The following is a 56,196-nucleotide window of genomic DNA, read 5'->3' on the forward strand; positions in this document are numbered from 1 at the left end:
CGCCCCGGCATCCGCTACGTCGAGGTCACGGACCTGCCCCCGTCGACGGCGGGCCTCGCCTGGCTGAGGGAGAACCGCACGGAACCGCTCGTCGCGGCCGTAGTGGCGGCTGCCGGACACGTGGCCCCGGTACGGGACCGGGGGACCGTCCGGGACGGAAGCCGGTCCGAGGACTGACCCCACGCCGCGGGTCGCGGCCGCTCCGGGTGCGGGACCCGGCCGCCGTCCCTCCCGGCGTCCGGCGGTGGGCGGGAGGAACACCGGGCGGCCCACGGTGGCAGATCGCCATTGACCGGCCGCTCCGGGCCTCACCGTCGACCTGGGACCGGCGTCACACGGCATCATGCGGGCATGGTCACCATTCACCTGAAGTACGAGATCGACGCCGACAAGCTCGAGGATTTCGAGGAGTACGGCCGGCGCTGGGTCCGGCTCGTCAACCGTTTCGGCGGGACGCACCACGGCTACTTCCTGCCGAGCGAGGGCGACAGCGACATCGCCTACGCCCTCTTCTCGTTTCCCAGCCTGGCCGCGTACGAGCGGTACCGCACGGACAGCATGTCCGACCCCGAGTGCCAGGAGGCGTTCCGGCTGGCGCGTGACACCCGCTGCATCAAGCGGTACGAGCGCCGCTTCCTCCGGCCGCTCGACGGCCTGTCCTGAACCTCCGGGAACCCTTGGCGCGCCGCCGCGCGCAGTGCCGTGATGACGGCCGTAACCGTCGGCTTCGCGGTCTCGGTGTGACGCGTCGCGGCGAACAGCAGGCGCGGGACCGGATGGTCCGCGCGCCACGCGACAGCCGGCCCCCAGCCGTGCGGGATCCCCGCATGTGACACCTGTGGCCCGTTCCCGTACGTGGGCCGGGAACGGGCCACCCCCCGTGTGACTGCCGTCTACCGCACCTCAGTCGGGTCAGCGGCCGGCCCATGCCTCCAGGCGGGTGTTCTTCGAGCCGTTGAGGACGAGCTTGACGGTCTGGCCGCGCCTGTACGCGACGGTCGCGTAGTGCTTCTGGCCGTTGCACCGGTGCTGCTTGGTGACGGACTTGCCGGTGTCCAGGATCAGCACCCTGAGCGTGGCGTTGCCGCCGCCCCAGCAGGTGAAGACGCCGCGCGCCATGTTGGTGCCGCGGGGCAGCTTGTAGCCCTGCGAGACCCACTTCCTGCCGTGGCTCCTGAGGTAGTCCGCGCTGATGTTGGCGTTCCAGACGTTGGTCCAGCTCGCCTGGGCGGCGACCGGGGCCGGGGCCGCGGGAGCGGCGGAGACGACGGGAGCGGCGCCCAGGGCGAGACCGCCGCCGAGCATCACGGTCGCGGTGGAGAGCGCGAGGCTCCTGCGCAGGTTCATGGTCGTGTTCCCTCCGTTGGTGGGCCGGGACGGTGGCGCCCGGCTTCCGTGGCAACGACTTTCCCGCGACAGGTTCGGCGGGTCCAGACACGGCTCCCGGGATGGGGCAGGGTGGGACGTCCTCTGGTCCGACCTGCTGGGACGTCGCGTCCCATGCGGTGACGGTGGGACGGTCGGACTGTCCGGATTACGCCGTGGGACGCTCCCGGCGGGAACCTCTGCCTCGCGTCCGGAGTCCCCGCAGTGAACGAAGGGGGACGGGACATGGCGCGGTGGAAGGAATTGCCGACCGGGCTCGGGGAGCGGGAACGGCAACTGCTCGTACAGCTCCGTCGGTTGAAGGATCACAGTGGGCTGAGCCTGGCCGCGCTCGCGGGGCGCACCGGCTACAGCCGCTCTTCCTGGGAGCGCTACCTCAACGGCAAGCAGCCGGTGCCGCGCCGGGCGGTGGAGGAGCTCGCCCGGGTGTGCGGGACCGACGCGACGCGGCTGGTCGTGCTTCACGAGGTGGCGGTGGGGAATCGGGTGGGGGCACCGGCGCCGACCGGCCCGCGGAGGAGTCCGGGGGTTCCGGACGGGGCTGCCCCGGACGCAGCGGGCGCCGGACCGGCCGGCTCTCCGGACCCCGGCGCTGCGGCCGGGAGCCCCGGGTCCGGCAGCGACCCCGCGGGGGAAACCGCTCCGGCCGGTCTCGACAGCGTCGCGGCGGTGGAGCCGGAGAGGGGAGCGGTAGGGGACGGGACGCCGCCGGACGGGGCGGCCGACGGCGTCCCGGGCGGCCGGTGGACGAGGCGGCCCGTGCCGCTGGGGCGCGTGCTCGTGCCGGCCGCGCTCGCCGTCGCCGTTGCCTTCGTCGCCGGCCTGCTCGTCGCCGGTGCGTGGCGGAACGAAGGCTCCGGCGCGACCGATCCCTCCGCGACGGGGTACCGGCGGGGGCAGGCGTACGCCTGTGAGGTGCGCCGGGAAGACGGCGAGCTGCGCGCGGGGCACAGCCCCACGCGGGAGATGCTGCTGGACATCAACAGCACCGGCTTCGACGTGGTCGAGACCCAGTGCCTGCTCCGGGAGCACGGCATTGACCCGGGAGCGGCCGACGGGCTGTACAGCGAGCGCACGAAGGAGGCGGTCAAGCGCTTCCAGAAGGAGCGCCGTCTCGTCGTCGACGGCATCGTCGGGCCCAACACCTGGCGGGAATTGCGGCGGTGAGTGCGGTGGCCGACGTGGCGACCGAGTGCGGCCGGCTCGCCGCCGCGCTGCGCGAGCTGAGGGAGTCCACCGGGCTGAGCCTGGCCGCGCTCGCCGCGCGCACGCCGTACAGCAAGTCGTCCTGGGAGCGTTACCTCAACGGGAAGAAGCCGGTGCCGCGCCAGGCCGTCGAGGCGCTGTGCGCGATGGCGGGGGAACCGCCCGGCCGGCTCCTGGTGCTGTGGGAACTGGCCGACGCGGTCTGGAGCGGCCGGTCCGCGCCGCCCGGGCCCGCCCTGGGGGTGCCCGCCTCCCGCGACAGCGGCCCGCCGCCGGCCCGGCACCCGGCGCGCGCGAGCGCGGGACCAGTACGGCGGCGCCGGCGGAGGTGGGCTGCGGGCGCCGCCGTCGGCGCGGTGGTGCTGCTCGGTCTGGGCGGGCTGGCCCTGGTGCCCCGGGGTGACGGCTCGCCTGCGGGTGCCGGCGAGCCGGCCATCCGCAATCCCGGTTGCACGGGCGTGACGTGCGAGGGCAAGGACCCGAAGACGATGGGGTGCGGCGGCACAGGGATGGCCTTCACCGTCGCGGCGCGCACCGGCAGGGCCGGACAGCGCCTGGAACTGCGGCAGGGCGAGTTCTGCCGGGCGGTGTGGGTTCGCGCCACGGGCCTCAGGCCGGGCGACCGCGTGGAGATGCGGATGCCGGACGGCCGGACGCAGCACCTCGCCGCGACCGGCCGGCAGGGCGTGGAGACGTACATCGCCACGCCGATGGCCGCCGTCGACGGCCCCGGCGCCCAGAACGCGCGGGTCTGCCTGCTGCCGACGAGCGGAGAGCCGGAGTGCTTCGGCTGAGCCTCCCTCGCCGGCCCCGGGCCTTGTCTCCTGCGGGGCAGGGGAGACCCCGCCGGCTCGGGCGACGAGAACCGGACGGCCGGCTTGAGACGCGGGCGTACGCATGAGGCCCGGATCCACAGGATCCGGGCCTCATGCCACTTTCAGTAGCGGGGACAGGATTTGAACCTGCGACCTCTGGGTTATGAGCCCAGCGAGCTACCGAGCTGCTCCACCCCGCGTCGGAAGGCCCAACTGTACGCCACCACGACACCGCTCAAGACCAGGTCACTTGGCCCGCCCAGTCGCAGGGTCGACGCGATCCGGGATTCACTGGAACCGGCAGCTGGTCGAGACGGGCCCCGGGGACGACGCGATTGTCCGGTTTCCGTGAAGGTGGGGACCGGAAGAGCCCCTCTCCCGCGCGGGGCCGGCGCTCCGCGGCGTGCCCGTCGGGCGCCCGCCGGGGGTCAGTGCCGGGTGAGGTGGCCGTGGTGCGGGAGGCGGTCGCGGGCGGCTTTCCCGGTCGTGCCCAGGTCTCCGGCGATGGCGGGCGGTGACCGGGCCGGCCGCAGCGATGACCGCCTCCGGTCGAAGCCGGCAGCCGGGGGCCGCCGGATGACCGGCCGGGCCGTCGGAGTGACGGCGGTCACGGACGCCGTTCGCAGGGTGCTGCGTACGCTTGTGCAGTCGTCGCGGTGGGGTCGCGAGAGCGGGTGAAGCTCTCCTTCAGTCACCTGATGATGCGTCAGGAAAGTCGGCGCGTGGTCAGCGCGGGTCCTGAAAAACCTGGGGGCGGCTGCCCAGGCATGCGACTCGTTGTAAGGTATGGAAACAGCCCTTGACCTGCAAAAACGCAGGCAGGGAGCCTATGTCCGGGAGTGCCTCGATGATACGAACGATATTCAAGTCCAAGATCCACCGCGCCACCGTCACCCAGGCGGACCTGCACTACGTCGGGTCGGTCACCGTCGACGCGGACCTGATGGAGGCCGCCGACCTGCTCCCCGGGGAGCTGGTGCACATCGTCGACATCGACAACGGCGCCCGTCTGGAGACCTACGTCATCGAGGGCGAGCGCGGCTCGGGCGTCATCGGCATCAACGGCGCCGCCGCGCACCTCGTGCACCCCGGCGACCTCGTGATCCTCATCAGCTACGCGCAGGTCGAGGACGCGGAGGCGCGGACGTTCGTGCCGCGCGTCGTGCACGTCGACGCCGGGAACCGCATCGTGGAACTGGGGTCCGACGCGTCCGCGCCCGTCCCCGGCGGCGACGCGGTCCGTCCCCCGCACGCCGTGCCCGCCCGGAGCTGATCCGCGGAGGCCCGCCCGTACGGAGCCGCCCGAGGGAGAGCCGCACGGCGGCCGAGCCGCGGATCCGTGACGACCGGGCGAACGGGCTTCTGGAGGCGTTCGAGGGCGGCGTCCCCGTCGGCGCCGTCGGCTGCTTCCTCCTCGACACCGCCCCCCCGCCCTGGTGGCGGTGCGCACCGTCGTCGAGCGGGAGCACGAGGGCACAAAGGGATCGCCGGCCTCCCCGGACCTGTGGCGGCCCCCGCGGGGAGTCCGGCCCCGCCGCCCGCCCGGGTGCGCTGATCACGGGCGGGCGGGGCCGGCGCCCGGCCGGTTCGCCACCGGTCCGGAAGCCGGCCCCGGGGCCCGTTCCGGCAGGCGCCGGAGGCCCCGTCGCGTCACCCTGGAAGGGCGACGAACCCGACGAGCGAGAGGCCCGTGATGACCCAGCCGTATCCCGACCCCGTGCCCCCGTCGCCCATCCCGCCCCCCGTACCGAACCCCGTGCCCCCGCCGGACCCCAGCCCGGTCCCGGTCCCGCCGGAGCCCTCTCCCGCCCCCGTCCCGCAGCCCGGCGGCCCCGTGCCCGAACCGGAGCCCCAGCCCCAGCCGGGACCGGCCCGCGGGGACCGGACGTCAACGCGGAGCTGACGGAAGAAGTTCCGGGTTGCGTGAAACCCTTGTCACGGAGCGTGCGCCGCCCCTAACTTGAATGGCCGTTGCTGTGTTCAAGGGGGGCCCATGGCCGTACGCGGACGTCACCGCCGCCACCAGCCGAGCCGCATCAACCGCGCCTCGCTCACCGTCACGGCGGGAGGCGCCGGCGTGGCGCTGCCGCTGATCGGCGCGGGCACGGTGCAGGCGGCCTCGCTCAACGTCTGGGAGAAGGTCGCGTCCTGCGAGTCCTCCTCCAGCTGGCACATCAACACCGGGAACGGCTACTTCGGCGGCCTCCAGTTCAGCCAGTCCACCTGGGAGGAGTACGGCGGCACGCACTACGCGCCGCGTGCCGACCTCGCCTCCAAGGACCAGCAGATCGTGATCGCCGAGCGCGTCCTGAAGAAGCAGGGCCCCGGTGCGTGGCCGTCCTGCGGCTCCCGGGCGGGCCTCGCCCGGGGCGGCGCGTCGCCCGACGTCTCCCCCCGGTCCACCACGGCCGGGAAGCCGTCCGGCGGGAACCGGATGAGCACGGCCTCCCTGCCGGGGCAGCGCGCCTTGCCGGAGCGGTCGGCGCGCAACACCGGCCCCACCGCCGTCCCCGCCGTGCGCGAGATGTACACGGTGACGCCCGGCGACTCCCTGTCGAAGATCGCCGGCGAGGAGCACGTCCGGGGCGGCTGGAAGCGCCTGTACGAGACGAACCGCTCCGTCGTCGGCGACGACCCCGACCTCATCCACCCCGGCCAGCGCCTCACCCTGCGCATCACCGCGCCGAGGAAGACCGAGGGGACCGGAAAGGCCGAGGGGACCGGAAAGGCCGGGGCCCCGGCGAGGGCCTCCGGGGCCACGCCGTCCGCGAAGACGGCCCCGCCCCGGGCGACACCCCCCAAGGCCCCCGCCCCCCGGCCCGCCACCGCGCACCCCGTGACCAGACCGGCCGTGAAACCGGTCGCCGGACCGACCGCGCGGCCCCCCGCCCGGCCCGCCGCCAAGCCCGCTTCCCCGCCGGCCGCCGCACCGGCCCCCCGGCCCGCCGCCAAGCCGCGCCCGGCCGCCAAGCCGCGCCCCGCCGCCGCACCGGAGGCCGCCTACTCGGCCCCCGTCTCGGCCGGCACCGGCACCCGCTACGGCAAGCCCGGCTCCTCCTGGTCCAGCGGCTACCACACCGGCGTCGACTTCCCCGTCCCCACCGGCACCTCGGTCAGGGCGGTGGCCGGCGGCCGGGTCGTCTCCGCCGGGTGGGGCGGGGCGTACGGCTACCAGGTCGTCCTCCGTCACGACGACGGCCGGTACAGCCAGTACGCGCACCTCTCCGCCCTCTCCGTCCGCGAGGGCCAGCGGGTGCGCGCCGGCCAGCGCATCGCCCGCTCGGGATCGACCGGCAACAGTTCGGGACCGCATCTGCACTTCGAGATCCGGACGGGCCCCGGGTACGGCTCCGACATCGACCCCCTGGCCTACCTCAGGGCGCGCGGCGTCTCCCTCTGACCCCGCCGTCGGGTCCGGCCCCGCCGGCCCCGGCCCGGCCGTCGGGTCCGTCCCCGGTTCCGGCGGCCGTCCCCGCCGCAGGCGCCCGCCCCGGTTCCGCCCCCGGGGCGGGCGCCGCGCGGTCGAGGGTGAGCAGGACGAGCCCGTACGCGGTGATCCCGCCGCAGACCAGCGCGCCCGAGGCGCCCGCCGTACCGTGGCGGAAGCCCTCGCCGAACAGGGCCACGCCCGCCGCCGCGGCGACCACCGGATCGACCACCGTGAGCGTGGCGAGCGGGGCGGCGAGGCCCGCGCCCCGGTACGACGCCTGGGAGAGCAGCAGCCCGCCCACGGCGAACGCCGAGAGCACGAGCAGCGACGTCCATTCGGCGAACGGCGCCCGTGGCGTCCACGCCCCGGCCACCGTCTTGGTGAGGACCGACGCCGCGCCGAAGGAGACGCCCGCCGCCGCGGCCAGGGCGACGCCGCGCGGCACCGGCCGTCCCGTCAGGCGCGCGACCGCGAGGAGGACGCCCACCGTGCCGAGGGCGGCCCCCGTGAGCAGCCACCGCTGCCCGTCCCCGGGGGACCGCGCCCCGGCGCCGGTCGTGAGGCTCAGCAGACCGGCGAGACCCGCCGTGGTGGTGAGGGCGCCCCGCCAGGCCCGGCGGCCGGCGAAGAGGGCCGCCATGGGCAGCGCGCACACGATCGTGAGGGCGCCCAGCGGCTGGACCAGACTGAGCGGCCCGTACGCGAGGGCGGCGACGTGCAGGGCCGCCCCGAGACCGTTGAGCAGGACGGAACCCCACCAGGCCGGGCGGCGCGGCGGCGGGACCGCGCAGGCCGCGACCCGCTCCTGCACGACCGCCGCGGCCGCGTAGGCGACCGCGGAGGCCAGGGCCAGGACCACGGACAGCGCGAGGGGACTCATGTCTTCCACCATCCCTCCGACCGGCCCGCCACGCGTCGTACCGGGCCCCCTCACGGACGGTCCGCCGCGACCGCCCGGTCCGGGCGCCGCCGGGAAGCCCGCCCGTCCGGGCCGGGGACGGTACGGAGGGCGCCCCGGCGCGTCCGTCCGGGGCGCTACCGTGGGCGCCGGCCCGGTTCCGGGCCCGTTCCGGGCGGGTCGGGGCCCGGGGCGGAGGAGGGTACGACAGGACCGTGGGGGCCGGATGGATCTCGTCGAAAGCGGGTCGGTGGGCGGGTTCTTCGTCCTGCGGACCGCACCGCCGGAGGGCGGCGGGGCGCACCGCCCGCTCGCCCGGCTGTACGCGGGGGAGGGCGGCCCCCTCACGGCGCGCGTGGACCGGGTCGCCGCCCGGCTCGGCGCCCCCGAACGGCGCGTCGGCGCCTCCGTCGCCCACCTGGGGCTCGCCGCCCGCCTCTGGTCCACCGCCCTCGGTCCCGCCGCCCTGTACGGCCGTTTCCCGGACCTCGAGCCCGCGGCCCTGTCCTGGGACGGCGCGCTGACCTCGCCCGACGACCTGTGGTGGGCCGGTTCCGCGACCCGTCCGGCCACCGTGGCCGACCTCCGCGCGGCCGTGCAGGAGGCCCACCTCGTCCCGCTCCACGCGGCCCTGCGCCGCGACGGCCGGATATCGCCCCGGCTCCTCTGGGGCAACGCCGGCTCCGCCCTCGCCGGAGCCCTGCGCGAGCTGACCCGCTGGGCCCGCGCCCACGACCGGCCGGACGCCGCCGACCGGGCCGCCGCCCTGGTCGCCGGGCTCCTGGACCACCCCGACCTCGCCGGCACGGTCCGGGGCCCCCGGTTGCGCCGCGCCAGTTGCTGTCTCCACTACCGCTGTCCCGGCGGCGGGCTCTGCGGGGACTGTGTCTTCGACCACGCTCCCCGCACGGGTTTGGAGGGGCGGCCCCCCGCTCCGTAAAGTTGCCCTTTCCGAAGCCCGCCAGCGGCGACGTACGAGCGAACGAGGAACCCGAAGGCCATGACGGTGACCGAAGAAACCCAGGACTACGGGCCGGGCATCGACCCCGAGCGCCTGGCCGTCTGCCTCGGCGTCCTCGAAGAACTCGACAAGCTGGAGGTCGACCACCCGGACGCGATCCTCGTCCGCCGGGCCACCGCCGGGATCTACCGGACGGTGAAGCAGCGCCGCCGCCAGGAGCGCCGGGCCGCCAAGACCGCCAACGACAGGGCGGTCACCGAGGCCACGGCCACCGGCTCGGCCCAGCGCATCGACGACGAGACCGAGGGCCTCCTGCCCACGCCCGCCACCGAGGAGGGCAGGATCGCGGGGATACTCCAGCGCCCCCGCTCCTGCTACGTCTGCAAGACGCGGTTCGTCGAGGTCGACTACTTCTACCACCAGCTCTGCCAGAAGTGCGCCGCCGAGAACCGGGCCAAGCGGGACGCCCGCGCCGACCTCACCGGCAAGCGCGCGCTGCTCACCGGCGGCCGGGCCAAGATCGGCATGTACATCGCGCTGCGGCTGCTGCGCGACGGCGCCCACACCACCGTCACCACCCGCTTCCCCAAGGACGCCATCCGCCGCTTCAAGGCGATGGAGGACTCCGCGGACTGGATGCACCGCCTGGAGGTCGTCGGCATCGACCTGCGGGACCCGGCCCAGGTCGTGTCCCTCGCCGACCGGACGGCCGAGGCCGGACCGCTGGACATCCTCATCAACAACGCGACGCAGACCGTGCGCCGCCTCCCCTCCGCGTACGCCGCCCTGGTCGAGGGCGAGAGCGCGCCGCTGCCCGCCGGTGAACTCCCCGCCCACCACGTCATCGGCGCCTTCAACTCGGGCGCGGTGGACGGCCTCGCCGCGCTGCCCGCCGGCACGAGCGGCCTGGAGGCGCAGAAGGTCGCGGACCTCGCCCTGGTCGCGGGCAACGCCAGCATCGCCCGGCACCTCGACGGCACCGCCATCGACGCGGGCGGCCTCCTGCCGGACGTCGTCGAGAGCAACACGTGGGTGCAGAGCATCGAGCAGATCTCCCCGGTGGAACTCCTCGAGACGCAGCTGTGCAACTACACGGCGCCGTTCATCCTGATCAGCAAGCTGCGTCCGGTGATGGCCGAGGCCGCGCGCAAGGCGTCCAGCGGACGCGCCTACGTCGTGAACGTCTCCGCCATGGAGGGCGTCTTCAGCCGCGGCTACAAGGGCGCCGGGCACCCGAACACCAACGCGGCGAAGGCCGCGATGAACATGGTGACGCGGACCAGCGGCCAGGAGATGTTCGAGACCGACGGCATCCTCATGACCTCGGTCGACACCGGCTGGATCACCGACGAGCGTCCGCACTTCGACAAGCTGCGCCTCGCCGAGGCCGGTTTCCACGCCCCGCTCGACCTGGTCGACGGCGCGGCCCGGGTCTACGACCCGGTCGTGCGCGGCGAGGCGGGCGAGGACCTGTACGGGGTGTTCCTCAAGGACTACGCCCCGGCCAACTGGTAACCCGCACCCCTTTTCCGTCAAGGGCGCCCCACCGGTCGGATGGGGCGCCCTTTCGGCGTGCTTCACCCGATCGCGTCACACAGATGAGCCCGGCAGAGCGCGTGCGCGCTCATTTGGTTACTCTGATGTTCACGGTCGGCCACCGAGGAGACACACCTTCCTCACGGCCTTCCCGGGACCGGCCTGCCACCAAGGCCGCGGACCCGCCCGACGAACGGCGCCACCGCGACCGCACGGCACTTGTCCTCACAGGTACGCGACACGAAGGAGTGCGCGGTGACACCCGAACTGACCAAGCAGGAACCGCGACCGACCGAACCCACCGACCGGCCGCGCCGGAAGGGCGAGCTGGGGAGCCTGGAGGTCTGGGCCCGCTCGGCCCCGATCCGGCTCGCGGGCTACGAGGAAGACCTCGCGGAGCCCCACATCCTGCCCGGCATCGACTGAGCCGGCGACCCGACGCGCCTCCCGGTGCCCCCGTCCGGACCCCCGGCCGGGGGCACCGGCGTGTCCGGCGCGGGCACGGGGCCCGGGGCCGGGGGTCTCCGGCGGGCCGCAGGGCCTCAGGACGGCCCCGCCGGTCTTCGCAGCCGGGTCGGCGGCAGGTACTCCCGCAGGAGCGTCCGGTGCCACCAGGCCCCGGTGGCGCGCAGCTCGCCCCAGGTCGTGTAGCGGTAGCGGTACAGCCGGGCCCGCACGTGGACCGGCGGCGCGTCCGGGAACGGATTGTGGGCGAGCAGCCGCAGGGTGTCCCGGTCGCCGTCGAGCAGCCGCTCCACGAAGGGGCCGAACCACGCGCGCGCGTACCCCGGGGAGAGCGCCGCGAACCACATCAGCCAGTCGAGCCGCAGGTGGTACGGGGCGAACTGGCGCGGCAGCCGGCGCGGGTCGCCCGGCTTGCCCTTGAAGCCGTACTCCCGCCAGACGCTGCCCGGGTGCGGCGCGGGGTCGTCGGTGCCCTCGATCACGATCTCGTCCCGGACCCGCCCGACCGTACCGAACGCGCCGTAGCTGTTGACCAGGTGGAACGGGTCGTAGGAGCGGTTCATCGCCTGGTTCCGGGAGAGCAGGTTGCGCACCGGGCGGTGGCTGCGGACCAGGACGAGGACGGTCACCGCGACGACCAGGACCACGTACCAGAGCGGCGGGTCGGGCCGCGGGTGGTCGCCGGTGAGGGGGGAGGCGTCCACGGCGGAGAGGGCGAGCACGACGGTGAGCCAGTTCAGCCAGGCGAAGTTCCCCGAGAGGACCAGCCACAGCTGGGTCACCACCATCAGCCCGGCCGCGACCGTGGCGACCGGTTGCGGGGCGAAGAGGAAGAACGGCACGACGAGCTGGACGACGTGGTTGGCCGCCGCCTCCGCCTTGTGCAGCGGCCGGGGGAGGTGGTGGAAGAACCAGCTCAGCGGGCCGGGCATCGGCTGGGTCTCGTGGTGGTGGCAGAGACAGGTCAGGTCCCGCCAGCAGCGGTCGCCGCGGATCTTGATGAGCCCGGCGCCGAACTCGACCCGGAAGAGCAGCCAGCGCAGCAGGAACAGCACCAGGACGGGCGGGCCGGTGTCGTCGTTGCCGAGGAAGACGGCCAGGAACCCGGCCTCCAGGAGCAGCGACTCCCAGCCGAAGGCGTACCAGGTCTGGCCGACGTTCACGATCGACAGGTACAGCGCCCACAGCACCAGCCACAGGAGCATCGAGACCGGCAGCGGCACGGCGTCCGCCGCGCCCGCCGTCACCGCCAGGGCCAGCGCGGCCCCCGTCCAGGAGACGGCGGCGAACAGGCGGTCGGAGTAGCGCAGGCGGAAGAGGGAGGGGGCGTCGCGCGGCCGGGTCCGGCGCAGGTACTCCGGCACCGGGAGCAGGCCGTGCTCCCCGATCAGCGCCCGGAACTGGAGGGCGGCCGACAGGAACGCCACGCAGTACAGGGCGGCCAGACCGCGCTGGAAGGCGATCCGGGCCGGCCAGAGATCGGGTGCCGTGAACCATTCCACCGTCCCCAGTATCGGCCAGGGGTCAGGTCCTGACGAGCCGCCGGAGGGTCCGGCCGAGGCGGCGGGCGTACGCGCGCTGGAGCGGGGGGACCAGGGGGCCGGCGAGCCGGGTGTACCAGACGGCGGGGCGGCTGAAGGCGGTGACGGTGAACCGGACGGTGCCGTCGGGTTCGAGCTCCACGACGAAGGACTCCTCACCGCGTTCGGGGTGCCCGGTGAGGGTGCCGTAGGCGAACCCGGTGCGGTTCTCCTCGTACGCCGTCCAGACCACCGAGCAGGGAGCGCTGATCCGGAGGGGGCCGACGCCCAGCGAGACCTCCACGCGGACGCCGGGCTCGGCGCGGTCGGCGTCCGCGACGACGACCGCGCCGGAGCGGCGGTGCGCCCGCCAGGTGGTGACGGCGGCGCCCGCCGTCTCGAAGGCGGCCCGGCCGTGGCCGACGACCGTGCTGCACCGCAGGTGGTGGTAGGCGTCGGGAAGGACCTCCGGGGTGCGGGTGGCGCCGGTCTCGCGGTAGGTGAGGTCCGGGCGGGCGGGCCGGGAGAGGTCCTTCAGGAGGCGGGTCATGCCGGGGACTCCGTTCGCGAGGGGGGCGAGGACGAGGACGGGGCGAAGGGGATGAGGGTGACGAAGGGGACGGTTGCGGGGACGGGCGGGCCGAACCGGTGCCGTCAGTGTGCCGCCGTCACCGGGCCTCCGGGGCGCGGACGGCGAAATCCGGGGCGCCACCGGGTGTCACCGGGGCGCGGGCCGCGGCCGTCCGGACCGGGAGGGCCCGGGAGCGCGAGCCCCGCCGGGACCGCCCGGACCGCGCCGGCCGTCGCGGTCGCTCTCCACGGGGCCCGGCGGCGCGGACCCCCGCACCCTGCTTGAACGTGTTCAAGCCACAGAACGAGCGTAGGGCTTCCCCTGAACGTGTTCAAGTGCCGGTGTCCGGCGAATGCCCCGGTCGGCCCTCCTCCGCTTGCGGGCGCCCGCGCCGTACGACAGACATGAAGAACTGGCCGGAACCGGGCCCCGGGCCCGCAGGAGAGAACGTCGGGAGAATCCAGGTGCCTCCACCCCTCCGCCGGACGCGGCGAACCGTCACCGCTCCCCGCGAGGGGGCCCGCCTCGCCGCCGCGGCACTCGCCTCGGCCCTGCTGCTCACCGGCTGCTCCTCCGGGGAGACCGGCGCCGGGGGAGCGGCACGGGCCGCCGCGGCCCCCGCCCAGGACGTCCTGCTCCAGGCGTCCGCCACCCCGGGGCCCGACCCCTTCACCGCCTCCACCGTCCGGAACACCGTCCGGCCCTCGGCCCCCGCCGGGGACCGGGACGCGGGCGGCACCGGGGGGACCCGCGAGGTCACCGGCTCCACCCCCGGCCTCTACGGCGGCACCCGCGCGATCGGGAGCTGCGACGTCGAACGGCAGATCGCCCTCCTCGCCGGGGACGGGAAGAAGACGAAGGCGTTCGCCGGGGCCGTCGGCGTCCCCGGGGCCGGTGTCGCCGACTGGCTGCGCGGCCTCACCCCCGTCGCCCTGCGCGAGGACGTCCGCGTCACCGGCCACGGCTACCGCGACGGCCGGGCCCACGCCTTCCAGTCGGTCCTGCAGAACGGTACGGCGGTCCTCGTCGACCGGTACGGCGCCCCGCGCGTCCGCTGCGCCTGCGGCAACCCGCTCGGCGCCCCGGCCGCGGACAGGGGCGGCGTCCACCGGGGCGACCCCTGGGACGGCTTCGACCCCGACCGCGTGATCACCGTCCGTCCGGCCCCCGCTCCCGTCCCCGGCCTGGTCATCGTGAACGCCACCGACCGCACCTGGATCGAACGGCGGACGGGCAGCGACGGCGCGGAGGACCGCAGGCCCGACGTGGAACCGGCCTGCGACCCGGACGCGTGCGTCCGGCCCGGCCCGGCCACCCCCGACCCCAGCGCCCCCGGCCGCACCCCGCCGGACTCCGCCCCCACGCCCCCGGACCCGTCGGACCCCGGCACCCCGGACCCCGGCACCCCGTCGGAGTCCGCCCCGGACCCCGACCCGTCCGTGCCCGGGGACGCCTCCCCGGCCCCCGACCCGGACGCGTACCCCGAACCCCCCGCCGAGCCCTTCCCCGACCCGTTCGCCGACCCCTCCGCCCCGCCGGACGGAGAGCTGCCGCCCGGGGAGGTCCTCCCGCCCGGACCGGTGCCGGACCAGCCCGAGACCTTCGAGGGATGAAGCGGATCTCCATGGTGCGTACGAACGGGACCGCGCCCGGCGTGGCCCCATGAGCGCGGACGACCGGGGCCGGACGGCGGGAGACCCCGGCCACCGCCCGCCGGAAGGGGCCGCGATCCTCTCCGCGTACGGCTCCGCCTTCCGGATGGGCGGCTTCGACTGGGACCTGACCGCCGGGACGATGGTCATGGACGACGCGGCCCTCGCCGTCTTCGACATGGACCGCGAGGAGTACGACGGGCACCCCGAGTCCCTGGCCCCGCGGGTCCTGCCGGACGAGGGCGCCCGTCTCGACGCCCTGGTGACGCAGGCGCTCAAGGACGGCAGCGACCAGTACGGCGCGTACTTCCGCATCCGCCGCCGCGACGGCGGCCACCAGTGGACCCACACCCAGGGGATCGTCCTGCGCGACGACGCCGGCCGCCCCGTGCGCATCATCGGCGTCCTGCGCGACGCCACCCACGAACTCACCGAACCCGCCGCCCGGCTCGGCCTGGACGAGGGACGCCGCAAACGGGCCGACGTCGTGGAGGGCACCACCGCCGCCCTCGCCCACGCCCGGACCGTGCAGGACGTCATCGACCTCCTCAACGACTCCCAGGCCCTCGAACACTTCGGCGCGGCCAGTCTCGTCATGGGCCTCCTGGAGGCGGGCCGCATCCACCTGGTCGCCGAGGGCCCCGAAGGGGCCTTCGTGCCGGGCACCCGCTTCACCCGGGTGGACGAGCCGTACCCGATGAGCGAGGTGATCCGCACCCTGCGCCCCCGGTTCATCGACTCGGCCCGCGACTTCTCCGAATCCTTCCCGGTGCTCTGGCCGCACATCAGCGGACTCGGCATCACCGCCGCCGCCTACCTGCCGCTCATCGCCCAGGCCCGGCCGATCGGCGCGCTCGGACTCCTCTACAGCGACAGGACCGGTTTCAGCGAGGACGAACGGACCCTGCTCGTCGCCCTCGGCAGCGGCATCGCCCAGAGCCTCCAGCGGGCCATGCTGTACGAACAGGAGCACGACCTCGCCGAAGGACTCCAGCAGGCCATGCTGCCGCGCCGGATCCCCGAGGTGCCCGGCGCCCGGACGGCCGTCCGCTACCGCTCCGCCCGGCTCGGCCGGGACATCGGCGGCGACTGGTACGACGTCATCGCGCTGCCCGGCGGGCGGGTCGGCGCCGTCATCGGCGACGTCCAGGGCCACGACACCCACGCGGCGGCCGTCATGGGCCAGCTGCGGATCGTGCTGCGCGCCTACGCCGCCGAGGGCCACCCCCCGGCCACGGTGATGGCGCGAGCCTCCGTCTTCCTGCACGAACTCGACACCGAACGCTTCGCCACCTGCACGTACGCGGAGGTCGACCTCGGCACCGGGGTCGTCCAGCTCGTCCGCGCCGGCCATGTCGACCCCCTGCTCAGGGAGGCCGACGGCAGGTGCCGCAGGCTGCCGGTGGAGGGCGGACTGCCGCTCGGGCTCTCGGCCGAGTTCGGCCGCCTCGACTACCCGGTGACCGCCCTGGAACTGGACCCCGGACAGACCCTGATGCTCTACACCGACGGACTCGTGGAGAAACCGGGCGCCGACCTCGACGAGGGCCTCCAGTGGCTCTCCTCCCTCGTCCGGCGCGGCCCCGCCGACCTCCAGGAACTGGCCGACCACCTGTGCGACGTGGTCGCGGAACGCGGCGGCGAGGACGACGTCGCGATCCTGCTGCTGCGCCGGCACGCCACGCAGGCCCCCGGCGCCGGACGGTTCCAGCAGCACGTGGCCCAGAGCGATCCGGAGGCGCTCAGCTCGGCCCGGCACATGATCAGGGCCGCCGTCCGGGCCTGGGGCGCGGGGGAGCGCGCGGACGAGATCGAGCTGGCCGCCGACGAGCTGATGACCAACGCGCTCATGCACACCGACGGGGGGACGATCGTGACCCTGCGGGTCCTCCCCGGGCCCGTACGGCGGCTGCGGGTGGAGGTCGAGGACCGGTCCAGCGCCCTGCCCCGGCGGCGCGACGCCGGCGAGGCGGGCGTGTCCGGGCGGGGACTGCTCCTGGTCGACCAGCTCTCCGACGCGTGGGGCGTGGAACCGCGGGGCGGCGGCAAGTGCGTGTGGTGCGAATTCGTCGTGGAGGACCCCGGCGCCGGGAGCACCGGCGCGGAGCGCTGAGGCCGCTCACGCAGCGTCGACCGATCATGCTTGACCGTGACCGACGGTAGCGGTTGACTGCGATCTCCCGCCCCTCCGCGCACGCAGGACGTGAGGACACCCGACCCGTGACCACCGAGCTACTGGCCCCGCTGGACCTGGCCTTCTGGCACCTGGAATCCGCCGCCCACCCCCTGCACCTCGGCGCCCTCGCCCACTTCGGCCCCGTACCCGCGGCCCCCGGCGACGGACCGGCCGACGTCCTGGGGCTGCTCGCCCGCCGTGCCGCCGCCGTCCCCCGGCTCCGGATGCGCGTCCGCGACGTCCTGCTCCCCGTCGGCGGCGCGGCCTGGAGCCCCGACCCGGACTTCGACGTGCGCCGCCACGTCCGCGAGGTCGCCCTCCCCGGCGCCGACTTCCCCGCCGAGGCCAACCGGCTCGCCGCCGAACTCATGGAACGCCCCGTCGAACGGGGGCTGCCGCCCTGGGAGATGTACCTGCTCCGCGGGGCGCCCGACGGCTCCTTCGCCGTCCTGGTCAAGCTCCACCACGCCCTCGCCGACGGCATGCGGGCCGTCGCCATCGGCGCCGGCGTCCTCGACGGGACCGCCGCCTCCCCGCATCCCGCGCGCCGCCCCCGGCCCGTACCCCCGCGCTCCTGGCTCCCCGGCCCCGGCCACCTCCTCGGCATCGCCCGGGGCCGCCTCGGCGACCTCGGCCGGGCCGTCGGGGTCGGTGCCTCCGTCGTCCGCGCCAGCCGCCTCGACGGGCGCCCCACCGCCGCCCTCGCCGCCCACCCCAGCGGGACCCGCCGGATCGCGACCGCGACCCTGTCCCTGGACCGCGTCCACCGGGTCCGCCGCACCACCGGCGGCACCGCGAACGACGTCCTCCTCGCCGTCGTCGCCGGAGCCCTGCGCCGCTGGTTCGAGGAGCGCGGCCTGCCCCTGCCCGGGGCCGACCCCGGGCCCTCGTCCCCGTCTCCCGCCGCCGCCCCGGCGTCCCGTCCGGCCCCGGCAACAGCCTCTCCGGCTACCTCCTCGACCTGCCCGTCACCGAACCCGACCCGGCCGCCCGGCTCGCCGCCGTCCGGCGCGCCATGGAACGCAACAAGGCGGCGGGCCCCTCCCGGGGCGCCGGAGCCGTCGCCCTCCTCGCCGACCGGCTCCACCCGCTCGCCCACCGCTTCGGCGCCCCCCTCGCCTCCGGCGCGGCCCGCCTCCTCTTCGACCTCTTGGTCACCCAGGTGCCCCTGCCCCGCTCCGCGCTCTCCCTCGGCGGCGCCCCGCTGCGCGCGCTCTTCCCCATGGCCCCGCTGGCCCGGGGCCAGTCCCTCGCCGTCGCCATGTGCCCGTACGGCGGGCAGGTCCACATCGGCCTCGTCGCCGACGGCGAGGCCGTCCCCGACCCCGACGCCCTCGCCGCCGCCCTCACCGCCGAACTCGCCCTCCTCGACCCGGGGGAGGGCGGCACCCCCGGGAGGTGACGGCCCGCCGGAGCCCCTTCAGCACGCGGCTCCCGGCCCGCCGCAGCCCCCCGCCGCACGGTTCCCGACCGCCGGAGCCCTCCGCGGCACGTTCTAGACTCCGCCGCATGCTGCGCGTACTGGCCGTGGACGACGAGGAGCCCGCCCTCGGGGAACTGCTCTACCTGCTGCGCGCCGACCCGCGCGTCCGCACCGCCGAGGGCGCCGGTGACGCGACGGCGGCGCTGCGCAGGATCGGCCGCGCCCTGGAGGCGGGGCCCGACGGCGAGGACGCCGTCGACGTCGTCTTCCTCGACATCCACATGCCCGGCCTCACCGGACTCGACGTGGCCCGGCTGCTCGCCGGGTTCGCCCGCCCCCCGCTCGTCGTCTTCGTCACCGCCCACGAGGGCTTCGCCCTCCAGGCGTTCGACCTGAAGGCCGTCGACTACGTCCTCAAGCCGGTGCGCCGCGAACGCCTCGCCGAAGCCGTCCGCCGCGTCCACGAGCTGGTCCACACCACCGCCGCCGCGCCCGCCCCGGCGGCCCCCGAACAGATCCCCGTCGAACTCGGCGGCGTCACCCGTTTCGTCCCCGTCGACGACATCGCCTACGTCGAGGCCCACGGCGACTACGCCCGCCTCCACACCGACCGGGGCAGCCACCTCGTCCGCATCCCCCTCTCCACCCTCGAGGAACGCTGGGCGGACCGGGGCTTCGTCCGCATCCACCGCAGCCACCTCGTGGCCCTCGCCCGGATCGACGAACTCCGGCTCGACGGCGGCGCCACCTCGGTGCGCGTCGGCGACACCGACCTCGCCGTCAGCCGCCGGCACGCCCGCCAGCTGCGGGACCTCCTGATGCGCCGGGCCGGCGGCTGACCCCGTACGCCTACCGCCCCGCGACCCCGCTGCGTAGACTCCACGCGTCCCGGGCCGCACCGCCCGCACCACCCGAAGCCGAGAGATGCCGGAGCGGACGCCGATGTCCGAGCACCACCCGCCGCGCGGACCCCGGCGCGAGACCGTCACCTACGCCTCCGCCCACGGTGCCGCGGGAGTCCCGGCCCCCGCCGGACGGCGCCCCGCCCATCCCCCGGCCCGCTCCGAGATCGACGAGCAGACCACCCTCGGGCACACCTACGTCCGCTCCCTGATGCGCAGTCAGCTCCGTGCCGCCCTCACCGCCCTCGGCGCGCTCGCCCTGCTCGTCGGCGCCCTCCCGCTCGTCCTCGCGCTGCCCGCCCCCGAGGCCCTGGTCTGGCTCGCCCTCGGCGTCGGCGCCTACCCCGTCGTCTGGGGCATCGCCCTCTGGTACGTCCGCCGCGCCGAGCGCAACGAGCGCGACTTCACCGGCCTCGTCGAACGCTGAGAACGGTGGGCCGCCCCGCATGAACCAGACCCACGCGGTCGTCGCCGTCACCGCCGTCGTCCTCGCCACCGTCCTCATCGGCGCCCTGGGCCTGCGGATCTCCCGCACCACCTCCGACTTCTACGTCGCCTCGCGAACCGTCCGGCCGGGCCTCAACGCCGCCGCCATCAGCGGCGAGTACCTCTCCGCCGCCTCCTTCCTCGGCATCGCCGGACTCGTCCTGGTCCAGGGCCCCGCCATGCTCTGGTACCCGGTCGGCTACACCGCCGGACACCTCGTCCTGCTGGTCCTCGTCGCCGCCCCGCTGCGCCGCTCCGGCGCGTACACCCTCTCCGACTTCGCCGAGGCCCGCCTCGAGTCCCGGCGGGTCCGGCGGCTCGCCAGCCTCCTCGTCGTCGGCATCGGCTGGCTGTACCTGCTGCCGCAGCTCCAGGGCGCCGGGCTCACCCTGGAGATCCTCACCGGCGCCCCCGGCTGGGTCGGCGGCCTGCTCGTCGCCGTCGTCGTCACCGGCACCGTCGCGGCGGGCGGCATGCGCAGCATCACCTTCGTCCAGGCGTTCCAGTACTGGCTGAAGCTCACCGCCCTGCTCGTCCCCGCGCTCTTCCTGCTCGCCGCCTGGTACGGGGACGGGGCGCCCCGCGCCCGCTTCGACGCCCCCGCCGTGCTGCGCGGCCACACCGCCGTCCGGGTCGCCGACACGGTGCGGATCGGGATCGACGCCCCGCTGACCGTCACCGTCACCGGCACCGTCGACTCCGTCCCGTACACCGGACGGCCCGTCACCCTCGCTCCCGGCACCCACCACGTCCTCGGCGGCACCACGCTGGCCTTCGCGCCGGACACGCCGCTGCCCGGCAGGGCGGCCGGGGGAGCGGACCCCCTCGGCTGGTCCCAGCCGCTGGCCGGCGGCCGCGACGGACACCAGCTGTACGCCACGTACGGCCTGATCCTGGCCACCTTCCTCGGCACCATGGGCCTGCCGCACGTGGCCGTCCGCTTCTACACCAGCCCGCACGGCCGCGCCGCCCGCCGCACCACCCTCGTCGTCCTCGGTCTCGTCGGCGCCTTCTACCTGCTGCCGCCGCTCTACGGCGCCCTCGGCCGGATCTACGCCCCCGAACTCGCCCTCACCGGCTCCGCCGACGCCGCCGTCCTCGTCCTGCCCGACCGGATCCTCGGCGGACTCCCCGGCGACCTGCTCGGGGCGCTCCTCGCGGGCGGGGCCTTCGCGGCCTTCCTCTCCACCGCCTCCGGGCTCACCATGTCCGTCGCCGGGGTCCTCACCCAGGACGTGCTGCCCTCCCGGGGCGTCCGGCACTTCCGCCTGGCGACCCTGCTCGCCACCGCCGTCCCGCTCGGCGCGGGCGTGGTCGCCTCCAAGGTGCCGGTCGCGGACGCCGTCGGGCTCGCCTTCGCGGTCTCCGCCTCCTCCTTCTGCCCGCTGCTCGTCCTCGGCATCTGGTGGCGGAGGCTCACCCCGCCCGGCGCGACGGCCGGGCTCCTGCTCGGCGGCGGTTCCGCCCTCGCGGCCGTCATGGCCACCAGGGCCGGGCTCGCCCCCGGGGGCTGGCCGCACACCCTGATGGCCTGGCCCGCGGTCTGGTCGGTCCCGCTCGGCTTCCTCACCATGGTCCTCGTCTCCCTCGCCACCCCCCGCCGGGTCCCGCCCGGCACCCCGGCGCTCCTCGCCCGGCTCCACCTCCCGGAGGAGATCACCGGGGCCGCCCCCACCCGGGAGGACCGTCCGGAAGCCCGTCCCGGAAGCCGGCCGGGAGCCCGCCGGTGAGCGGACTCGTCCTCGCCGCGGCGGCCGCCGCCGGAGCCGTCCTGCTCGCCGCGGGCTTCGTCCTGGGCCGGTTCGCCGCCCGGCGCGGGGACCGCGCCACCGACCCCGACCTCGGCACCCCCGTCGAGCGGGCCACCTTCCACACCCTGCACACCGCCTCGCTCGCCGCCCCGCCGCTGCGCGCCGGACTCACCGGGGAGACGGCCGGCAAGGCCGCCCGCACCCTCCGCTCCCTGCTGGGCACCGAGGCGCTCTGCCTCACCGACCGGGGCACGGTCCTCGCCTGGGACGGACCGGGCGAGGAGCACCACCGCGCGCACGTCCCGGCACAGGCCGCCGAGACCCTGGAGACCGGCCGCAGCCGCTCCGCCGACTCCGGATGCGCCGACCCCGCGTGCCCGCTGCGCTGGGCGGTGATCGCCCCGCTCACCGGCGAGGACGGGGTCCTCGGCGCGCTCGTCGCCTACGGTTCGCGGGAGTCGGCCGTCCTGGTGCGGGCCGCCACCGAGGTCGCCCGCTGGGTCTCCGTCCAGCTGGAGCTGGCCGAACTCGACCGGTCCCGCACCCGGATGGTGGAGGCCGAGATCAAGGCCCTGCGCGCCCAGATCTCCCCGCACTTCATCTTCAACTCCCTCGCCGCCATCGCCTCGTTCGTCCGCACCGACCCCGAGCGGGCCAGGGAACTCCTGCTGGAGTTCGCCGACTTCACCCGCTACTCCTTCCGCAGGCACGGCGAGTTCGCCCAGCTCGCCGACGAACTTCGTTCCATCGAGCAGTACCTGGCACTCGCCGGGGCGCGCTTCGGGGACCGGCTGGAGGTGACCCTCCAGATCGCCCCCGAGGTCCTGCCGGTGACCCTGCCGTTCCTCTGTCTCCAGCCGCTGGTGGAGAACGCGGTCAAGCACGGCCTCCAGGACCGGGAGAAGGGCTGCCGGGTCACCATCGCCGCCCGGGACGCGGGCGCCGAGGCCGTGGTGACCGTCGAGGACGACGGCATCGGCATGGACCCGGAGCTGCTGCGCGCCGTCCTGCGCGGAGAGCATCCGGTGGACTCCGGCATCGGCCTCTCCAACGTGGACGAGCGGCTGCGCCAGGTGTACGGGCCGGAGTACGGGCTCGTCATCGAGACGGGTGTGGGAGCGGGCATGAAGGTGACGGTGCGCATCCCCAAGTACCGTCCCGGGGTGCACCGTTCGGCTCCGTGAGCGCACCGCGGAGTCCGGTGGGCACCCCGGGGCGCGCCCGGCCGGCGCGGGCGCGCCGGAGGGCCGCGCGGGCCCGGTCAGCGCAGGTACAGCGAGAGGTGGGCGAGCGGCAGGCCCAGCTTCCAGGCGGGCAGCCAGACCTGTTCGTCCTCGTCGGGCGCGCACCCGGGACCGGCGTCCGTCCCGCCGTCGAGGTCGGCGGCGCGGATCCAGGTCTCCCGCAGCCGGCGCCAGGCGGTGTGCGCGAGCGCCAGGTCGGGTCCGTCGCCGCCGCCGGCCGCCCGCCGCGCGGCGAGCCGTTCCTCGACCCAGGGCGGCCAGGGGCGGTCGTACGCCGTGTGGCGCAGCCACTCGTCGGTCCGGCCGCCGGGGGGCCGGTCCGGGTCCTCCGTCAGGTGGACGGTGAGGGCCAGGGCCCGGAGACCGGCCCGGTACTCCAGCGAACCGGGCACCACGAGCGCGGCGGCCCGCAGCACCTCGTCGGCCACGTACTCGGCGCACAGCCAGGCCATGGGGACGGCCAGGCCGCCCCCGCTCGTGCCACCGGCGCCGTTCGTGCTCTCGGACAGCAACGCTCCCACCTTCTCCCGGGCGTGACCGGACACGGGGAACCCGGACACGGGGCGTCCGGGCACGCGGGGCCCGGACGCGCGGGGCCCCGGGAAGAGCCTCCTCCGTGAGGGGCGCCCGCGGGTCCCGCTCTGCTCAACTCGTCCCGGCGGTTTCGGACACGTCCTCCGGCCGGATCGATGCGCCCGGGACCGCCGGTGCCACGGGTGTCACGTGGGACGGGAGCGGCGGCGGGCGGTGTTCCGGTCTCACCGCGCGGCCCCGGCGCGGGACCCCGCGGTGCCCGCGCGGCGCGGCCGGTAGCCGGGCAGCGACCGGCCGAGCTGCCGCAGGGCGTAGTGAGACCGGGACTTGACGGTTCCGGCGGGGATGCCGAGCTCGACGGCGGCCTCGTTGACGGTGAGGCCGTGGAAGTAGAGCCGGACGAGTACCGCGCGGTGCTCGGGGCTCAGCTCCCGGACCGCCGCCCGCACGTCGAGCGCGGCCTCGGCGGAGGCGGTGGCGTCGGAGGGGTCGGGCGTCACGGCGAGGGCGCCGTCACCGATCTCGGCGGGCCGGGCGAGGCGTGAGCGGCGGGCGTCGATGGCGAGGCGGCGGGCCACGGTGAAGAGCCAGGGACGCATGGAGTCGTAGGGGGTGCCGAACGCCTCGGGGTGCAGCCAGGCCCGTACGAGGGTCTCCTGGGCGAGGTCCTCGGCCCGCTGCCGGTCCCCGTGGGTGAGGCCGAGCAGGAAGGAGAGCAGCGCGGGGCCGTGGTCCCGCTGCAGCTCCTCCAGGGTCCGTTCGTCGGTCGTCGCCGTCGTCATGCTGCCCACCTCTCCCGCGGCTCGTCGTCCTGGCGCGTACGAGCGCATACGAACGCATCCGGGCGACGAGGGACAGGGAACGGACACGGGTCTGCGGCGAACGGTCGCACCGAGCGGCGAATGGCACGGCGAGCGGTCAGGATAAAGCGATGCGTCCGTTTCGGTGCGGTTCTTTCCTTTGCGCGGCCTTGAGTCTTGACTGCGCCTTTCCTCCGGGGATCAATTCATCAGAACAGATGTTCATCACATGATTTGGGTGGAGCGTCGTCCATGCCCTCACGCACCAGATCCGTGGAGACGGCCCTGCTCGTCTCCGTCCTGCTCGCGGCGGCGACCGGCTGCGCGGTCGGGGGCGGCGCGTCCGGCGGCGCCGCCGTGCCGGGGGCCACCCCGCCGGGAACCGCCCCCGGACGGTCCGCCGCCCCTTCCGGCGCGCCCGGCGGGGCGTCCGCGCCCGCCGGGTTCACCCTGGTGGCCTCCGGGGACGTCCTTCCGCACGACTCCGTCATCCGCAGGGCGGCCGAGGACGCGGGCGGGCACGGTTACGACTTCCGGCCCATGCTCTCCGGCGCGAAGCCCGTCGTCTCCGGCGCCGACCTGGCCGTCTGCCACATGGAGACCGTGTACGGGGAGAAGGGCGGCCCCTACACCGGGTACCCCGCCTTCAAGTCGCCGCCCGAGGTCGCCGCCGCGCTCGGGGCCACCGGATACGACTCCTGCTCCACCGCCTCCAACCACACCCTGGACGACGGGGCGGCGGGCCTCGGCCGGACCCTCGACGCCCTCGACCGGGCCGGTGTCCGCCACGCCGGATCGGCCCGCACCGCCGAGGAGGCGGCCCGGCCCGCCCTGATGGAGGCGGGCGGTGCCACCGTCGCCCAGCTCGCCTACACCTACGACACCAACGGCCACCCGATGCCGGAGGGAAGGCCCTGGGCGGTCGGTCTGCTGGACGAGCGGCAGGTGATCGCCGACGCCCGCGCGGCCCGCGCCGCCGGGGCCGACGTGGTCGTCGTCAGCCTCCACTGGGGCACCGAGTGGCAGACCGAGCCGGACGGGCGGCAGCTCTCCCTCGCCCGGACGCTGACCGCCTCGCGGACCGGCGGCCGCCCGGACGTGGACCTCATCATCGGCACCCACGCCCACGTCCCCCAGGCGTACGAGAAGGTCAACGGGACCTGGGTGATCTACGGAATGGGCGACCAGATCGCCGGCGACATGGTCGACCACCGGGGGGTCTTCGACCCGCGCGGCAACCAGAGCAGCATCGGCCGCTTCACCTTCGCGCCGCCCAGGACCCCCGGCGGACGCTGGGAGGTGACCAGGGCGGAGTTCGTCCCCCAGTGGTTCGACACCGCGCGCGGCAGGGTGGTCAACCTCGGTGCCGACGCCGGAGACCCGCGCCGGGCCGCGATCCGCGACACGATCCGGCAGGTCGTGCTCGGCCGGGGCGCCGGCGAGGACGGCCTCGTGATGGGCCGGTAGCGCGCGGGAGCCCGTCGCCGGGCTGTCCGCCCAACGGGTGTTTTCGTACGGGCGCGCGGTGTCGGTGAGCCGCACGGCCCCTCGCCCGTACGAACCATTGGTCATGAAAAAGGATCAGATGCCCAACGGGCGCCGGGCGGTCCTGCGGCTCGCCGCCGCGCTCGGTGCCACCGCCACCGTCGGAGTACTCGCGGCGGACCGGCTCGCCGGGGCCGACCGGGCGGCCGACGCCTCCACGCCCCGGCACGCCCCGGGAACGGGACCCGCCCCGGCCGCCGGCCCGGGGGCGCGGACCGCCCGGCCGGCCCCGAGCGCGTACCGCCTCCGGCCGATGACCGCCTACGCGCCCCCGGCGTACCGGTGCGCGTCGCCGCCCGTGCGGCAACGCCCCTTCCTCGGCGTGTCCGGGGCCGGCCGCACGATGGTGCTGACCTTCGACGACGGACCCGACCCCCGCTACACCCCCGGCATCCTGGACACCCTGCGCCGCCACGACTGCCGGGCGATGTTCTTCGTCTGCGGCGAGATGGCCGCCGAGAACCGGGACCTGCTGCGGCGGATGGCCGCGGAGGGGCACGTCGTCGGCAACCACTCGTGGTCCCACCCCCTGATGACCCGGCTGCGCCCCTCCCGCATCCGCGACGAACTGGGCACCACCAGCGAGGTCGTCGAACGCGCCCTCGGCACGGCCCCGCTCTGGTACCGCGCGCCCTACGGGGCCTGGAACCGGCACTCCTTCGAGATCGGCGCCGAACTCGGCATGGAACCGTTCGCCTGGACCGTCGACAGCCTGGACTGGACGGAGCCCGGCACCGACACCGTCGTCCGCCGCGTCCTCGACGGCGCGGCCCCCGGCGTCGTCGTCCTCAACCACGACGCGGGCGGCGACCGCTCCCAGAGCGTGGCCGCGCTCCGCCGCTACCTGCCCGAACTCCTCGGCGCCGGCTACCACCTCACCGTCCCCCGGCGCTGACGGCCGGTACGGAGGAAGGGCCCCGCCGCTCCGGGAGCGGGGGCCCTTCCGCGTGTCCGCTCAGCGGGAGCCGACCATACGGGCGAAGACGACCACGTTCCCGTCGTACCCCCGCGCGCGCGTGTACCCGCCGCCGCAGGTGATCACCCGGAGTTCCGGCTGCCCGGTGTCGGCGTAGACCCGCACGCCGGGGAAGTCGTCCTTCGCGTACACCTCGACGCCGTAGACCTCGAAGACCGCCACCCGTCCGTCGTAGCGCTCGACCTCGATGTGCCGGCCCTTCTCCAGGGAGCCGAGCCCGTAGAAGACCGCCGGGCCCCGCGTGTTGTCGACGTGGCCGACGATGACCGAGGTGCCCCGCTGGCCGGGGGAGATGCCGTTCTGGTACCAGCCGGCGAGGTTGGCGTCCTGGGGCGGGGGCGCCGCGACCCAGCCGTCCGCGTCCAGGCCCACGTCCATGATCGGGGCCGCGACCCGGATCGCCGGGATCTTGATCCGGGAGGCCGGGGCGAAGGGCAGCGGCTCCAGGCCGGTGGCCGCGGAGGGCGCCGGGGGGGCGACCGGGCGCGCCGCCGGCCGGGCCGCCGCGGCGGGCTGCGGAGGGCCGGAGGGGGTGTCCACCCCGTTGCGCATCATCGCGAGCCCGGACAGCATGGCGAGGGCCAGGACGCCCCAGGGGTGGCGTCTTCTGCGCTCGGGGACGCGGAAGTCCTTCGGGGGCATGGTTCTCCCTTCGTGGCGTCGTCAGAACGGTAAGGGTGACCGGACGGTCCGTCGCGCCGGGCGGCCCGAACGGGTGGGGACCGCCCCCGGTCGGGTGCCGGACCCCGCCGGAGGACGTACGGGGGCCGGATCCGGGCGGGAGCCGGGCGGGTGACGGGGCGCGACGGGCGGGTGACGGCGGGCTGACCCATCCGAGTAATCGTCGGATAAACCTTTCGGGCGGCCCTGAGCTGCGGTTCTGCCGCGTACGGCGCCCCGGCCCCGGCGTGTCGCCTCACCGGGGTGGCCCAGCGCCGATATGCGTGGTGCGTCACGAATGGTGATGGTTCGTCGTGGAGGGCGTACTCGTCGAAACTCCCGGAGCACCGCTTCGGGGCGTCTTCCACTGGAGGTTCAACCATGCGTGCTGCACGCACTCTGGCGGTGGCAGCCACCGCGATCGCGGCGGTCGGGCTCGCGGCCCCCCTCGCCGCCGCCACCAACGGTCCGGGCAACATCCTGCACGGCGGCTCCAACGGTGGCCCGAACAACGGTTCCAACGGTGGTTCCCACGGCGGCCCGAACGGGGGCGGCAACGGCGGGAACGGTGGTGGCAACGGCGGCGGCTCGAACAACAACGGCCCGAGCAACGTCACCGTCAACCCCTTCGACGTCCACCCGGGATCGACGCTCACGATCACCGTCAGGGGCTGCGCCCGCGGCGGCACGGTCACGTCCAACGCCTTCCCCGAGACCAGCCTCGCGGGGAACTCCAACGGCTTCTCCAGCGCCGTCGCCCGGATCTACAACGACGCCACCCCGGGCAACTACAACCTGGCCGTCCGCTGCAACGGCAACTCCTCCGTGGTCACGCAGTCGTTCCGCGTCCTCCCGGGCCGCGGCGCGCAGGGCGGTCTCGGTGGCTCGCTGGCCCCCAGCTCCGCCGAGACGGCCGTCGGCGGCGCTCTCGTCGCCGCCGCCGCGCTGGGCGGCGGCCTCGTCGTCCTCCGCCGCCGCCGTGCGGCCGGTGCGGGAGCCTGACCGGCCGAACCTCCCGGCCGGCCCCCGTGTCCGTCGCCCCCGGGTCCCGACGGGACCCGGGGGCGACGGCCGCCCGGGAGGGGCCGGACCGCCTCCCGTCACGCCCCCGGTTCAGTGGCGCCGGGTCGCGCCCGAACGGCGGCGCACCACGAGGAGGACGCCCCCCGCGGCGGCCAGGACGAGTGCCCCGCCCGCGGCCAGTTCGAGCGGTCCGGCACCGTCGTCCGCCGCACCGCCCAGACCGCCCCGGACGCCGCGCGAGGGCGTGAGGACGGTGGAGCGGATGGTCGGGACGGCCGTGGCGGGGGCGGGGGCCGCGGTGCCGCCGATCGTGAGGTCCACGGTGCCCTGGACGCCGCCCGTGCAGTTGAACGCCACCGTGTAGACGGCACCGGGCTTCACGTCCAGGTCCACGACGGCGGTCGCCGTCGAGCCCGGTGCGATGACGGCGGTGTCGAAGACGCCGGCCGCGGCCGTCGCCGTACTGGCGCAGCCGGGAGCGCTCAGCGTCACACGGCCGCCCGGGGTGACGACCGAGGGCGACACGACGAAATCGGCCTGGGCCTGGGCGCCCCGTGCCCGCGGGTGGGGCGCCGGGGCACCCGCCGCGACGGCCACGGGGGCGGCCAGGGCGATGGCGACCACCCCCGACAGGGCGGTGGACGCGACACGTATCGCGCGCATGTGAATCCTCCGGGTCCCGAGGGGCAGCCGCGGAAGGGGGTTCCCGCGAAGGGCCTGCGTGCACCTCGATGTCCGAAACGCTAGGAGCGCGTCACCGCGGCCGCGATCCCAGAGGTGCGAACGGGTCACGCGTGTCCCCCGCGCGGCCCGCCCCGGTGGCGGAATCCGCCGGGACCCGCCCGGAATCCGCCGCGGTCCGCCGGAACGCTCAGGAGCGCCCGGGGAGGCGCGCGGGGCTCACCGGTCGAGCCCCGGGAACAGGTCGGTGAACGGCGTGGCCGTGGCCGACATGCCCCGCCCGAACGGCGCGTCGAAGTCCCAGATCAGGAAGAGCAGGAAGGCGATCAGCACGCTGAAGAGCCCGGCGAGCAGCAGTTCGCGCCCGGTCCTGCGGATCTGCAGCGTGAAGATCAGGCCGACCGTCACCAGGGCGCCGATGATCAGGCCGAACCACACCACCCCGGGCATGGTGGCGCCCGCGTTCTGCCCCCGGGCGTTCCGGGCGTCGTCGGCGACGGCCACCTGGTCCACCAGCGGCTGGTACGCCTGGCCCTCGAAGTCGTTCGCCGGGCGGTAGTCGGTGACGCTCCGCCGCACCCGCTCCAGGAGCGCGGTGCCCTCGTCGCTCAGTTCGCCCGTCCCGGACATGTGCTTCCACTCGTCGTGGACCACGTAGGAGACGTACGCGTCGACGTCGGCGCGGATGCGGGCGCGGACCTCCTGCGGGTAGACCTCGGCGCGGGCCGAGATCTCGTGCAGCGCCTGGGCCTCCTGCCGCACCGTCTCCTGGGCGGCTCCCCGGGCCTCCCAGACGCCGGCGATGGCCAGACCGAGCACGATGGCGTAGATCACGCCGATCATCATCGTCATGTACTCGATGACGTCCGGCGTCTCGCTGGGGTCGTCGTCCTCGGGAATCCGGCGGTTGTTGATGACGACGATGGTGAGCACGACGGCGCAGGCGGCGGCCATCGCGAGGGACAGGACAAGCCATTCGGACACGGATTCCTCCGGCGGGATCAGCGGGAGCGGGGGCGCAGGATCGCGGTCGCGAGGACCGCGGGGGCGATGATCACCAGCGTCATGGTGACGACGGACGTGCCGCCCTCCGGCCTGGGCCGCGTGACGGGGCGGTAGTGGGGGAGCGCGACGGGCGCGGGGGCCGGCGGCGCGGGGCGCGCGGAAGGCGGGGGAGCGGCGGCCGACGACGACCCGGGCGGGGGCGTGGGCTCCGGCTCCGGTGTGGCGGGCGGCGGGGCGGTGGGAACGGGCGGCGGTGTCGTCCGCGCGGGGGGCGGCGGTGTCGTCCGTACGGGAGGCGGGGGCGGTGTCGTCGGTACGGGGGGCCGCGTCGTCGGTACGGGTGTGGGCGACGGCGTGGGCCGGGGCGGCGCGGGGGTCGTGGGAGCGGGCGTGGGGGACGGGGACGGGGACGGCGTGGGCGACGGGCACGAGGGGGGTGGCGTGTGCGGCGGAGGAGTGTGCGGGGGCGGGGTGTGCGGCGGAGGAGTGTGCGGGCGCGGGCACCGGCCCGCCCCGGCGAACGCCACCGCCGCGGCCGGTCCGGCGGAGCCGGACGTGGCGATGGCGCAGGCGTCGGCGGTGGCGGGTGCGGGGGAGACGACCAGCCACACCAGTGCGAGGGCTGCCAGCGGTCGCGCGAGGAGAGATCCGTACGGAGACACCTGTCGAGCTTGATCACTGTCTTCGCGCGGTGGGGCGGAATGCCGGTGAATGCGCCGGACGGGGGATCTCCGGATGTGCGGACTTGACGCTTCCTCTCAGCGCGTACGCGGGGCGTCATGTTCCGTCACCGCGGCCTTCCGCGATTCCGCGCGGGTGGCCGGACGGAGCCGGTGGACGGCCGAGACGAACAGTTCCGGCCTTCGGGAGAAGAACTGTCCGGTTGTCGCCGTGTCGAACGGTACGGTCGAGGCGCTTCCCGGGCCGGCGGTCCATGCCCCGCCGCGTCAACGCCGCAGGCCGCGGCGGTGTTCGCGCCTCTTCCGGACCCTTTCGGGACCGGTTCGCAAACCGGCGCACGCTCATATGCACGTGAATGTGCACGGGCCGAAGGCGCGAAGTCGGCGTTCCGGGAGCACGTGCCTTTGGCGTGTGACCAAGAACGGACCGCGAATTTCCGTTTCTGCTCGCTCTCTTGGCGGGCGATCAGTAGCCTCACCTCGAACACCGGCCGCGAACACATGGCCGTATCCCACGGCGACTTGTTGGAGACATTGATGGAGCGTCCCGCCTGGGCTCCGCCGGGTATCGACATTTCGGTGCCGAGCGTGTCCCGTATGTATGACTTCTACCTGGGCGGCTCGCACAACTTCGAAGTCGACCGGGAAGCCGCCCGCAGGGCCATGGAGTTCATGCCCGGACTGCCCAAGGTCATGCAGGCCAACCGCGCCTTCATGCGGCGCGCCGTGCGGTACGCCGTCGACCACGGCGTCACCCAGTTCCTGGACATCGGGTCCGGCATCCCCACCTTCGGCAACGTGCACGAGGTCGCCCGCGCCGCCGACCCGGCCGCGCGGGTCGTCTACGTCGACCACGACCCGGTCGCCGTCGCCCACAGCCGCGCCGTCCTGGAGGGCGACGACGCCGCCGCCGTCGTCTCCGCCGACCTGCGGAAACCGGCCGACATCCTGCACAGCCCCGAGACGGCCCGGCTCCTCGACCCGGAACGGCCGGTGGCCCTCCTCCTCGTCGCCGTCCTCCACTTCCTGGAGGACCACGACCGTCCGTACGAGGCCGTCGCCGAACTGGTCGACGCCCTCGCGCCCGGCAGCCTGCTGGTCCTCACCCACGCCTCGTACGAGGGCGTCCCGCTCGAACAGGAGCGGATCGGCGGCGCCGTCGGCGTCTACCGGACCATCCACAATCCCCTGGTGATGCGCTCGGGCGACGAGATCGCCCGCTTCTTCGAGGGCACCGAGCTCGTGGAACCCGGGCTCGTCCCGATGCCGCGCTGGCGGCCGGAGAGCCCGGTCGAGGAGGAGGACCCCTCCGCCTTCTCCGGCTTCGCAGGGGTGGGGCGCAAGGCGTGAAGGTCCCGTCCCAGCCGGCCGACGCCGACGCCGAGGCCGGCGGCCCGGAGGACAGGCTCAGGCGGTTCGTCACCATCTGGAGCCGCGCGATCTTCCCGGTGACCGCCACGTCGCTCACCCGCGCCGAGTTCGAGGGGCACCTGCTGCCGCCGGCCCGCGCCCTGTGCGACGCCCTGCTCGCCCGGCCCTTCGACACGGCCCCCGCCCAGCGCGCCGGCGCGGCCCTCGTCGCCGCCCACTGCACCGACCCGGACGCCCTCGGCCGCAGCCTCGGCGTCGTCGACTCGTACCTGGTGCTCTACTGCGGTACGGAGTCGGACCTGCCCGCCGAGGAGCTCCGGGCCCGCTGCGCCCGGCTCCAGCACGCCGTCGCCACCGGCTACGCGCAGGCCCTGCGCGAGCGGACCCTCGCGGAGCAGGAGGCCATCGCCCGCTCCGCGCTCGCCGCCCGCACCGCCGCCGAGATCGCCCTGCACGCCACCGAGAGCCGCTTCCGCGCGGTCTTCGACGGGGCGGCGATCGGCATCGGCATCGCCGACCTCGACGGCAACCTCCTGGAGGTCAACGAGACCCTCACCCGCATGTTCGGCGGGATGGAGGGCCGGCTGCGCAGCCGGAAGGTCAGCGAGTGGGTCCATCCGGAGGACGGGCCGCACGTCTGGAGGCTGTACGAGGAGCTGGTCCGCGGCGAGCGGGAGCACTACCGGGTGGAGAAGCCGTACTACCGGGGTGACGGGACGGTCCTGTGGACCAACCTCACCGTCTCGCTCCTCCGGGACGCCGAGGGCCGTCCCCAGTACCAGCTGGCCCTCCTGGAGGACACCACCGAACGGCGCCTGCTCCATCTGCGCCTGCGGTACGAGGCCACCCACGACGCCCTCACCGGACTGCCCAACCGGACCCTGTTCTTCGAGCGCCTGGAGAAGGCGCTCGCCCCCGGCGACAACGCCCGCTTCGGCCTCTGCTACCTCGACCTCGACGGATTCAAGGCCATCAACGACAGCCTCGGCCACTCCACCGGGGACCGGCTGCTCGTGGAGGTCGCGGACCGGCTCCAGAGCTGTGTCACCGGGACCAACGAGATGGTCGCCCGGCTCGGCGGGGACGAGTTCGTCGCCCTCACCACCGGCTCCGGCGGCGAGCGGGACGCCACCGACCTCGCCGACCGCATCCTCGGCGCCCTCGCCACCCCGATCGGCGTCGACGGCCGCGAACTCACCGTGCGCGGCAGCCTCGGCGTGGTCGAGGGCCCGGCGGGGGAGCGGACCCCGGCCGAGGTGCTGCGGAGCGCCGACATCACCATGTACCGGGCCAAGGCGGCGGGCGGCAACCGCTTCGAGCTGTCCGACCCCGAGGCCGACGCCCGCGCCATCACCCGGCACGGGCTCACCACGGCCCTGCCGGCCGCCCTGGAACGCGGCGAGTTCTTCATCGAGTACCAGCCCCTCGTCCACCTCGGCGACGGCAGCGTGCACGGCGCGGAGGCGCTCGTCCGCTGGTGCCACCCGCAGCACGGGGTGCTCGGCCCCGACCACTTCATCCCGCTCGCCGAGGACACCGGCCTCATCGTGCCGCTCGGCCGATGGGTGCTCCAGGAGGCCGTGCGCCAGGCCCGCTTCTGGCGGAACCGGCACACCGACGGCGGCCCGCTCCGCATCAACGTCAACCTCTCCCCGACGCAGCTCCACCACCCGCGCCTGGTGGCCGACACCGTCGACGTCCTGGAGCGGTCCGGCCTCGAACCGGGCGCGCTCTGCCTGGAGGTGACCGAGTCCGCCCTGATCGGCGCCGACGAGGGCGTGCTGAAGCCGCTGCGGCAGCTCGCCGAGATGGGCGTCGACATCGCGCTGGACGACTTCGGCACCGGCTACTCGAACCTGGCCAACCTGCGCCGGCTGCCGGTGAGCGTCCTCAAGCTCGACCGCTCCTTCACCCGGGGCATGCAGCAGCACCCGGTGGACCCCGTGGACCTGAAGATCGTGGAGGGGATCGTCGCGCTCGCGCACAGCCTGGAGCTGGCGGTCACCGTCGAGGGGGTGGAGACGGGGGCCCAGGCGCGCCGGCTCCGCGACCTCGGCTGCGACACGGCCCAGGGCTGGTACTACGCCCGCCCCGGCGCCCCGGACCGCATCCACTCCCTGCTCCTGGCGGACGCGGTGTGACGTCCCGTTCCCGGGCGGGCGCAGTACCCGCCCGGGAACGGGACGTCAGCCGTACCGGAGCAGCATCCCCTGCAGTTCCCGCGCGGCCCTCGGCGGCGCCACGTCGCTGCGGTGGGCCAGCGCGATGGTGCGGCGCAGGCCCGGCGGGGCGAGGGGCGTCACCCGCAGGTCGCGGCCGGCCCGGGCGGCGACCATGGCCGGGACGACCGCGAGCCCCAGCCCGGCCCGTACGAAACCGAGCACCGCGTCCAGCTCCCCGCCCTCGACGGTGAACGAGGGCTCGAACCCCTCCGCCCGACAGGCCGCCACCGTCAGCTCCCGCAGGTCGTAGCCGTGCCGGAACATCACGAGCGGCTGGTCGCGCAGGTCCGCGATCCGCACCGGGCGGCGGGGCCCCGGGGCCGAGGCGGCGGAGACGACCACCAGGTCCTCCCGGAGCAGTTCGACCGTCGTCAGCGCGGGTGACGGGGTCGGCAGCGGCAGTACCACGAGGGCCAGGTCGAGCGCCCCGCGCGCCAGCTCCCGCACGAGGTCGTGCGAACCGCTCTCCTGGATCAGCAGCTCGATCCCCGGGTGCAGGTCGTGGAAGGTCCGCAGCACGTCCGGGAGGAGTCCCGTGCACAGGCTCGGGGTCGCGCCGAGCCGCACCCGGCCCCGCTTGAGCCGGACCAGCTCCTGCACCTCCAGCCGGGCCGTCTCGGTGTCGGCGAGGATGCGGCGCGCGAGCGGCAGCAGGGCCTCCCCGGCGTCGGTGAGCGCGATGTTCCCCCGTGCCCGGCTGAACAGTTCCGCGCCCAGCTCCTGTTCGAGGGCCTTGATCTGCTGGGAGAGCGAGGGCTGCGAGACGTGGACGCGCTCGGCGGCCCGGGTGAAGTGCCGCGTCTCGGCCACCGCGACGAAGTAGAGGAGCTGCTGGAACTGCATGGTCCCAGCGTAGGCGATGTGAATAGGTCCAGCCTATCGAGATCAGCCGAACCATGTCTTGGACCTCTCGGGGTCTCCGGTCCTAGCGTCGGGGACATGGCACTGGCACCCACGGGGGACCGGACGACGGGCCGACCGCCGTCCCCCGCACCGTCACGCGGATTCCTCTCCTCGACGCTCGGCAGGAAGACGGTCATGGCCGTCAGCGGGCTGATCATGCTCGGCTACCTCGTCGCCCACGTCGCCGGGAACCTCAAGGTCTTCTTCGGCCCCGACGAGTTCAACGGGTACGCCCACTGGCTGCGCGTCATGGGCGCCCCGCTCCTGCACCACGAATGGGCCCTCTGGATCGTCCGGACCGTGCTGCTCGCCGCCGTCGTCGCCCACGCCGTCTCCGCGTACCAGCTCAGCCGGCGCGACATCCGGGCGCGCCCCGTCGCCTACGTCCACCGCCGCGGGCGGGCCTCGTACGCCACCCGCACCATGCGCCGGGGCGGGATCGTCCTCGCCCTCTTCGTCGTCTGGCACGTCCTCGACCTGACCACCGGCACCGTCCACACCGGCGGCTTCGAGCAGGGCAGGCCCTACCAGAACGTCGTGGACACCTTCTCCACCTGGTACGGCAACGCCGTCTACATCGTCGCCATGCTCGCCGTCGGCCTCCACGTCCGCCACGGCTTCTGGAGCGCCGCCCAGACCCTGGGCGTCGGCAGCGCCCGCCGCGACCGCCTCCTCCGGGGGCTCGCCAACGGCCTCGCGCTCGTCCTGACCGCGGGCTTCGTCTCCGTCCCCGTCGCCGTCATGACCGGAGTGGTGAGCTGACCATGAGCTTCGTCGATTACGCCACCGGTGAGCCGATCACCGACACCAAGGCCCCCGCCGTCCCCGTCGCCGAACGCTGGGACACCCGCCGCTTCGAGGCGAGGCTGGTCAACCCCGCCAACCGCCGCAAGCACCGGATCATCGTCGTCGGCACCGGCCTGGCCGGCGGCTCCGCCGGCGCCACGCTCGCCGAACAGGGCTACCAGGTCGTCCAGTTCTGCTTCCAGGACTCCCCGCGCCGCGCCCACTCCATCGCCGCCCAGGGCGGCATCAACGCCGCCAAGAACTACCGCAACGACGGCGACTCGGTGCACCGCCTCTTCTACGACACCGTCAAGGGCGGCGACTTCCGGGCCCGCGAGTCCAACGTCCACCGCCTCGCCCAGATCTCCGTCGAGATCATCGACCAGTGCGTCGCCCAGGGCGTCCCCTTCGCCCGCGAGTACGGCGGCCTCCTCGACACCCGGTCCTTCGGCGGCGTCCAGGTCTCCCGCACCTTCTACGCCCGCGGCCAGACCGGCCAGCAGCTCCTCCTCGGCGCGTACCAGGCGCTGTCCCGGCAGATCGCCGCCGGGCGCGTCGAGATGCACGCCCGCACCGAGATGCTCGACCTGATCGTGGTCGGCGGACGGGCCCGGGGCATCGTCGCCCGCGACCTGGTCACCGGCGCGGTCTCCGCCCACTACGCCGACGCCGTCGTCCTGGCCACCGGCGGCTACGGGAACGTCTTCCACCTGTCGACGAACGCGATGAACTCCAACGCCACCGCCGTCTGGCGGGCCCACCGGCGCGGCGCGTACTTCGCCAACCCCTGCTTCACCCAGATCCACCCCACCTGCATCCCGCGCACCGGCGACCACCAGTCGAAGCTGACCCTGATGAGCGAGTCGCTGCGCAACGACGGGCGCATCTGGGTCCCGAAGGCCGAGGGCGACACCCGTCCCGCCGCCGAGATCCCCGAGGACGAGCGCGACTACTACCTGGAGCGGATCTACCCCTCCTTCGGCAACCTCGTCCCCCGCGACATCGCCTCCCGCGCCGCCAAGAACGTCTGCGACGAGGGGCGCGGCGTCGGCCCCGGCGGCCAGGGCGTCTACCTGGACTTCGCGGACGCGATCCGGCGGACGGGCCGCGGGGCCGTCGAGGAGAAGTACGGCAACCTCTTCGACATGTACCAGCGGATCACCGCCGAGGACCCGTACGAGGTCCCCATGCGGATCTACCCCGCCGTGCACTACACGATGGGCGGCCTCTGGGTCGACTACGACCTCCAGACCACCGTCCCGGGCCTCTTCGCGATCGGGGAGGCCAACTTCTCCGACCACGGGGCCAACCGGCTCGGCGCCTCCGCCCTCATGCAGGGCCTCGCCGACGGCTACTTCGTCCTGCCCGCCACCCTCAACGACTACCTCGCCCGCCATCCGCACGCCGAACCGGTCGGTGACGACCACCCGGTGGTCCGGAACGTCCTCGCGGAGACCGAGGACCGGCTGAACCTGCTCCTCTCCGTCGGCGGCGACCGCACCCCCGACTCCTTCCACCGCGAACTCGGCGAACTCCTCTGGGAGCACTGCGGAATGGCCCGCACCGAAGAGGGCCTGCGCACGGCCCTCGCCCGCATTCCCGGTATCCGCGAGGAGTTCTGGCGCCGGGTCGGGGTCCCCGGCGGCGGCGAGGAGTTCAACCAGACCCTGGAGAAGGCCAACCGGATCGTCGACTACCTGGAACTGGCCGAACTGATGTGCCTCGACGCGCTCCACCGCGCCGAGTCCTGCGGCGGCCACTTCCGCGAGGAGTCGCGGACGCCCGACGGCGAGGCGGCCCGCCGCGACGACGCGTTCGCCTACGTGGCGGCCTGGGAGTTCACCGGCGCCGCCCCCGTCCTCCACAAGGAGGAACTGACCTTCGAGCACGTCCACCCCACCCAGCGGAGCTACGCATGAGGCTCAACCTGCGCGTCTGGCGCCAGCGGAACGCCGGCGCGGACGGCGCCATGGTCACCTACGAGGTGGACGGCGTCTCCCCGGACATGTCGTTCCTGGAGATGCTCGACACCCTCAACGAGGAACTCGTCCTGCGCGGCGAGGACCCCGTGGCCTTCGACCACGACTGCCGCGAGGGCATCTGCGGCGCGTGCAGCCTCGTCATCGACGGCGACGCCCACGGCCCCGAACCCACCACGACCTGCCAGCTCCACATGCGCTCCTTCCGCGACGGCGACACGATCGACGTCGAACCCTGGCGCGCGGCGGCCTTCCCCGTCGTCAGGGACCTGGTCGTCGACCGCTCCGCGCTCGACCGGATCATCCAGGCCGGCGGCTACATCACCGTTCCCACCGGCGCGGCCCCCGAGGCGCACGCCACCCCCGTCCCCAAGGCCGACGCGGACTCCGCCTTCGAGCACGCCGAGTGCATCGGCTGCGGCGCCTGTGTGGCGGCCTGCCCGAACGGCTCGGCCATGCTCTTCACCTCCGCCAAGGTCAACCACCTCAACGTCCTGCCGCAGGGCTCGCCCGAACGCGAGACCCGGGTCCTCGACATGGTCGCGCAGATGGACGCGGAGGGATTCGGCGGCTGCACCCTGGCGGGGGAGTGCGCGACGGCCTGCCCCAAGGGCATCCCGCTGCCGTCGATCGCGGCGATGAACAAGGAGTGGCTGCGGGCGCACAGGAAGGGGCGCCGCGGCTGACGCGGGCTCCGGGCGTGCCGGGCGGACCGTCACCGGTCCGCGCCGGCGGCCGTGTCCGGGCCGAGGGCGATCCGGGCCGCCACCGGGAGGTGGTCGCTCGACGTCGCGGGCAGCTCCCACGACGAGGTGGCCCGTACGCCCCGGACGAGGATCTGGTCGATCCGGACCACCGGGAAGCGCGCGGGCCAGGTGAAGCCGAGGCCCGTGCCCGCCGAGGAGTGGGCCGGGACCATGCGGGAGGTGAGCGGCCGCAGCGCGCGGTCGTCGGTGGAACCGTTGAAGTCCCCCATCACGACGGCGCGCGGGGCGTTCTCGGCCCGTACGGACGCGGCGAGAAGGCCGAGCGCCTCGTCGCGTGCGCGCGTGGTGAAACCGGACGGGCCGACACGGACGGACGCGAGGTGCGCCACGTGGACGTTCAGCGGGCCCGAGGGGGTCTCCACCGTGGCACGCAGGGCCCGGGTCCACGGCATGATCGGCAGGGCGCGGGCGTCGCGCAGCGGGAAGACGCTCCAGATGCCCACCGTGCCCTGGTAGAAGTGGTACGGGTACGAGGGCGCCAGGATCCGTTCGTACGCGGGCGCCGTGGCGGGGCTCAGCTCCTCCAGGGCGAGGACGTCCGCCCCGGACGCGAGCAGGCTCCGGGCCGTGCCCCCCGGATCGGGGTTGTCCTGGTTGACGTTGTGGCTGACGAGGGTGAGGTCCCCGCCGGGCCGCGGGTCGTTGACGAACGCGCCGCCGAAGACCGCCAGCCAGGCGGCGGCCGGCAGCGCCAGGGCCACCGCCGCCGCGGGTGACCGGCGCAGGAGCGCCACGACCAGGAGCGCCACGACCGCGAGGCCCGTCCAGGGGAGCAGGGTCTCGATCAGGCTGCCCAGGTGGGCCGGGTCGTCGGGGATCGCTCCGTGGCCGAGGAGGACCAGGGTGAGGAGCGCGGAGAGGACGGCCGTCGCCCTTCCCCGCCGGGGCGCCCGGGACGGCCGCAAGAGGCTGAAGGAACGGAAGGAACGGAAGGGGCGGAACGGAGGGCGCGGGGGCGGTGCCGGGCTCCCGGCCGTCGTGCCCGGCGGCGGCTCCCGCCGCGCGTCCGGAACCGTCACGCCGTTCTCCACCGGTGTCGTCGTCATCCCCGCTCAGCTCCCCGACCGCGAGGAGGCCAGGCGGCCGCGGAGCCCGTCGATCAGCGCACGGCTGTTGCCCAGGGCCGCCCGGAGCCCCTCACCGGCCGTGGTGCCCGCCCGCTGGTGCAGGACCGCGCCCAGGAGCAGGCGGGTCCCGCCGTCGACGCGGACCTCGGAGGCCCAGAGGAGATTGCCGCCCGCCGGGGTGCTGGAGCCCGTCTTCAGGCCGACGACGCCCGAGTCGCCGAGCAGGGAGTTGGTGTTGGAGACGGGCCCCGTACCGGGGACGGTGACGGACCGGCTCGCCACGATCTCGCGGAAGACGGGGTTCTTCATCACCTCCCGGGCCAGCTTCAGCTGGTCGACCGCCGTGCTCGTGGTGGTGACCTCGATCCCGCTGGCCCCCGTGTAGACCGAGCGGTCCATGCCCAGCTCGTCCGCCGCCCGCCGCATCTTCCTCACGAACGCCTCCTGGCTGCCGGAGTCCCAGCGGGCCAGCAGCCGGGCGATGTTGTTCCCGGAGGGGATCAGCAGCAGCTCCAGGAGCCGGCGCTGGGAGTACTTCTGGCCGGCCGCGACCGGAACGGTCGACTCGCCCCCGACGCCCACCTCGTGCGCCGCCTCCCGGTCCACCTCGATCAGCGGGCCGGGTTCGCCCGGCCGCAGCGGGTGTTCCCGGAGGACGACGTGGGCCGTCATCACCTTCGCCAGGCTCGCGATCGGCACCGGCCGCTGCTCGCCCCGCGTGCCGAGGGAGCCCCTGCCCTCCAGTTCGACCGCGGTCTGGCCGTCCGACGGCCACGGGACCGTGCCGTCGTCGACGCTTCCCGCCCGGCCGCCGTGCGGCTCGGCGGAGGAGGCGCCGGCGGACGGGGAGGGGGAACCGTCCGGCACAGCGGTGGCGGCGACGCCCAGCGCGGTCAGGAGGACCAGGGCGGACACACCGCCCACGAGGCGGCCGCGGCGGGTGCGGGGAAGGCGGGCGGGGGAAAGGGACACGGCAACCAACTCCGGGCTCTGACGCGTGTGATCCGTACGCCGAGAAGACTCCGGGAGCGGTTCGTCGGGACCGTGGAGGGCGGAGCTCCACGGGGACTCGGGAACCCATCGGTCGTGTATCGGCCGGGGCCCGCCGCCGGACGGCTACGGCCGGGCGGCGGACCCGTCCGCGTCCGGGACGCCCTCCGGCAGGCGCAGCACCGCCACCGCCCCGCCGTCCCCGGGGTGGTTGGCGAAGTCCAGCGACGCCCCGATCACCTTGGCCTGCCCGCGCGCGATCGTGAGGCCCAGACCGTGACCGCGCCCGCGCTCGGCCGCGCCCGTGCGGAAGCGCTGGGGCCCGTGCGCCAGGAGATCGGCGGGAAAACCGGGGCCGTGGTCCCGGACCGTGACCGTCCGGTCCGTGACGGTGACCTCCACGGGGCCGGCGCCGTGCCGGTGGGCGTTGACGACGAGGTTGGCGACGATGCGGTCCAGGCGGCGAGGGTCCGTGTCGGCGACCGGGGCGCCGACCGCCGTCACCCGCGCCGCGAGACCGGTCCTCGCCACCGACTCCCCGACGAGTTCGGCCAGGTCCACCGCGCGCGACCACGACCGCTCGGCGCCCGCGTCCAGACGGGAGATCTCGAGCAGGTCCTCGATCAGGTCGCGCAGCACCCGGGTCCGGTCCCGCACCAGGTCGGTGACCTCCCCCTCGGGCAGGAGGCCGGCCGAGGTGACCAGCCCCATCAGCGGGGTGCGCAGTTCGTGCGCGACGTCGGCGGTGAAGCGCTGCTCGCTCGCGATGCGTTCGCGCAGGCTGTCGGCCATCGAGTCGACCGTGGCCGAGATCTCGGTGATCTCGTCGCCCCCGCGGCCCCCCATCCCCGTACGCGCGTCCAGGTCGCCCGCCGCGATGCGCCGCGCCGTACCGGCCACCCGGCGCAGCCGCCGGGCCGGCAGTTCGGTCGCGAGGACCGTGACCGGCACCACGAAGGCCAGGGTGACCAGGGAGTACTTCCACATGTGCCGGTCCAGGGCGCGTCGGGTGAGCAGGTCGGAGGTCATGTCGACCTCGACCGCGTACACCTGCCCGCCCTCCTTCCTCGCGGCCCAGAAGGCGGGGGCGGGGGGCCCCTCCTCGTAGAAGGTGCCCAGGCCGTGGAGCTCGACCTGGCGCAGGAGGGGCTCCGGAAGCTCGCCCTCCGTCACGAGGGGCGGTTCTCGCCGGGCGTCCCGGGCGTCCTGGATCGCCGTGTCCAGCGTGCTGACGGCTTTCCCCGCGCCCTCGTGCATCGATCGCCGCAGGGTCGACTCGTGCACCAGGACACCGACGGTGAGCGCCATCGCGGCACAGGCCAGGGTCACCAGGAAGACGGTCTTCCAGCGCATCGAGCGGGGGTTCAGGAGGGCGCGCGTGATCGGCATCTCGGGTCTCCGGGTCAGCGACGCAGCTTGTAGCCGAAGCCGCGGACCGTCTCGATGCGGTCGGCGCCCACCTTCTTGCGCAGGCGCTGGACGCACAGGTCGACGACCCGGGAGTCGCCGTCCCAGCCGTAGTCCCACACGTTGCGCAGCAGGGTCTGGCGGTTCAGCACGACCCCGGGGTGCGCGGCGAACTCGAGCAGCAGCCGCAGCTCGGTCGGGGCCAGCGCGATCTCCTCGCCGTCCCGGTACACCTCCAGGGCCGCCGGGAGGACGGTCAGGTCGCCGAAGACCAGCCGGTCGGCCGGCCCGGGTTCCGAGGCCGGCTCCTCCCGCGCCGGCGGCACGAAGGTGGCCCGGCGCAGCAGCGAGCGTATCCGGGCCACCAGGACCGAGGTGTCGACGGGCTTGACCACGTAGTCGTCGGCGCCGGCCTCCAGGCCGGAGACCACGTCGAGGGAGTCGCCGCGCGCGGACATCATCAGGATCGGGTCCGTGCCGGTCTCCCTGATCCGGCGGCACAGTCCGATGCCGTCCAGGCCCGGCAGCATCACGTCGAGCAGCAGCAGGTCGAAGCGGCCCTCCCGGAACAGTTCGAGGCCGCTCAGCCCGTCGCCCGCCACGACCACGTCGTAGCCGTAGCGTTCCAGGGCCATCGCGACGGACCGGCGGATCACCTCGTCGTCTTCGACGAGCAGGATCGTCACGGGGGCGGGATCAGGCATGTGCGTCCATCGGGTGAGGTGCGGGGCGGCACGGTGCGGGACGGCACCGCGCAGGGCGGTCCTCCATCATGCCCTGCCGGACGGAGGACCGTGCGGGCCGGTGGTCCGGGGGAGCGGACAGGACGCGGCCCCCCAGCAGGGCCGATGCCGTACGGATACACGGCCGCGCGGTCACGGACGCACGGCCGAGCGGTCACCGCCGCGCGATCGAGCGGTCGGGGACGCCGACGCGCGCGGCGGACCCGTACGTCCCCGGGGGAGGCGCGGGCGCGCCACCGTCACGGGGTGCGGAAGCCGCGGCGGGTCACGCGCCTCCGGCTCGTGGAGCCGAGCCGCCCGCCCGCCATGGCCACCGGCCGGCCGTCGTCACGGATGCCGAGGTGAGCGCCGGGTGCGCGGGTGCGCGGCCGGAACGGTCCCGGCCGGGCGCTGCTGTGCCCTTCTTCCGCGTGCGGCCGCAGGACGGCTCCCGCCCGCGACGGGGGCCGGCCGCGGCGAAGCCCCGGGACCTCTCCGGACGGTTCCTCAGGACCGCCCGGAGAGGGCTCGGGCCAGATACGGGGCGGTGCGGCTGTCCGCCGCGCCCGCCACCCGGTCCGGAGGGCCCGCCGCCACGATCCGCCCGCCCCGGTCCCCGCCGCCCGGACCGAGGTCGATCACCCAGTCGGCGGTGGCGACCACGTCCATGTCGTGCTCGACGACGACCACCGAGTGCCCGGCGTCCACGAGGCCGTGGAGCTGGCGCATCAGGACCTCGACGTCGGCCGGGTGCAGTCCGGTCGTCGGCTCGTCGAGCACGTACAGGGTGGGGGAGCGGTGCGGTCGCTGGAGTTCGGAGGCGAGCTTGACGCGCTGGGCCTCGCCGCCGGAGAGCTCCGTGGCGGGCTGGCCGAGCCGCAGGTAGCCGAGGCCCACGTCGAGGAGGGTGCGCAGGCTCCGCGCGGCGGCGGGGGTCTCCTCGAAGAAGGCGGCGGCCGACTCCACGGTCAGGTCGAGGACCTCGGCGACGGTGAGGCCGCGCAGCCGCACCTGGAGGGTCTCGGGGTTGTAGCGGGCCCCGTGGCAGTCGGGGCAGGGCGCGTACGTACTCGGCAGGAAGAGCAGTTCGACCGAGACGAACCCCTCGCCCTGGCAGGTCTCGCAGCGCCCGCCGGGCACGTTGAAGGAGAAGCGTCCCGCCCTGTACCCGCGCGCCACCGCCTCCTCCGTCTCCGCGAACAGCTTGCGCACGACGTCGAAGAGGCCCGTGTACGTGGCGAGGTTGGAACGCGGGGTCCGGCCGATGGGGCGCTGGTCAACCGTCACCAGGCGGGTTCCTTCGGCGAGTTCGCCGGTCAGCGCGTCCACGAGGGTGGACTTGCCCGAGCCGGAGACGCCCGTGACGGCGGTGAGCACGCCGAGGGGGAAGGCCGCCTCCACGTCCCGCAGGTTGTGCCGGGTGACCGGTCCCGTCCGCAGCCAGCCCGCCGGTTCGCGCACCGCCCGCGCCGGAGCGGCCTCCCGGCCGAAGAGGAACCGCCGCGTCGCGGACTCCTCGACGCCGGCGAGTTCGCCGGGCGGCCCGCTGTGCAGCACCCGCCCGCCGTGCACCCCGGCGCCCGGCCCCACGTCCACCAGCCAGTCGGCGTGCCGGACCACGTCGAGGTGGTGCTCCACGACGAAGACCGAGTTCCCCGCCGCCTTGAGCCGGTCGAGGACCACGAGCAGGGCCTCGGTGTCGGCCGGGTGCAGCCCCGCCGACGGCTCGTCGAGGACGTACACCACGCCGAACAGGCCCGACCGCAGCTGGGTGGCGAGCCGCAGCCGCTGCAGCTCGCCGTTGGAGAGGGTGGGGGTGGCGCGGTCCAGGCTCAGGTAGCCGAGGCCGAGTTCGCTCACGGTGCCGATCCGGGCGACCAGGTCCTCGGTGAGCACCCGCGCGGTCTCCGTGGCGTCCGCCGCCGTGGCCGCCGTCGCGAGGAGACCGGCCAGGGCCGTCAGGGGCAGCGCGGCGAGTTCGGCGACGGTCCGGCCCGCGAAGGTCACCGCCAGCGCCTCGGGCCGCAACCGCCCGCCGCCGCACACCGGGCACGGCGCGGCCGTGAGGAAACGCTCGGCCTTCGCGCGCAGGGACGGGCTCTTCGAGTCGGAGAAGGTGCGCAGGACGTACCGCCGGGCGCTCGTGTACGTGCCCTGGTACGGGCGCTGGACGCGCCCCGCCTCCCGCACCGGGTGCACGGTCACGACCGGCTGTTCGTCCGTGAAGAGGATCCACTTCCGGTCCTCGGCGTCCAGCTCCCGCCACGGCCGGTCGACGTCGTGGCCGAGCGCCGCCAGGACGTCCCGCAGGTTCTTCCCCTGCCAGGCACCCGGCCAGGCCGCGATCGCGCCCTCGCGGATCGACAGGTCCGGGTCGGGCACGAGGAGTTCCTCGCTGGTCTCGTGGATCAGCCCCAGGCCGTGGCAGGAGGGGCACGCGCCCGCCGCCGTGTTGGGGGAGAAGGCGTCGGAGTCGAGCCGTTCCGCTCCCTCCGGGTAGCGGCCCGCGCGCGAGAACAGCATCCGCAGCGAGTTGGAGAGGGTGGTCACGGTGCCGACGGAGGAGCGGGCGTTCGGCGACGACCGGCGCTGCTCCAGGGAGACCGCCGGGGGCAGCCCGGTGATCTCGCCGACGGCCGGCGCCCCCACCTGGTGGATCAGCCGTCGCGCGTACGGGGCGACCGACTCGAAGTAGCGCCGCTGGGCCTCGGCGTAGAGGGTGCCGAAGGCGAGGGACGACTTGCCGGACCCGGAGACGCCGGTGAAGACGACCAGCGCGTCACGGGGGATGTCGACGTCGACCCCGGCGAGGTTGTGCTCGCGGGCGCCTCGGACGCGGACGTAGGGGTCGTGCGGGCTGTCGTGCATGACCTGATTTTAGCCACTATCCGTTTATTGCTCCGGGTGAGAGGCGTGCTCCGCCGTCGAGGGGCACGGAGTCCCGGGGGAAGCGCGGCGGCCCCCGTCCCCGGAGGGACGGGGGCCGCGCGGCGGGCCGCGCCGTTACCGCTGCCCGGGTTCCTGACCGCCGCCGTAGGAGCGGCGGGCCGCGTCGGCGGCCTTGTCCGTCTGCGCGTCGTACTTGTTCCCGGTGCGCTCGTCCACCATGCGTTCCGCGCGCTCCACGCCCCGGTCGGCCTGGTCCGGGTGGCCCTTCGCCATGTCCTTGGCCTTCTTGGCCATGTCGCCCAGCTTGCCCATGGGGTTCCTCCCTGCGTGTGTGCTCGTGCGTCGTACGTGGTGTCCCCTACCCGCCCGAACCGCTCCGATACGTACCTTTTTCTTCTTCTTCGGACGGCGGGGTTCCTCCGGCCTCCGGCGGCCGGTGCGCGACGGCCGTCTACGCGAGGGCCGCGAGGGCGACCTCGGTGGCGCGGGCGACGAGGGCGTCGTCGTGCGCGGCGCCCTTGACGTCGCGCCGGGAGAGGACGGCGAGGACGAGGGGAGCGGCGCCGGGCGGCCAGATGACGGCGATGTCGTTGCGGGTGCCGTAGCCGCCCGTTCCGGTCTTGTCCCCGACCTGCCAGCCCTTGGGGGTACCGGCGCGGATGGTGCGGTCACCGGTCGTGTTGCGCTCGAGCCAGTCGGTGAGCAGGGCCCGCTTGTCGGCCGGGAGGGCGGTGCCGAGGGCGTACGCGCGCAGGTCGCCCGCGAGGGCGCGGGGCGTGCTGGTGTCGCGGGGGTCGCCGGGGACGGCGTCGCTGAGCGCGACCTCGTACCGGTCGCAGCGGGTGACGTCGTCACCGAGCGCGCGCAGGGCGTCCTGGAGGCCGCGAGGGCCGCCGATCTCGCGGAAGAGCAGGTTGGCCGCCGCGTTGTCGCTGTGGCGGACCGCGGCGTCGCACAGCTCGCGCAGGGTCAGCCCGGTGGTGACGTGCCGCTCGGTGACCGGCGAGTTGCTGATGATCTCGTCACGGCCGTAGCGCACGAGCCGGTCGAGCCCCCGGAGGGAGTTCCTGTCCAGTACGGCGCCGGCGAGCAGCGCCTTGCAGGTGGAGGCGTAGGCGAAGCGTTCGTCGGGCCGGTGGGTCACGGTCCGGCCGCTGCCGGTGTCGAGCGCGTAGACCCCCAGCCGGGCGCCGAACCTCCGCTCCAGTTCGCCGAACGCGCGGGGGGCGGACGCCGGCGGGGAGGGCTTCGGGGCGGGCGGGGTCCCGCCGGTGGCCGCCGGGGAGGCGGTGTCCGGGCCGGCGGCGCATCCGGAGAGGGGCAGGGCCGTGACCCCGGCCAGCGCGGCGAGGACGGTACGACGGGAGACGGGCGTTCGGGCGCGCATGGTGAGCGGGCGTTCCTTTCCTCGGTGGTCGTTCGTGTTCGTCCGCTTCCCGGCTCAGCGGGCCAGGGCGGTCAGGAACCGCGCGGCGACCGGCCCCGCGTCGGCGCCGCCGGAACCGCCGCCCTCCAGGAGCACCGCCCACGCGAGCGGGGAGTCGCCCTGGTACCCGATCATCCAGGCGTGGGTGCGCGGCGGGTTCTCGCCGCCGAATTCGGCGGTCCCCGTCTTCGCGTGCGGACGGCCGGGCAGGCCCTTCAGGGCGTGGGCGGAGCCGGAGGTCACGGTGGTGCGCATCATCTCGCGGAGCCCCGCCACGACCTCGGTCCGCAACGCCGCCGGAGCCCGGTACCTCTTCTTCACCGCGTCCGGCACCAGGACCGGCTGGTGGAACGTCCCGCTCTTGACGGTGGCCGCCACGGAGGCCATCACCAGCGGTGACACCTGGACACGTGCCTGGCCGATGGTGGCGGCGGCCTTGTCGTTGTCGCCCGTCGTCACCGGAACGTCGCCGTCGTAGGTGGTCGTGCCCACGTCCCAGGCCCCGCCCACGCCGAACGCCCGGGCCGCGTCCCGCAGGCCGGTGTCGGAGAGCCGGTCGCGGGCGTCGACGAAGTAGGTGTTGCAGGAGCGGGCGAAGACGTCCGAGAAGGTCGAACCGGCGGGAAGCGCGAACTGCTTCTGGTTCTCGAAGCGCTGTCCGTCGACGTGCGCGAACTTCGGACAGGCCGCGGGGTCCCCGGGCTTCGCGCCGCCCTCCAGGAGGGCCGCCGCCGTGACGACCTTGAAGACGGACCCGGGCGGGTAGCGCCCTTCGAGGGCGCGGTTGAATCCGCCGGGCCGGTTGGCGGCGGCCAGGATGTGCCCGTTGCGCGGGTCGACGGCGACGACGGCCGCGTTGACCTCGGCTCCGGCCAGGGCGTCGGCCGCCGCCTTCTGGACGCGGGGGTCGATGGTGGTGCGCACCGGGCGGCCCCCGGCCGGCGCGGCGGCGGTGAGGTCCTTGACGGCCCGCCCGCTCTCCCGGTCCGCGACCACCAGGGACCTGGACGCTTTCCCGCCCCCGGACAGGACGTCGTCGTAGCGGGCCTCCAGGCCGGACGTGCCCCTGCCGCCGACGGGATCGACGGTGCCGACGAGGCTCTCCGCGCGGAGCGGGGCCCCCTCGGCGTCGAGGACCTTCGCCCTGCCGCCGTGGTTCTTGAGCGCCAGCGTCTGCCCGGGTGCCAGCGCCGGGTGGACCACCGGCGGGACGAACGCGACCTTCCACGCCCCCGACGCCTCCCTCACCCGGGCACCGGAGCGCCAGGTGACGTCCCCCGCCCCCGGCACCGTCATGGTCACGGTGAACGGGAACCGGACCTCTCCCTCGCCCTCCTTCAGGCCCTCCCCGGCGACGACGGTGGTCCTGGAGGGCTTGAGGTTGGTCAGCACCGAGGTGAGGAGCGACGCGGCGTCGTCGGGCGCGTCCGTGTGGCCCGCCGCCTTCCGGGCGTCGTGTCCCGCCCACGCGGAGAGGAACGCGGTCAGCGACTCGTGGGCGGCCGTCACGTCCGCGTCCTCTCCCCGGAGCCCGTCGCCCCCGAGGGCGAAGGCGGCGTACCCACCGCCCGCCAGGAGGAGGAGGGCCCCGGCGACGGCGAGCGGTCGCCCCGCGCGCCGCGGACGTCCTCGCGGGGCGAAACCGTTCCGGCTGTCGGTACGCGTCAAGGTGGTCTCCTTCTCGGATCGGTTCCGGCCGGCCCGCCGGACGCGGTCCCGGTGCCGACGGGGCCCGGCGGCCGGCGGGAGCCACCGGAGGCGCCGGGCCCCCTCGCCGGGAGTCAAACCCGCCCCCGCGCCGCATGTCGAATACGCTCTCGGCGACCGAGCAATTCGAAACACGTATCGACGCACGTCAAGAGGGGCAGAGTGCTGACGGAACGGCATCTGGAAATCTTCGTCGCGCTGGCGGAGGAGGAACATTTCGGAGACGCGGCGCAGCGGGTGGGCATCACCCAGCCGCCGTTGTCGCAGGGGCTGCGCCGCCTGGAGACCCTGCTCGGCGTCCGCCTGTTCGACCGTGGCAGGGGGGTGTCCCTCACGGAGGAGGGGGCGCTCCTGCTCCCGCACGCCCGCAGGGCGCTGGCCGCGCTCGCGGAACTCCGCGAGACCGGGGCGCGCGAGCGCGCGGACGGCCGACGGCTGCGGCTCGGCCTGGCCCCCGAGGTGCCGACGGCCCTCGCGGCCGGTGTGGCGGCCGCGCCGGTCCGGGCGGGTGAGCGGGCACGGATCGGCATGGTCACGGCCCCGACCGTCGCACTGCTCGGCGACGTCGCCGCCGGGCGGCTGGACATCGCCGTGATCCGGCACCCCTCCGTGCTGCACGGCCTGGCCGCGGGACGCGTCGTCCTCCTCCCGACCTGGCTCCTCGCCCCGGCCGGGCGCGGGGACGCGTCGGTTTCGCGCCTGCCCGTCGCCGTATGCCCCCGCGCCGGGGCCCCGGCGGCCCACGACCTGTTCCTCGACACCCTGGCCAGTCGCGGCCGCCGGGTGGAGACCGTGGTGGTCTCCGACGAGCGGGCCGGCCTCGCGCTCGTCGCGGCGGGACAGGCGGTGATGGTCACGGCGGACGGCGGGCTCACGGCCTCCGGCGTCGAGCGGCGGGCGGCGACGGACCCACCGCTTCCCCTGCGGCTGCGGGTGGCCTGGGACCCGCGCCGTCCGGGCGCCGAGGAGACCGCCAGGACGGCGCGGCTGCTGGAGGACGCGCTGGCCGGGGAGGGGGCGTCGTGAGTGGAGCGCGGCGCGGGGGCGGCGTGGAGCGGACGATCCGGAACATGTTCGACGACGCGGGCGTGCGCGGCTGGCTGCACGTGGCGGAACTCGACCGGCCGTCGGCCCGGGTGACGGTCGATCCCGACGAACGGCTGCCCATGGGCTCGATCTACAAGGTGCCGGTGATGGTCGCCTTCTGCCGCCTGGCCGACGCGGGACTCGTCGACCCGCGCCACCGGCTGACGCTGGAACCGGAGGAGCGCGTCCCCGGCCCGACCGGCGTCTCGATCCTGCACGACGCCGTCACCATGTCGTTGCGCGACCTGGTGGTGATGATGATGACCATCTCCGACAACACCTCGGCCGACGCCGTCCTCCGGACGGTCGGCCCGGACGCGGTCGACGCCGTCTGCCGCGACCTGGGCATGCCCGACACCCATGTCCGCGGGGGCGTCGTCAACACGTTCAGCCGTCTGCTGGCCGACACGGGAGCCGATTCCCTGGACGCCGCCCTGGCGCACGTGACGGACAACGACACCGTCGTCCCCCCGGGCGTGTACGACCCGGCCTACAAGGCGTCCAGCACCCCGGCGGACATCGCGAGGCTCCTGCGGGCGATCTGGACCGGACGGGCCGCCTCCGAAGACCGCTGCGCCTTCATGCGCGAGGTGATGCGCCGACAGCCGTGGACGCACCGCCTCGGCTCGGGCTTCCCCTACGACGACGTCACCGTCTACGGCAAGACCGGCACCTTCGGCGCGCTGCGCCACGAGGCGGGCGTCGTCGAACTCGCCGACGGCAGCGCCTACACCGCTGTCGTCTTCACCCAGGCCGCCCGGTCCGACAGCAAGCTCCCGCGCGCCGACGCCGTGATCGGCGCGGCGGCCAGGGTCGCCGTGGAGGAACTGCGGGGGCGCCGGGAGACCTGACGGGGTCCCGCGTCCCCGTCCCCGTCCCCGTACGCGGCGCGTCCGGCTCGGCGGGGGGTGACGCTTACGGCGTACGCGTCACCCCCAGCCGAGCCGGAGGGAGGTCCGACCCGCCCTCCGGCGGGGATTCCCGCCTCCTACCCTGGCACCGTGACACCGGACAACAGGCCCCTGGCCGTCTTCGACCTCGACAACACCCTCGCCGCGACCGCGCACCGCCAGCGCTTCCTGGAGCGGAGGCCCAAGGACTGGGACGCGTTCTTCGCGGCGGCGCCCGGTGATCCGCCGCTGGAGGAGGGCGTCGCGCTGTGCCGCGAGGCGGCCGTGGAGTGCGAGGTCGTCTACCTCACCGGCCGCCCGGAGCGCTGCCGCCGCGCGACCGTGGACTGGCTTGCGGAGCAGGGGCTTCCGGAGGGCCCGCTCCACATGCGCCGCCACCGCGACTTCCGGCCGGCCCGGGTGACCAAGGTGGAGGCCCTGCGGGAACTCGCCGTCGACCGCCGGATCAGGATGCTGGTCGACGACGATCCGGCGGTGTGCGACGCGGCGGAGGCGGCCGGCTTCACCGTCGTACGGGCCCACTGGGCGGCCCCGTCGGCGGTGCTGAGGGAGGCCCAGGAGAAGGAGGGCCGCACCTGAACGCCGGACGGGAGGGAAGGACCGTACCCGGCCCCGCGGAGTACCGGACGGGAGGGAAGGACCGTACCCGGCCCCGCGGGGGGCCGACCGTCACGGTGAGTCAGTTCTCGTCCTCCAGACGGAAGCCGACCTTCAGGCCGACCTGGTAGTGCTCGATCGCGCCGTCGACGAGGTGGCCCCTTACCTGGGTCACCTCGAACCAGTCGAGGCCCCTCAGGGTCTGCGAGGCACGCTCGATGCCGTTGCGAATGGCCTCGTCGACGCCCTCGGTGGAGGTGCCGACGATCTCGGTGACGCGGTAGGTGTGGTTCGTCATGGGGGACGGACTCCTCTCGGTGCCTTTCCTCCACCGTGCCCCAGGCCGCGCCGGGGCGCGACACGACGGCCTCCCCGCGCCCCGGGGAACCGCCGGGACGGGGGAGCGGGCCGTCCGCCGGGGGACGGAAGAGATGGTCAAGGACTTGACCATCTCGTTGGTCCAGACCAGAATCCAGGCCACATACCCGCGCGAACGCCCCGTTCGGTCCCCCCATGCCGGGTCAGCTCCCCCACGCACGACCCCGTGCTGAACCGCAGAAGGTGACCCACGTGAAGAACCGCCACCTCGCCTGTCCCCTGGCAGTCGTCACCGCGCTCGCCCTCGCGGGCTGCGGGATGCTGCCGGGCGGCGGCGGGACGCAGACCGTGCGCATCTGGCTGATGCGGGACAGCGCCAGCCAGGAGTTCCTGGACCGCTTCACGAAGGCGCACGAGGACGAGCACGACGGCGTCCGGCTGGAGGTGACCATCCAGGAGTGGACCGGCATCGGCAAGAAGGTCACCGAGGCGATCAAGGGACCCGGCGGCCCCGACGTCATCGAGGTCGGCAACACCCAGGTCGCCCAGTACGCCGACACCGGCAAGCTGTACGACCTCACCCTGGAGTCGGTGCGCGACCTCGGCAGCGAGGACTGGCTGCCCGGCCTCGCCGAACCCGGGCGCATCGGCGGAACCCAGTACGGCATCCCCTGGTACGCGGCCAACCGGATCGTCATCTACCACAAGGACCTGTTCCGGGCGGCCGGGATCGACAAGCCGCCGGCCACCCGCGCCGCATGGCTCGCGGACACCGAGAAGCTCAACAGGAACGGTTCCCAGGGCATCTACCTCGCCGGACAGGACTGGTACACCCTCTCCGGCTTCATCTGGGACGAGGGCGGCGAACTGGCCGTCGAGAAGGGCGGCGCGTGGACGGGCGCCCTCGACAGCCCGGCGGCCCGGCGGGGCATGGCCTTCTACAAGGAGCTCCAGTCCCTCGGCTCCGGCCCCAAGGACGCCGACGAACAGAACCCGCCGCAGGCCGACGTCTTCGCCAAGGGCGACGTGGCCCAGCTCGTCGCCGCCCCCAGCGCCGTCGCCGCGATCCTCAAGGCCAACCCGGGGCTCAAGGACAAGCTCGGCTACTTCCCGATACCTGGCGCCGTGGCCGGCCGGCCCTGCGCCGTCTTCACCGGCGGCTCCGACCTCATCATCCCGGAGAACGCGCCCCGCCGCGCCGCCGCCCTCGACGTGGTCAAGGCGCTGGCCGGCGAGAAGTGGCAGACCGAACTCGCCCGTGCCATGGGCTACGTGCCCAACAAGAAGGGCCTCGCCCCCGCCGTCGCCGGCCAGGAGGCCACCGCCGTCATGGCCGAGGGGGCCGCGCGCGGCCGGGCCACCCCCAACTCCCCCCAGTGGGCCGACGTCGAGGCGGACAACCCGATCAAGCCCTACATGACGGCCGTCCTGCGGGGCGAGGACCCGGCCGAGGCGGCCCGGAGGGCCTCGGCGGAGATCACCGAGACCCTCGCCGAATAGCATTCAGCGTTCGCACACCCGGGAACCCCCGGACGGTCACGCCGAATCCAGCCGGTCGCGGAAGAAGTAGGGGGCAGGGCCATCGCGCAGGCGGCCCGGCCCCGTCCCGTCCCCTTCCGTTCGCCGGAGGAGCCCGCCATGTCCGCACCGACGCACACGCCCGCCGTCCCCGCGCCGCCCCGGGCCCGCACCGGGCGGCCCGCGCCCCGGTACGCCGTCGGCCTCGCCCGCGACCAGGAGGACGTGCGCGCCGCCCAGCGGCTGCGCCACCAGGTCTTCGCCGGAGAACTGGGGGCCCGCCTCGACGGCCCCGAACCCGGCCTCGACGGCGACGCCTTCGACGCCCACTGCGACCACCTCCTCGTACGGGAGGAGACCACCGGCGAGGTCGTCGGCACCTACCGGCTCCTGCCGCCCGGGCGGGCCGCCGTCGCCGGACGCCTCTACTCCGAGGGCGAGTTCGACCTCACCCGCCTCGCCCCCGTCCGGCACGACCTGGTGGAGGTCGGCCGCTCCTGCGTCCACCCCGACCACCGCGACGGCGCCGTCATCGCCCTCATCTGGGCCGGACTCGCCCGCTACATGGCGGCGACGGGTCACAACTGGCTCGCCGGATGCTGCTCGGTCCCGCTCGCCGACGGCGGTGCCCTCGCCGCCGCCACCTGGGACACCGTCCGGGCCGAGCACCTCGCCCCGGAGGAGTACCGGGTCACCCCGCACCGGCCCTGGAACTCCGAGGGCGTCACCCGTCCCGAGGGCCGCACCGGACTGCCCCCGTTGCTGCGCGGCTACCTCCGGCTCGGCGCCTGGGTCTGCGGAGCCCCCGCGCACGACCCCGGCTTCGGCGTCGCCGACCTCTACGTCCTCCTCTCGCTGCGGCGCACCCACCCGCGCTACCTCCAGCACTTCCTGTCGCTCGCCCCGGCCGCGTGAACGGGCCCGCGGCGATCCCGCCGTGGTTCCCCACGGCGCCCTGCACCCCGGGCCGCTGCACCGCCCACCCCGGCACGGGCCACCGCGCGGGGGACCGCGTCGGCCGCCGCCCCGGCACGGCGACGGCCGGCCCCCTGCGGGCCCTGGCCCGCCTCGCCGCCGGCGCCGGCACCGTCCTCCTCGGCGTCCTGCTCGCCCCGGGCACCGCCCCCCTCCCGTCCGCCACCCGGCTCGCCCTGGTCCGCTGCTGGGCGCGGACGGTGGTCCGCGCCTTCGGCGTACGCGCCCGGTACACGGGGAACCCGGCCCCCGCCGGCCCGCTCCTCGTCGTCGCCAACCACGTCTCCTGGCTGGACGTCCCGCTCCTCGCGGCCGTACTGCCCGGCCGGGCGGTCGCCAAGGCGGAGGTCCGCCACTGGCCGGTCCTCGGCACGCTCGCCGCCCTCGGCGGCACCCTCTTCGTCGAACGGGACCGGCTCAGGGCCCTCCCCGGCACCGTGCGCGCCGTGACCGGAGCGCTCGCGGACGGCGGCCGGGTGGTCGTCTTCCCCGAGGGCTCCACGTGGTGCGGCCGGGCCGGGGGGCGGTTCCGGCCGGCCGTCTTCCAGGCCGCCCTGGACGCCGGATGCGCCGTACAGCCCGTACGGATCGCCTACCGGCCCACCGAGGGCGCCGCGTACGTCGGGGACGACCCGCTCGGCGCCTCCCTGTGGCGGGTCGTCACCACCCGGCGGCTCACCGCCGAGGTCCACGCGGCGGACCCGCTGCCGGGCGGCCGGTACCCGGACCGCCGCGCCCTGGCCGCCGCCGCCGAGCGCGCCGTCGCCCGGCCCGCCGCCCTCCGGCCCGCCACCGCTCAGCGCGCCGTCGCGAGCGACAGCGCGAACCTCTCCCCGCCGTCCGTCCACCAGCGGGCCATGCCGAGGCCCGCCGCCGCCAGCTCCTCCCGCACGCCCTCCTGACGGAACTTGGCCGACACCTCCGTCCGCATCTCCTCGCCCGCCGCGAACGGCACCACGAGGTCCAGTTCGGGGATCTTCACGGTGAGCGCGCGGCGGGCGCGCAGCCGCATCTCGATCCACTCCCGTTCGGCGTCCCACACCGCCACGTGCTCGAAGTCCTCCGGATCGGCGTCCGCGCCCAGCTCCCGGTCGATCACGGACAGCACGTTCCGGTTGAACGCCCCGGTCACCCCGGCCGCGTCGTCGTAGGCGGCCACCAGCGTCGCCTCGTCCTTCACCAGGTCCGTGCCGAGCAGCAGGGAGTCGCCCGGCGCGAGCATCGAACGGACCGAGCGCAGGAAGGTCCGCCGTTCGCCGGGCAGCAGATTGCCGATGGTCCCGCCGAGGAAGGCCACCAGGCGCGGCCCCGGGGCGCCGGGCAGCGCCAGCCCCCGGGTGAAGTCCGCGACGAGGGCGTGCACCCGCAGCTCCGGCCGCTCGGCGAGCAGCGACCCGGCCGCCCCGGTCAGCGCGGACTCGCTCACGTCCACGGGCACGTAGCTGTCCAGACCGGGCAGCAGCGCGTCGATCAGGAACCGCGTCTTCTCGGAGGAGCCGGAGCCCAGCTCCACCAGCGTCCTGGCCCCGGTCGCGGCGGCGATCTCCGGCGCCCGCGCGGCCAGGATCTCCCGCTCCGCCCGCGTCGGGTAGTACTCGGGCAGCCGGGTGATCTCCTCGAACAGCTCGCTGCCCCGGGCGTCGTAGAACCACTTGGGCGGCAGCTCCTTGGGGGAGCGGGTCAGGCCGTGGACGACGTCGGCGCGCAGGTCGGCGCCGGCGGCCTCCGGGTCGAGGGTACGGGTCAGCTGGAACGGGCTCACGCGGACGGCTCCTTGAGCGGGGTGAGGGTGACATCGGCACGGTCGGTGGTCACGAGCGTCCGCTCGGGCACCTCCCGCCACCGCGGGTCGTCGTCGTACGGTTCGGAGGCCACGACCGTCCGGCCGGGGCCGGTCAGGTACCAGAGGCTGTTCCCCCAGGCGGTCGCGGCGATCCGGACGCCGTCGGTGAGCAGCAGGTTCAGCCGGGAGCCGGGTGCCGCCTCCGCGACCTCCCGCACGGTGCCGGCGAGCGCGTCGCCCGGCCCGTCCCCGGCCCGCAGCCGGTGCAGGACGAGCGCCCACACCAGCGCCGAGTCGGTGCGGGCCTCCAGGCGCAGCAGCTCCCCGGCGGACAGCGTCGCGCCGAGCGGGACCAGGGAGTCCGGCCACCCCACGACCATGCCGTTGTGGCTGAACAGCCAGGGCCCGGAGGCGAACGGCGTCGCCGCCGCCTCCCCGTCGGCCCC

50 protein-coding genes, 1 tRNA gene and 2 pseudogenes (2 of these 53 running past the window's edge) are annotated in these 56,196 nt (G+C 74.9%); 31 read left to right on the top strand and 22 right to left on the bottom strand.

The annotated features are described in order from the left end of the window. Positions 1-177, top strand: the 3' portion of a protein-coding gene (locus ACFYZY_RS20000) for a LysR substrate-binding domain-containing protein (RefSeq protein WP_388695739.1). Its footprint begins 258 nt before the window's first position; only the last 177 of its 435 coding nucleotides appear in the window; its start codon lies off the left edge, out of view; its stop codon occupies positions 175-177. Between the two features lie 174 nt (positions 178-351). Next, positions 352-663: an NIPSNAP family protein gene (locus tag ACFYZY_RS20005; protein WP_388695741.1), complete on the top strand. Its 312-nt coding sequence runs from the start codon at positions 352-354 to the stop codon at positions 661-663. 249 nt (positions 664-912) lie between these two features. Here ACFYZY_RS20005 and ACFYZY_RS20010 read toward each other — a convergent pair whose 3' ends face one another. Further along, on the bottom strand, positions 913-1,347 hold the full coding sequence (locus ACFYZY_RS20010) for a hypothetical protein (RefSeq protein ID WP_388695744.1): 435 nt from the start codon (positions 1,345-1,347) through the stop codon (positions 913-915). A gap of 264 nt (positions 1,348-1,611) precedes the next feature. On the opposite strand from ACFYZY_RS20010, the pseudogene ACFYZY_RS20015 reads away from it, so the two are divergent. The 3 genes and pseudogenes from ACFYZY_RS20015 to ACFYZY_RS20025 form a co-directional block, all read left to right on the top strand. Next, a pseudogene (locus tag ACFYZY_RS20015) lies at positions 1,612-1,824 on the top strand (helix-turn-helix domain-containing protein); the annotation flags it as partial. Positions 1,825-2,145: 321 nt separating this feature from the next. After that, positions 2,146-2,553 (top strand): peptidoglycan-binding protein, encoded by a 408-nt coding sequence (locus ACFYZY_RS20020; RefSeq protein ID WP_388695881.1) that lies wholly within the window; start codon positions 2,146-2,148, stop codon positions 2,551-2,553. Then, complete coding sequence (locus ACFYZY_RS20025) at positions 2,550-3,386, top strand: helix-turn-helix domain-containing protein (protein WP_388695746.1); 837 nt, start codon at positions 2,550-2,552, stop codon at positions 3,384-3,386. The genes ACFYZY_RS20020 and ACFYZY_RS20025 overlap by 4 nt, the downstream gene beginning before the upstream one ends. A gap of 147 nt (positions 3,387-3,533) precedes the next feature. Here ACFYZY_RS20025 and ACFYZY_RS20030 read toward each other — a convergent pair. Further along, positions 3,534-3,607 (bottom strand) — tRNA-Met (locus ACFYZY_RS20030). A 647-nt stretch (positions 3,608-4,254) separates the two neighbouring features. On the opposite strand from ACFYZY_RS20030, the gene panD reads away from it, so the two are divergent. Then, positions 4,255-4,680 carry an aspartate 1-decarboxylase gene (panD, locus tag ACFYZY_RS20035; RefSeq protein WP_388695747.1) on the top strand — a complete coding sequence of 142 codons (426 nt, stop codon included), beginning with the start codon at positions 4,255-4,257 and terminating at the stop codon, positions 4,678-4,680. Positions 4,681-5,400: 720 nt separating this feature from the next. Next, complete coding sequence (locus ACFYZY_RS20040) at positions 5,401-6,807, top strand: peptidoglycan DD-metalloendopeptidase family protein (protein WP_388695750.1); 1,407 nt, start codon at positions 5,401-5,403, stop codon at positions 6,805-6,807. Here the strand turns inward: ACFYZY_RS20040 and ACFYZY_RS20045 are convergent. Then, the gene (locus tag ACFYZY_RS20045; RefSeq protein WP_388695752.1) at positions 6,782-7,717 is read right to left on the bottom strand and encodes a hypothetical protein; all 936 of its coding nucleotides are present in this window, start codon (positions 7,715-7,717) and stop codon (positions 6,782-6,784) included. The genes ACFYZY_RS20040 and ACFYZY_RS20045 overlap by 26 nt on opposite strands. Positions 7,718-7,961: 244 nt before the next feature. Between ACFYZY_RS20045 and ACFYZY_RS20050 the strand changes: the two genes are divergently transcribed. From ACFYZY_RS20050 to ACFYZY_RS20060, 3 genes are all read left to right on the top strand, one after another. After that, positions 7,962-8,675, top strand: coding sequence for a (2Fe-2S)-binding protein (locus tag ACFYZY_RS20050; RefSeq protein WP_388695755.1), 714 nt, complete (start codon positions 7,962-7,964; stop codon positions 8,673-8,675). A gap of 60 nt (positions 8,676-8,735) precedes the next feature. Then, positions 8,736-10,211: an SDR family NAD(P)-dependent oxidoreductase gene (locus tag ACFYZY_RS20055; protein WP_388695757.1), complete on the top strand. Its 1,476-nt coding sequence runs from the start codon at positions 8,736-8,738 to the stop codon at positions 10,209-10,211. A 276-nt stretch (positions 10,212-10,487) separates the two neighbouring features. Then, positions 10,488-10,658 carry a hypothetical protein gene (locus ACFYZY_RS20060; RefSeq protein ID WP_388695760.1) on the top strand — a complete coding sequence of 57 codons (171 nt, stop codon included), beginning with the start codon at positions 10,488-10,490 and terminating at the stop codon, positions 10,656-10,658. Positions 10,659-10,774: 116 nt separating this feature from the next. On the opposite strand, the gene ACFYZY_RS20065 is transcribed toward ACFYZY_RS20060, so the two are convergent. Then, the gene (locus ACFYZY_RS20065; protein WP_388695763.1) at positions 10,775-12,199 is read right to left on the bottom strand and encodes a lipase maturation factor family protein; all 1,425 of its coding nucleotides are present in this window, start codon (positions 12,197-12,199) and stop codon (positions 10,775-10,777) included. Positions 12,200-12,221: 22 nt separating this feature from the next. Continuing rightward, on the bottom strand, positions 12,222-12,767 hold the full coding sequence (locus ACFYZY_RS20070) for a DUF1990 family protein (RefSeq protein WP_388695766.1): 546 nt from the start codon (positions 12,765-12,767) through the stop codon (positions 12,222-12,224). A 485-nt stretch (positions 12,768-13,252) separates the two neighbouring features. Here ACFYZY_RS20070 and ACFYZY_RS20075 point away from each other — a divergent pair, with 485 nt between their 5' ends. From ACFYZY_RS20075 to ACFYZY_RS20105, 7 genes and pseudogenes are all read left to right on the top strand, one after another. Further along, positions 13,253-14,401: a DUF6777 domain-containing protein gene (locus ACFYZY_RS20075; protein ID WP_388695769.1), complete on the top strand. Its 1,149-nt coding sequence runs from the start codon at positions 13,253-13,255 to the stop codon at positions 14,399-14,401. Positions 14,402-14,546: 145 nt separating this feature from the next. Further along, a complete protein-coding gene (locus ACFYZY_RS20080) occupies positions 14,547-16,553 on the top strand; it encodes a SpoIIE family protein phosphatase (protein WP_388695883.1) in 2,007 nt (668 codons plus the stop codon). Between the two features lie 107 nt (positions 16,554-16,660). Then, positions 16,661-18,018 (top strand): annotated as a pseudogene (locus ACFYZY_RS20085) (wax ester/triacylglycerol synthase family O-acyltransferase). 107 nt (positions 18,019-18,125) lie between these two features. Then, positions 18,126-18,878 carry a LytR/AlgR family response regulator transcription factor gene (locus ACFYZY_RS20090; protein ID WP_388695772.1) on the top strand — a complete coding sequence of 251 codons (753 nt, stop codon included), beginning with the start codon at positions 18,126-18,128 and terminating at the stop codon, positions 18,876-18,878. Between the two features lie 103 nt (positions 18,879-18,981). Next, the gene (locus tag ACFYZY_RS20095) at positions 18,982-19,368 is read left to right on the top strand and encodes a hypothetical protein (RefSeq protein ID WP_388695775.1); all 387 of its coding nucleotides are present in this window, start codon (positions 18,982-18,984) and stop codon (positions 19,366-19,368) included. A 19-nt stretch (positions 19,369-19,387) separates the two neighbouring features. After that, complete coding sequence (locus ACFYZY_RS20100; RefSeq protein WP_388695778.1) at positions 19,388-21,157, top strand: cation acetate symporter; 1,770 nt, start codon at positions 19,388-19,390, stop codon at positions 21,155-21,157. After that, positions 21,154-22,362, top strand: coding sequence for a histidine kinase (locus ACFYZY_RS20105; protein ID WP_388695781.1), 1,209 nt, complete (start codon positions 21,154-21,156; stop codon positions 22,360-22,362). Before ACFYZY_RS20100 ends, ACFYZY_RS20105 begins: the two co-directional genes overlap by 4 nt. 77 nt (positions 22,363-22,439) lie before the next feature. Here ACFYZY_RS20105 and ACFYZY_RS20110 read toward each other — a convergent pair whose 3' ends face one another. After that, complete coding sequence (locus tag ACFYZY_RS20110; protein WP_388695784.1) at positions 22,440-22,934, bottom strand: hypothetical protein; 495 nt, start codon at positions 22,932-22,934, stop codon at positions 22,440-22,442. Between the two features lie 246 nt (positions 22,935-23,180). Continuing rightward, positions 23,181-23,738, bottom strand: a complete 558-nt coding sequence (locus ACFYZY_RS20115; protein ID WP_388695787.1) for a sigma-70 family RNA polymerase sigma factor — start codon at positions 23,736-23,738, stop codon at positions 23,181-23,183. A gap of 270 nt (positions 23,739-24,008) precedes the next feature. On the opposite strand from ACFYZY_RS20115, the gene ACFYZY_RS20120 reads away from it, so the two are divergent. Further along, positions 24,009-25,223 (top strand): CapA family protein, encoded by a 1,215-nt coding sequence (locus tag ACFYZY_RS20120; protein WP_388695789.1) that lies wholly within the window; start codon positions 24,009-24,011, stop codon positions 25,221-25,223. Between the two features lie 103 nt (positions 25,224-25,326). After that, entirely contained in the window at positions 25,327-26,196 is an 870-nt protein-coding gene (locus ACFYZY_RS20125) for a polysaccharide deacetylase family protein (protein WP_388695791.1), read from the top strand. Positions 26,197-26,256: 60 nt separating this feature from the next. On the opposite strand, the gene ACFYZY_RS20130 is transcribed toward ACFYZY_RS20125, so the two are convergent. Then, positions 26,257-26,919 carry a class F sortase gene (locus ACFYZY_RS20130; RefSeq protein WP_388695794.1) on the bottom strand — a complete coding sequence of 221 codons (663 nt, stop codon included), beginning with the start codon at positions 26,917-26,919 and terminating at the stop codon, positions 26,257-26,259. Positions 26,920-27,318: 399 nt separating this feature from the next. On the opposite strand from ACFYZY_RS20130, the gene ACFYZY_RS20135 reads away from it, so the two are divergent. Then, the gene (locus ACFYZY_RS20135; protein WP_388695797.1) at positions 27,319-27,939 is read left to right on the top strand and encodes a hypothetical protein; all 621 of its coding nucleotides are present in this window, start codon (positions 27,319-27,321) and stop codon (positions 27,937-27,939) included. A gap of 111 nt (positions 27,940-28,050) precedes the next feature. Here the strand turns inward: ACFYZY_RS20135 and ACFYZY_RS20140 are convergent, their stop codons facing one another. Next, positions 28,051-28,623 carry a hypothetical protein gene (locus ACFYZY_RS20140; RefSeq protein ID WP_388695799.1) on the bottom strand — a complete coding sequence of 191 codons (573 nt, stop codon included), beginning with the start codon at positions 28,621-28,623 and terminating at the stop codon, positions 28,051-28,053. A 237-nt stretch (positions 28,624-28,860) separates the two neighbouring features. Further along, positions 28,861-29,625, bottom strand: coding sequence for a hypothetical protein (locus ACFYZY_RS20145; RefSeq protein ID WP_388695801.1), 765 nt, complete (start codon positions 29,623-29,625; stop codon positions 28,861-28,863). Positions 29,626-30,863: 1,238 nt separating this feature from the next. Between ACFYZY_RS20145 and ACFYZY_RS20150 the strand changes: the two genes are divergently transcribed. Together ACFYZY_RS20150 and ACFYZY_RS20155 are read left to right on the top strand one after the other, a co-directional pair. Continuing rightward, a complete protein-coding gene (locus ACFYZY_RS20150) occupies positions 30,864-31,676 on the top strand; it encodes an SAM-dependent methyltransferase (protein WP_388695804.1) in 813 nt (270 codons plus the stop codon). Further along, positions 31,673-33,838 carry a putative bifunctional diguanylate cyclase/phosphodiesterase gene (locus ACFYZY_RS20155; RefSeq protein ID WP_388695807.1) on the top strand — a complete coding sequence of 722 codons (2,166 nt, stop codon included), beginning with the start codon at positions 31,673-31,675 and terminating at the stop codon, positions 33,836-33,838. The genes ACFYZY_RS20150 and ACFYZY_RS20155 overlap by 4 nt, the downstream gene beginning before the upstream one ends. 45 nt (positions 33,839-33,883) lie before the next feature. On the opposite strand, the gene ACFYZY_RS20160 is transcribed toward ACFYZY_RS20155, so the two are convergent. After that, positions 33,884-34,762 (bottom strand): LysR family transcriptional regulator, encoded by an 879-nt coding sequence (locus ACFYZY_RS20160; RefSeq protein ID WP_388695810.1) that lies wholly within the window; start codon positions 34,760-34,762, stop codon positions 33,884-33,886. 195 nt (positions 34,763-34,957) lie between these two features. Between ACFYZY_RS20160 and ACFYZY_RS20165 the strand changes: the two genes are divergently transcribed. From ACFYZY_RS20165 to ACFYZY_RS20175, 3 genes are read left to right on the top strand one after another with little or no spacing between them, the layout of a single operon-like run. Beyond that, on the top strand, positions 34,958-35,584 hold the full coding sequence (locus ACFYZY_RS20165) for a succinate dehydrogenase (protein WP_388695886.1): 627 nt from the start codon (positions 34,958-34,960) through the stop codon (positions 35,582-35,584). A 2-nt stretch (positions 35,585-35,586) separates the two neighbouring features. Further along, positions 35,587-37,527 carry a fumarate reductase/succinate dehydrogenase flavoprotein subunit gene (locus ACFYZY_RS20170; RefSeq protein ID WP_388695813.1) on the top strand — a complete coding sequence of 647 codons (1,941 nt, stop codon included), beginning with the start codon at positions 35,587-35,589 and terminating at the stop codon, positions 37,525-37,527. After that, a complete protein-coding gene (locus ACFYZY_RS20175) occupies positions 37,524-38,273 on the top strand; it encodes a succinate dehydrogenase/fumarate reductase iron-sulfur subunit (protein ID WP_388695816.1) in 750 nt (249 codons plus the stop codon). Before ACFYZY_RS20170 ends, ACFYZY_RS20175 begins: the two co-directional genes overlap by 4 nt. A 29-nt stretch (positions 38,274-38,302) precedes the next feature. Here ACFYZY_RS20175 and ACFYZY_RS20180 read toward each other — a convergent pair whose 3' ends face one another. The 8 genes from ACFYZY_RS20180 to ACFYZY_RS20215 all read right to left on the bottom strand — a co-directional run bounded on the left by ACFYZY_RS20180 (position 38,303) and on the right by ACFYZY_RS20215 (position 48,523). Continuing rightward, positions 38,303-39,400, bottom strand: coding sequence for an endonuclease/exonuclease/phosphatase family protein (locus tag ACFYZY_RS20180; protein WP_388695818.1), 1,098 nt, complete (start codon positions 39,398-39,400; stop codon positions 38,303-38,305). A gap of 6 nt (positions 39,401-39,406) precedes the next feature. Further along, entirely contained in the window at positions 39,407-40,393 is a 987-nt protein-coding gene (locus ACFYZY_RS20185) for a D-alanyl-D-alanine carboxypeptidase family protein (protein ID WP_388695820.1), read from the bottom strand. 144 nt (positions 40,394-40,537) lie between these two features. Further along, on the bottom strand, positions 40,538-41,800 hold the full coding sequence (locus ACFYZY_RS20190) for an ATP-binding protein (protein WP_388695821.1): 1,263 nt from the start codon (positions 41,798-41,800) through the stop codon (positions 40,538-40,540). 14 nt (positions 41,801-41,814) lie between these two features. Then, entirely contained in the window at positions 41,815-42,522 is a 708-nt protein-coding gene (cseB, locus tag ACFYZY_RS20195) for a two-component system response regulator CseB (RefSeq protein ID WP_388695823.1), read from the bottom strand. A gap of 525 nt (positions 42,523-43,047) precedes the next feature. Next, positions 43,048-45,408: an ATP-binding cassette domain-containing protein gene (locus ACFYZY_RS20200; protein WP_388695826.1), complete on the bottom strand. Its 2,361-nt coding sequence runs from the start codon at positions 45,406-45,408 to the stop codon at positions 43,048-43,050. Between the two features lie 135 nt (positions 45,409-45,543). Then, positions 45,544-45,741 (bottom strand): antitoxin, encoded by a 198-nt coding sequence (locus tag ACFYZY_RS20205; protein WP_388695829.1) that lies wholly within the window; start codon positions 45,739-45,741, stop codon positions 45,544-45,546. A gap of 139 nt (positions 45,742-45,880) precedes the next feature. After that, on the bottom strand, positions 45,881-46,816 hold the full coding sequence (gene bla / locus ACFYZY_RS20210) for a class A beta-lactamase (RefSeq protein WP_388695832.1): 936 nt from the start codon (positions 46,814-46,816) through the stop codon (positions 45,881-45,883). A gap of 54 nt (positions 46,817-46,870) precedes the next feature. Next, the gene (locus ACFYZY_RS20215; RefSeq protein WP_388695834.1) at positions 46,871-48,523 is read right to left on the bottom strand and encodes a penicillin-binding transpeptidase domain-containing protein; all 1,653 of its coding nucleotides are present in this window, start codon (positions 48,521-48,523) and stop codon (positions 46,871-46,873) included. 201 nt (positions 48,524-48,724) lie between these two features. Here ACFYZY_RS20215 and ACFYZY_RS20220 point away from each other — a divergent pair, with 201 nt between their 5' ends. The 3 genes from ACFYZY_RS20220 to ACFYZY_RS20230 all read left to right on the top strand — a co-directional run bounded on the left by ACFYZY_RS20220 (position 48,725) and on the right by ACFYZY_RS20230 (position 51,138). Continuing rightward, positions 48,725-49,588, top strand: coding sequence for a LysR family transcriptional regulator (locus ACFYZY_RS20220; RefSeq protein ID WP_388695836.1), 864 nt, complete (start codon positions 48,725-48,727; stop codon positions 49,586-49,588). A 44-nt stretch (positions 49,589-49,632) separates the two neighbouring features. Further along, positions 49,633-50,499, top strand: a complete 867-nt coding sequence (locus tag ACFYZY_RS20225; RefSeq protein WP_388695839.1) for a serine hydrolase — start codon at positions 49,633-49,635, stop codon at positions 50,497-50,499. A gap of 150 nt (positions 50,500-50,649) precedes the next feature. Continuing rightward, positions 50,650-51,138, top strand: a complete 489-nt coding sequence (locus ACFYZY_RS20230; protein WP_388695841.1) for a hypothetical protein — start codon at positions 50,650-50,652, stop codon at positions 51,136-51,138. A 100-nt stretch (positions 51,139-51,238) separates the two neighbouring features. Here ACFYZY_RS20230 and ACFYZY_RS20235 read toward each other — a convergent pair whose 3' ends face one another. Continuing rightward, entirely contained in the window at positions 51,239-51,454 is a 216-nt protein-coding gene (locus ACFYZY_RS20235) for a dodecin (protein ID WP_388695842.1), read from the bottom strand. Positions 51,455-51,726: 272 nt separating this feature from the next. Here ACFYZY_RS20235 and ACFYZY_RS20240 point away from each other — a divergent pair, with 272 nt between their 5' ends. From ACFYZY_RS20240 to ACFYZY_RS20250, 3 genes are all read left to right on the top strand, one after another. Then, positions 51,727-52,974: an extracellular solute-binding protein gene (locus ACFYZY_RS20240; protein ID WP_388695845.1), complete on the top strand. Its 1,248-nt coding sequence runs from the start codon at positions 51,727-51,729 to the stop codon at positions 52,972-52,974. Positions 52,975-53,112: 138 nt separating this feature from the next. Then, on the top strand, positions 53,113-53,907 hold the full coding sequence (locus ACFYZY_RS20245; protein WP_388695847.1) for a GNAT family N-acetyltransferase: 795 nt from the start codon (positions 53,113-53,115) through the stop codon (positions 53,905-53,907). Positions 53,908-53,921: 14 nt separating this feature from the next. Next, positions 53,922-54,869 (top strand): lysophospholipid acyltransferase family protein, encoded by a 948-nt coding sequence (locus ACFYZY_RS20250; protein ID WP_388695890.1) that lies wholly within the window; start codon positions 53,922-53,924, stop codon positions 54,867-54,869. On the opposite strand, the gene egtD is transcribed toward ACFYZY_RS20250, so the two are convergent. Next, positions 54,764-55,729, bottom strand: coding sequence for an L-histidine N(alpha)-methyltransferase (gene egtD / locus ACFYZY_RS20255; protein WP_388695849.1), 966 nt, complete (start codon positions 55,727-55,729; stop codon positions 54,764-54,766). The genes ACFYZY_RS20250 and egtD overlap by 106 nt on opposite strands. Continuing rightward, on the bottom strand, positions 55,726-56,196 hold the 3' portion of the coding sequence (egtC, locus tag ACFYZY_RS20260) for an ergothioneine biosynthesis protein EgtC (RefSeq protein ID WP_388695852.1). The gene runs 282 nt beyond the window's last position; the window shows 471 of its 753 coding nt (coding positions 283-753); the start codon falls outside the window, past its right edge; it ends in the stop codon at positions 55,726-55,728. The genes egtD and egtC overlap by 4 nt, the downstream gene beginning before the upstream one ends.

The sequence above is a fragment of the Streptomyces sp. NPDC001744 genome (genome assembly GCF_042892575.1).
Lineage (GTDB): Bacteria > Actinomycetota > Actinomycetes > Streptomycetales > Streptomycetaceae > Streptomyces.

Bases quoted from the DNA above. Each gene is read 5' to 3' on its own strand.
- ACFYZY_RS20245 (WP_388695847.1), top strand. From the start codon at position 53,113: ATGTCCGCACCGACGCACACGCCCGCCGTCCCCGCGCCGCCCCGGGCC.
- ACFYZY_RS20080 (WP_388695883.1), top strand. From the start codon at position 14,547: ATGGGCGGCTTCGACTGGGACCTGACCGCCGGGACGATGGTCATGGAC.
- ACFYZY_RS20050 (WP_388695755.1), top strand. From the start codon at position 7,962: ATGGATCTCGTCGAAAGCGGGTCGGTGGGCGGGTTCTTCGTCCTGCGG.
- ACFYZY_RS20125 (WP_388695791.1), top strand. From the start codon at position 25,327: ATGAAAAAGGATCAGATGCCCAACGGGCGCCGGGCGGTCCTGCGGCTC.
- bla (WP_388695832.1), bottom strand. From the start codon at position 46,816: ATGCGCGCCCGAACGCCCGTCTCCCGTCGTACCGTCCTCGCCGCGCTG.
- cseB (WP_388695823.1), bottom strand. From the start codon at position 42,522: ATGCCTGATCCCGCCCCCGTGACGATCCTGCTCGTCGAAGACGACGAG.
- ACFYZY_RS20055 (WP_388695757.1), top strand. From the start codon at position 8,736: ATGACGGTGACCGAAGAAACCCAGGACTACGGGCCGGGCATCGACCCC.
- ACFYZY_RS20070 (WP_388695766.1), bottom strand. From the start codon at position 12,767: ATGACCCGCCTCCTGAAGGACCTCTCCCGGCCCGCCCGCCCGGACCTC.
- ACFYZY_RS20095 (WP_388695775.1), top strand. From the start codon at position 18,982: ATGTCCGAGCACCACCCGCCGCGCGGACCCCGGCGCGAGACCGTCACC.
- ACFYZY_RS20040 (WP_388695750.1), top strand. From the start codon at position 5,401: ATGGCCGTACGCGGACGTCACCGCCGCCACCAGCCGAGCCGCATCAAC.
- ACFYZY_RS20045 (WP_388695752.1), bottom strand. From the start codon at position 7,717: ATGAGTCCCCTCGCGCTGTCCGTGGTCCTGGCCCTGGCCTCCGCGGTC.
- ACFYZY_RS20160 (WP_388695810.1), bottom strand. From the start codon at position 34,762: ATGCAGTTCCAGCAGCTCCTCTACTTCGTCGCGGTGGCCGAGACGCGG.
- ACFYZY_RS20120 (WP_388695789.1), top strand. From the start codon at position 24,009: ATGCCCTCACGCACCAGATCCGTGGAGACGGCCCTGCTCGTCTCCGTC.
- ACFYZY_RS20090 (WP_388695772.1), top strand. From the start codon at position 18,126: ATGCTGCGCGTACTGGCCGTGGACGACGAGGAGCCCGCCCTCGGGGAA.
- ACFYZY_RS20130 (WP_388695794.1), bottom strand. From the start codon at position 26,919: ATGCCCCCGAAGGACTTCCGCGTCCCCGAGCGCAGAAGACGCCACCCC.
- ACFYZY_RS20225 (WP_388695839.1), top strand. From the start codon at position 49,633: ATGTTCGACGACGCGGGCGTGCGCGGCTGGCTGCACGTGGCGGAACTC.
- ACFYZY_RS20175 (WP_388695816.1), top strand. From the start codon at position 37,524: ATGAGGCTCAACCTGCGCGTCTGGCGCCAGCGGAACGCCGGCGCGGAC.
- ACFYZY_RS20115 (WP_388695787.1), bottom strand. From the start codon at position 23,738: ATGACGACGGCGACGACCGACGAACGGACCCTGGAGGAGCTGCAGCGG.
- panD (WP_388695747.1), top strand. From the start codon at position 4,255: ATGATACGAACGATATTCAAGTCCAAGATCCACCGCGCCACCGTCACC.
- ACFYZY_RS20165 (WP_388695886.1), top strand. From the start codon at position 34,958: ATGGCCGTCAGCGGGCTGATCATGCTCGGCTACCTCGTCGCCCACGTC.
- ACFYZY_RS20170 (WP_388695813.1), top strand. From the start codon at position 35,587: ATGAGCTTCGTCGATTACGCCACCGGTGAGCCGATCACCGACACCAAG.
- ACFYZY_RS20200 (WP_388695826.1), bottom strand. From the start codon at position 45,408: ATGCACGACAGCCCGCACGACCCCTACGTCCGCGTCCGAGGCGCCCGC.
- ACFYZY_RS20235 (WP_388695842.1), bottom strand. From the start codon at position 51,454: ATGACGAACCACACCTACCGCGTCACCGAGATCGTCGGCACCTCCACC.
- ACFYZY_RS20010 (WP_388695744.1), bottom strand. From the start codon at position 1,347: ATGAACCTGCGCAGGAGCCTCGCGCTCTCCACCGCGACCGTGATGCTC.
- ACFYZY_RS20180 (WP_388695818.1), bottom strand. From the start codon at position 39,400: ATGACGACGACACCGGTGGAGAACGGCGTGACGGTTCCGGACGCGCGG.
- ACFYZY_RS20190 (WP_388695821.1), bottom strand. From the start codon at position 41,800: ATGCCGATCACGCGCGCCCTCCTGAACCCCCGCTCGATGCGCTGGAAG.
- ACFYZY_RS20205 (WP_388695829.1), bottom strand. From the start codon at position 45,741: ATGGGCAAGCTGGGCGACATGGCCAAGAAGGCCAAGGACATGGCGAAG.
- ACFYZY_RS20135 (WP_388695797.1), top strand. From the start codon at position 27,319: ATGCGTGCTGCACGCACTCTGGCGGTGGCAGCCACCGCGATCGCGGCG.
- ACFYZY_RS20005 (WP_388695741.1), top strand. From the start codon at position 352: ATGGTCACCATTCACCTGAAGTACGAGATCGACGCCGACAAGCTCGAG.
- ACFYZY_RS20100 (WP_388695778.1), top strand. From the start codon at position 19,388: ATGAACCAGACCCACGCGGTCGTCGCCGTCACCGCCGTCGTCCTCGCC.
- ACFYZY_RS20150 (WP_388695804.1), top strand. From the start codon at position 30,864: ATGGAGCGTCCCGCCTGGGCTCCGCCGGGTATCGACATTTCGGTGCCG.
- ACFYZY_RS20140 (WP_388695799.1), bottom strand. From the start codon at position 28,623: ATGCGCGCGATACGTGTCGCGTCCACCGCCCTGTCGGGGGTGGTCGCC.